The 57,671-nt window shown below is 57.5% G+C and carries 47 protein-coding genes and 1 pseudogene (2 of these 48 cut by a window edge); 26 read left to right on the top strand and 22 right to left on the bottom strand.

Going from position 1 to position 57,671, the window contains the following annotated elements:
• Positions 1–940, bottom strand: the 5' portion of a protein-coding gene (sauS, locus tag D8670_RS11780) for an acylating sulfoacetaldehyde dehydrogenase (protein WP_121818285.1). 491 nt of this gene lie to the left of the window's left edge; 940 of the gene's 1,431 nt are visible here — the first part of the coding sequence; it begins with the start codon at positions 938–940; its stop codon lies beyond the left edge, outside the window.
• Between the two features lie 815 nt (positions 941–1,755).
• On the bottom strand, positions 1,756–2,538 hold the full coding sequence (locus D8670_RS11775) for an IclR family transcriptional regulator (RefSeq protein ID WP_121818284.1): 783 nt from the start codon (positions 2,536–2,538) through the stop codon (positions 1,756–1,758).
• Positions 2,539–2,860: 322 nt separating this feature from the next.
• Between D8670_RS11775 and D8670_RS11770 the strand changes: the two genes are divergently transcribed.
• On the top strand, positions 2,861–3,232 hold the full coding sequence (locus D8670_RS11770; protein ID WP_121818283.1) for a VOC family protein: 372 nt from the start codon (positions 2,861–2,863) through the stop codon (positions 3,230–3,232).
• A 203-nt stretch (positions 3,233–3,435) separates the two neighbouring features.
• On the opposite strand, the gene D8670_RS11765 is transcribed toward D8670_RS11770, so the two are convergent.
• Positions 3,436–5,142 (bottom strand): NAD(+)/NADH kinase, encoded by a 1,707-nt coding sequence (locus tag D8670_RS11765; RefSeq protein WP_121818282.1) that lies wholly within the window; start codon positions 5,140–5,142, stop codon positions 3,436–3,438.
• A gap of 167 nt (positions 5,143–5,309) precedes the next feature.
• On the opposite strand from D8670_RS11765, the gene D8670_RS11760 reads away from it, so the two are divergent.
• Together D8670_RS11760 and D8670_RS11755 are read left to right on the top strand one after the other, a co-directional pair.
• On the top strand, positions 5,310–5,750 hold the full coding sequence (locus D8670_RS11760) for a universal stress protein (RefSeq protein ID WP_121818281.1): 441 nt from the start codon (positions 5,310–5,312) through the stop codon (positions 5,748–5,750).
• Between the two features lie 14 nt (positions 5,751–5,764).
• Complete coding sequence (locus tag D8670_RS11755) at positions 5,765–6,097, top strand: hypothetical protein (protein ID WP_162994282.1); 333 nt, start codon at positions 5,765–5,767, stop codon at positions 6,095–6,097.
• Between the two features lie 86 nt (positions 6,098–6,183).
• Here the strand turns inward: D8670_RS11755 and D8670_RS11750 are convergent, their stop codons facing one another.
• Entirely contained in the window at positions 6,184–6,657 is a 474-nt protein-coding gene (locus D8670_RS11750) for a type III secretion system chaperone family protein (RefSeq protein ID WP_121818279.1), read from the bottom strand.
• 189 nt (positions 6,658–6,846) lie between these two features.
• On the opposite strand from D8670_RS11750, the gene D8670_RS11745 reads away from it, so the two are divergent.
• The 3 genes from D8670_RS11745 to D8670_RS11735 all read left to right on the top strand — a co-directional run bounded on the left by D8670_RS11745 (position 6,847) and on the right by D8670_RS11735 (position 9,793).
• Positions 6,847–7,875: an amidohydrolase family protein gene (locus tag D8670_RS11745; RefSeq protein ID WP_233752233.1), complete on the top strand. Its 1,029-nt coding sequence runs from the start codon at positions 6,847–6,849 to the stop codon at positions 7,873–7,875.
• Positions 7,872–8,237 carry a Rieske (2Fe-2S) protein gene (locus D8670_RS11740; protein WP_121818277.1) on the top strand — a complete coding sequence of 122 codons (366 nt, stop codon included), beginning with the start codon at positions 7,872–7,874 and terminating at the stop codon, positions 8,235–8,237. The genes D8670_RS11745 and D8670_RS11740 overlap by 4 nt, the downstream gene beginning before the upstream one ends.
• A gap of 245 nt (positions 8,238–8,482) precedes the next feature.
• Positions 8,483–9,793 carry a hydroxyacid-oxoacid transhydrogenase gene (locus D8670_RS11735; protein ID WP_121818276.1) on the top strand — a complete coding sequence of 437 codons (1,311 nt, stop codon included), beginning with the start codon at positions 8,483–8,485 and terminating at the stop codon, positions 9,791–9,793.
• Positions 9,794–9,817: 24 nt separating this feature from the next.
• On the opposite strand, the gene D8670_RS11730 is transcribed toward D8670_RS11735, so the two are convergent.
• Positions 9,818–10,501 (bottom strand): haloacid dehalogenase type II, encoded by a 684-nt coding sequence (locus D8670_RS11730; protein WP_121818275.1) that lies wholly within the window; start codon positions 10,499–10,501, stop codon positions 9,818–9,820.
• 102 nt (positions 10,502–10,603) lie between these two features.
• A complete protein-coding gene (locus D8670_RS11725; RefSeq protein ID WP_121818274.1) occupies positions 10,604–11,533 on the bottom strand; it encodes a sulfide-dependent adenosine diphosphate thiazole synthase in 930 nt (309 codons plus the stop codon).
• Between the two features lie 227 nt (positions 11,534–11,760).
• On the opposite strand from D8670_RS11725, the gene aceB reads away from it, so the two are divergent.
• From aceB to D8670_RS11685, 8 genes are all read left to right on the top strand, one after another.
• Complete coding sequence (gene aceB, locus D8670_RS11720; RefSeq protein ID WP_121818273.1) at positions 11,761–13,068, top strand: malate synthase AceB; 1,308 nt, start codon at positions 11,761–11,763, stop codon at positions 13,066–13,068.
• A 597-nt stretch (positions 13,069–13,665) separates the two neighbouring features.
• Positions 13,666–14,844 (top strand): MFS transporter, encoded by a 1,179-nt coding sequence (locus D8670_RS11715; RefSeq protein WP_121818272.1) that lies wholly within the window; start codon positions 13,666–13,668, stop codon positions 14,842–14,844.
• A 354-nt stretch (positions 14,845–15,198) separates the two neighbouring features.
• Positions 15,199–15,462 (top strand): hypothetical protein, encoded by a 264-nt coding sequence (locus tag D8670_RS11710; protein ID WP_121818271.1) that lies wholly within the window; start codon positions 15,199–15,201, stop codon positions 15,460–15,462.
• A gap of 245 nt (positions 15,463–15,707) precedes the next feature.
• On the top strand, positions 15,708–16,133 hold the full coding sequence (locus tag D8670_RS11705) for a universal stress protein (RefSeq protein WP_121818608.1): 426 nt from the start codon (positions 15,708–15,710) through the stop codon (positions 16,131–16,133).
• A gap of 249 nt (positions 16,134–16,382) precedes the next feature.
• Positions 16,383–17,480, top strand: a complete 1,098-nt coding sequence (locus tag D8670_RS11700) for a TRAP transporter substrate-binding protein (RefSeq protein WP_121818270.1) — start codon at positions 16,383–16,385, stop codon at positions 17,478–17,480.
• 56 nt (positions 17,481–17,536) lie between these two features.
• On the top strand, positions 17,537–19,492 hold the full coding sequence (locus D8670_RS11695) for a TRAP transporter large permease (protein WP_121818269.1): 1,956 nt from the start codon (positions 17,537–17,539) through the stop codon (positions 19,490–19,492).
• A 659-nt stretch (positions 19,493–20,151) separates the two neighbouring features.
• Positions 20,152–21,159, top strand: a complete 1,008-nt coding sequence (locus D8670_RS11690) for an ornithine cyclodeaminase family protein (protein ID WP_121818268.1) — start codon at positions 20,152–20,154, stop codon at positions 21,157–21,159.
• 383 nt (positions 21,160–21,542) lie between these two features.
• On the top strand, positions 21,543–22,862 hold the full coding sequence (locus tag D8670_RS11685; protein WP_121818267.1) for an aminotransferase family protein: 1,320 nt from the start codon (positions 21,543–21,545) through the stop codon (positions 22,860–22,862).
• A 123-nt stretch (positions 22,863–22,985) separates the two neighbouring features.
• Here the strand turns inward: D8670_RS11685 and D8670_RS11680 are convergent, their stop codons facing one another.
• Positions 22,986–23,498, bottom strand: coding sequence for an Lrp/AsnC family transcriptional regulator (locus D8670_RS11680; protein WP_121818266.1), 513 nt, complete (start codon positions 23,496–23,498; stop codon positions 22,986–22,988).
• Between the two features lie 630 nt (positions 23,499–24,128).
• Between D8670_RS11680 and D8670_RS11675 the strand changes: the two genes are divergently transcribed.
• Positions 24,129–25,277, top strand: coding sequence for a M20 family metallopeptidase (locus tag D8670_RS11675; RefSeq protein WP_121818265.1), 1,149 nt, complete (start codon positions 24,129–24,131; stop codon positions 25,275–25,277).
• Between the two features lie 133 nt (positions 25,278–25,410).
• Here D8670_RS11675 and D8670_RS11670 read toward each other — a convergent pair whose 3' ends face one another.
• The 5 genes and pseudogenes from D8670_RS11670 to D8670_RS11655 form a co-directional block, all read right to left on the bottom strand.
• Complete coding sequence (locus tag D8670_RS11670; protein ID WP_121818264.1) at positions 25,411–26,337, bottom strand: ABC transporter permease; 927 nt, start codon at positions 26,335–26,337, stop codon at positions 25,411–25,413.
• 5 nt (positions 26,338–26,342) lie between these two features.
• A complete protein-coding gene (locus tag D8670_RS11665; RefSeq protein WP_162994281.1) occupies positions 26,343–26,984 on the bottom strand; it encodes an ABC transporter permease in 642 nt (213 codons plus the stop codon).
• 42 nt (positions 26,985–27,026) lie between these two features.
• A pseudogene (locus D8670_RS21835) lies at positions 27,027–27,320 on the bottom strand (ABC transporter permease); the annotation flags it as partial.
• Between the two features lie 20 nt (positions 27,321–27,340).
• Positions 27,341–29,068, bottom strand: coding sequence for an ABC transporter substrate-binding protein (locus D8670_RS11660; protein ID WP_121818607.1), 1,728 nt, complete (start codon positions 29,066–29,068; stop codon positions 27,341–27,343).
• 276 nt (positions 29,069–29,344) lie between these two features.
• Entirely contained in the window at positions 29,345–30,547 is a 1,203-nt protein-coding gene (locus tag D8670_RS11655) for an MFS transporter (protein WP_121818262.1), read from the bottom strand.
• A 255-nt stretch (positions 30,548–30,802) separates the two neighbouring features.
• Here D8670_RS11655 and D8670_RS11650 point away from each other — a divergent pair, with 255 nt between their 5' ends.
• Complete coding sequence (locus tag D8670_RS11650; RefSeq protein ID WP_162994280.1) at positions 30,803–31,819, top strand: ABC transporter ATP-binding protein; 1,017 nt, start codon at positions 30,803–30,805, stop codon at positions 31,817–31,819.
• A complete protein-coding gene (locus D8670_RS11645; protein WP_121818260.1) occupies positions 31,809–32,831 on the top strand; it encodes an oligopeptide/dipeptide ABC transporter ATP-binding protein in 1,023 nt (340 codons plus the stop codon). The genes D8670_RS11650 and D8670_RS11645 overlap by 11 nt, the downstream gene beginning before the upstream one ends.
• A 590-nt stretch (positions 32,832–33,421) precedes the next feature.
• On the opposite strand, the gene D8670_RS11640 is transcribed toward D8670_RS11645, so the two are convergent.
• Positions 33,422–34,186, bottom strand: coding sequence for an IclR family transcriptional regulator (locus tag D8670_RS11640; RefSeq protein ID WP_121818259.1), 765 nt, complete (start codon positions 34,184–34,186; stop codon positions 33,422–33,424).
• 105 nt (positions 34,187–34,291) lie between these two features.
• Here D8670_RS11640 and D8670_RS20965 point away from each other — a divergent pair, with 105 nt between their 5' ends.
• The gene (locus tag D8670_RS20965; RefSeq protein ID WP_162994279.1) at positions 34,292–34,450 is read left to right on the top strand and encodes a hypothetical protein; all 159 of its coding nucleotides are present in this window, start codon (positions 34,292–34,294) and stop codon (positions 34,448–34,450) included.
• Between the two features lie 801 nt (positions 34,451–35,251).
• Here the strand turns inward: D8670_RS20965 and D8670_RS11630 are convergent.
• The 7 genes from D8670_RS11630 to D8670_RS11600 all read right to left on the bottom strand — a co-directional run bounded on the left by D8670_RS11630 (position 35,252) and on the right by D8670_RS11600 (position 43,259).
• Positions 35,252–36,406 (bottom strand): pyridoxal phosphate-dependent aminotransferase, encoded by a 1,155-nt coding sequence (locus D8670_RS11630; RefSeq protein WP_121818257.1) that lies wholly within the window; start codon positions 36,404–36,406, stop codon positions 35,252–35,254.
• A 112-nt stretch (positions 36,407–36,518) separates the two neighbouring features.
• Positions 36,519–37,043 carry a hypothetical protein gene (locus D8670_RS11625; RefSeq protein WP_121818256.1) on the bottom strand — a complete coding sequence of 175 codons (525 nt, stop codon included), beginning with the start codon at positions 37,041–37,043 and terminating at the stop codon, positions 36,519–36,521.
• Positions 37,044–38,013: 970 nt separating this feature from the next.
• Entirely contained in the window at positions 38,014–39,156 is a 1,143-nt protein-coding gene (locus D8670_RS11620; RefSeq protein WP_121818255.1) for an NAD(P)/FAD-dependent oxidoreductase, read from the bottom strand.
• Positions 39,149–40,447, bottom strand: coding sequence for an aspartate aminotransferase family protein (locus D8670_RS11615; protein WP_233752232.1), 1,299 nt, complete (start codon positions 40,445–40,447; stop codon positions 39,149–39,151). The genes D8670_RS11620 and D8670_RS11615 overlap by 8 nt, the downstream gene beginning before the upstream one ends.
• Positions 40,444–41,838, bottom strand: a complete 1,395-nt coding sequence (locus D8670_RS11610; RefSeq protein ID WP_121818254.1) for an aspartate aminotransferase family protein — start codon at positions 41,836–41,838, stop codon at positions 40,444–40,446. Before D8670_RS11610 ends, D8670_RS11615 begins: the two co-directional genes overlap by 4 nt.
• Positions 41,839–41,937: 99 nt before the next feature.
• Positions 41,938–42,813: a dimethylarginine dimethylaminohydrolase family protein gene (locus D8670_RS11605; protein WP_121818253.1), complete on the bottom strand. Its 876-nt coding sequence runs from the start codon at positions 42,811–42,813 to the stop codon at positions 41,938–41,940.
• Positions 42,810–43,259 carry an Lrp/AsnC family transcriptional regulator gene (locus D8670_RS11600; RefSeq protein WP_121818252.1) on the bottom strand — a complete coding sequence of 150 codons (450 nt, stop codon included), beginning with the start codon at positions 43,257–43,259 and terminating at the stop codon, positions 42,810–42,812. Before D8670_RS11600 ends, D8670_RS11605 begins: the two co-directional genes overlap by 4 nt.
• Before the next feature lie 185 nt (positions 43,260–43,444).
• On the opposite strand from D8670_RS11600, the gene D8670_RS11595 reads away from it, so the two are divergent.
• The 8 genes from D8670_RS11595 to mmsA all read left to right on the top strand — a co-directional run bounded on the left by D8670_RS11595 (position 43,445) and on the right by mmsA (position 53,356).
• Complete coding sequence (locus tag D8670_RS11595; RefSeq protein ID WP_121818251.1) at positions 43,445–44,485, top strand: ABC transporter permease; 1,041 nt, start codon at positions 43,445–43,447, stop codon at positions 44,483–44,485.
• Positions 44,482–45,309 carry an ABC transporter permease gene (locus tag D8670_RS11590; RefSeq protein WP_121818250.1) on the top strand — a complete coding sequence of 276 codons (828 nt, stop codon included), beginning with the start codon at positions 44,482–44,484 and terminating at the stop codon, positions 45,307–45,309. Before D8670_RS11595 ends, D8670_RS11590 begins: the two co-directional genes overlap by 4 nt.
• Before the next feature lie 90 nt (positions 45,310–45,399).
• Positions 45,400–46,500, top strand: coding sequence for a polyamine ABC transporter substrate-binding protein (locus D8670_RS21530; RefSeq protein ID WP_121818249.1), 1,101 nt, complete (start codon positions 45,400–45,402; stop codon positions 46,498–46,500).
• A 3-nt stretch (positions 46,501–46,503) separates the two neighbouring features.
• A complete protein-coding gene (locus D8670_RS11580; RefSeq protein WP_121818248.1) occupies positions 46,504–47,664 on the top strand; it encodes an ABC transporter ATP-binding protein in 1,161 nt (386 codons plus the stop codon).
• 18 nt (positions 47,665–47,682) lie between these two features.
• Entirely contained in the window at positions 47,683–49,191 is a 1,509-nt protein-coding gene (locus D8670_RS11575; RefSeq protein ID WP_121818247.1) for an aldehyde dehydrogenase family protein, read from the top strand.
• A gap of 111 nt (positions 49,192–49,302) precedes the next feature.
• The gene (locus tag D8670_RS11570; RefSeq protein ID WP_121818246.1) at positions 49,303–50,727 is read left to right on the top strand and encodes an aldehyde dehydrogenase family protein; all 1,425 of its coding nucleotides are present in this window, start codon (positions 49,303–49,305) and stop codon (positions 50,725–50,727) included.
• On the top strand, positions 50,727–51,881 hold the full coding sequence (locus D8670_RS11565; RefSeq protein WP_121818245.1) for a saccharopine dehydrogenase family protein: 1,155 nt from the start codon (positions 50,727–50,729) through the stop codon (positions 51,879–51,881). Before D8670_RS11570 ends, D8670_RS11565 begins: the two co-directional genes overlap by 1 nt.
• The gene (gene mmsA, locus D8670_RS11560; protein ID WP_193569352.1) at positions 51,881–53,356 is read left to right on the top strand and encodes a CoA-acylating methylmalonate-semialdehyde dehydrogenase; all 1,476 of its coding nucleotides are present in this window, start codon (positions 51,881–51,883) and stop codon (positions 53,354–53,356) included. The genes D8670_RS11565 and mmsA overlap by 1 nt, the downstream gene beginning before the upstream one ends.
• A gap of 1,266 nt (positions 53,357–54,622) precedes the next feature.
• On the opposite strand, the gene D8670_RS11555 is transcribed toward mmsA, so the two are convergent.
• On the bottom strand, positions 54,623–54,967 hold the full coding sequence (locus tag D8670_RS11555) for a pyridoxal phosphate-dependent aminotransferase family protein (RefSeq protein ID WP_162994278.1): 345 nt from the start codon (positions 54,965–54,967) through the stop codon (positions 54,623–54,625).
• Between the two features lie 418 nt (positions 54,968–55,385).
• Positions 55,386–57,671, bottom strand: partial view of an FAD-binding and (Fe-S)-binding domain-containing protein gene (locus D8670_RS11550; RefSeq protein ID WP_121818242.1) — the 3' portion only. It continues 789 nt past the right edge of the window; the window shows 2,286 of its 3,075 coding nt (coding positions 790–3,075); its start codon lies off the right edge, out of view; the stop codon is at positions 55,386–55,388.

Genomic DNA, 57,671 nt, shown 5'->3' with positions numbered 1-57,671 from the left:
TATCGGATGGCGGCTGTGCGACGACTTCCCCGCTGAGCGACCCATGCCCGTCAGGGAACATCGTCTCCTCGAGTTGTTCCTTCTCGTCTGAGTTGCAGACGTATCCACCCTCGTCCTCGAGAGCCGCCATCATCTCGTCGTACACCGCGTCTTCAATGACGACGGAGTTCTCGCTGGAACAACTCGTCGCGTAGTCGAAGGTCTTGCTCAGTTTGATGGCGTTCGCCGCTGCCTCCAGGTCAGCGCTGTCGTCGACTACTGCCACGGCGTTGCCCTCGCCGACGCAGTAGTTCGGCGTGCCCGATTTCTGGCCGTGTTCGACGTTGTTCGACGAGCCGGTTACCTGCAGCAGGTCGACCTGTTCCATCAGCTCGTACGTCTTGTCCTTGTTCACGGGCGGCGGAACCATCTGTACGAGGTCCGTGGGAGCGCCGACCTTCTCGAGTTCGGAGTGGATCGCGTCCACGGTGAGTTCGCAGACGGACAGTCCCTTCGGCGACGGTGAGAGGATGATCGCGTTGCGGCCCTTCAACGCCATCATCGCGAGGTTCGCCGCGGTCGAACTCGGATTCGTCGACGGCACCACGGCACCGACGACCCCGACGGGCTTGGCGATCTCGGTGATGCCCTCCTCCTCGTCAACGTTGATAACGCCTACCGACGGTTCCCCGAGGATATCGTCAAGCGTTCCCAACGTCTTGCGTTTTTTCTTGCTGTACTTATCTTCGACACGCCCCATCCCCGTTGTTTCGACGGCTACCTCGGAGATTTCTTTCGCCCGATCGTCTTCCATGATGGCCCAAGCAGTGGCTTGTACCAACTCGTCGACCCGCTCTTGGTCATAGCTCTCTATCTCCGCCATTGCCGCACGGCCTTGCTCGATCAGCCGAGTTACGACTTCTTCCGCAGTCTCCTCCTGGTCATCGGTCTCTAAACTCATGACACACTAACGGGGTTACAGAACGCAGAATAAATATGTTTCTCCAATATTTATTGTAATACCTGAATTTTATCATCAATCATATTATTAGAGAAGAGGTACATATACGCCTTGAGAACGAGGAGTGATGCCGACGCTGAGGGAACTAGCACTGTTCGTCGGCCGAACCGCGACTGATCTTCGGGTCAGTAGAAACGCTTCAATGTCTGCTTGGCACTATCTCTGTGCAACTAGCGCGTTGGATATATTCGGACAGTACATCTTGATACCCTCTTTTGTAGCTTTTCACCTTTGATGTGCAAGACCTTCAACAAAAGAACTCAATTAATCCGAATATGTCTATTTTCCCCCTTCGGCTATGAACACACCACCAAATGTTACTCATTACCAAGGATCGATATAGTCGAACTGGGGGAAAACAGTCAATGAACTGGTGCAGAAGGGAGTGAACTACATCTCTGATCGAAAGGCCGCTCTATGCTTACAGTCATATGATTGTAATTCCTTGCGGCAGAGATCGATATCTGTAGTAACTTCCTGAGAAACCCGAATATCTGCCTGAAGAGTTACGGATCCTGCTCCCATGGCACAATATAATCCGTTCCCTTCGAGATCAAGGAAATAGCTCTCTTCGAAACCTCCTTTACGAACGTAGGACCGTAATAAACCGGCGCTTTTCGTGTATGACTGCGTTTGGTTTTTCCGATTACTCTCGTCGGCCGCCCATAGATTACAACGATATATCTGTAAATTATCGATGCGGTTCCTCGTAGGAGAGGTGAGAGGGAGAAAGAGTATTATCGATAATAATATCTCTACCTAACACGCCCAGAAAATTTCAGGTTCAGTTCGACTTCGTTTGCGATGCCGAGGAGTATATCCGGGATCTCCTGCGTGAACCAATCTCCCTTGAGGCGATTCTTCGGTCCAGACACGCTGAGCGCAGTAACGATATCGTTCTTTTCATCTAACACTGGGACCCCCACTGCACGCTGACCCTGAATCCGTTCTTCGTCGTTAAACGCATATCCGCGCTCTCGGATACGCTGGAGGCAATCTTTCAGTTCCTCCTCGTCCGTAATCGTGTGCTCGGTCCGTTCCGGGAGGCCCCAATAGTCGATGATCTGGTCGAGTCGCTCTTCGGGGAGGTGGGCGAGAATCGCCTTCCCGGCGGAGGTCGTATGCAGATGGACGTGTTTGCCGATCTGAACGTCAGTCTGTACTGCGTTATTGCCAGTCATCTCGTAAATGTACACTCCCCGTCCGTTCTCCTCTGCGATGACCTGTGCGCGTTCGTTCGTCTCCTCAGCGAGCTGGTTCACCTTCGTTCGGAGCAGCTGATATCCGGGGTGACGAGCTGCCGCGTGGCCACCGAGTCCGAGGAACTGCAAGCCGATATGGTACTCGTCCCCGTGTTTGACCAAATATCCCACTTCACAGAGGGTTCCGAGGTAGTTGTGCGTAGTACTTCGGGGCATATCGAGCTCATCAGCCACCTGAGACACCCTTGCTCCGTCGAGTTCCTGTATCAGTTCAACTATTTCAAACGTTCTCTCGATTGTCGTCAGGGTTTTCGTATCATTGTTATCCATTCGCATGGCTCGATATATGTGGTTATCTTATTTAATACCTTGCCAGTGAGTAGCGTGCGGAGGTCAACGGGGATCTCCGCGGATTCGATATAATGCAACGACAACTATGCTCTTGACAGGGGGATCCGCAGTTCCGGACACTCGGTTGAATATCTGGACACGCTTTCGCTCACAAAACGGGTAGAATAGCGTAGAGAGAGTAGTATCGCCTGTACTGGCGGGTTCGACAATAGCACAGAGATTATCTGTATTATCCGGTTCGAGCCTCGCATCTATCTTGGTGTGGCGAGTCCCAGTTTTATGTATCTGCAATATGTGATCGCTCTCTATGGAGCTGCTACACGTTTGTCTGAACGTGGCGGACGTAGACCAAGCAGAGCGGTTCTACACGGAACAGCTCGACTTCGAGGAATCGTGGTCGTTCACTACCGCCGATGGCAGAACCGAGAACAGATACGTCAAATCAAACGGTGTGGAACTGCAACTCTCGGAAACGGAGGGGGAAACGGAGTTCGACCCGGGAACGGCTTGGGATCACCTCGCTGTCGGTGTAGACGACGTCGACGACACGATCGACCAGATCGAACATTACGGCGTCGTCCAAGAGCCGACTGATCAACCAGCCGCCGATGCACGCACAGCGTTCATCGAGGATCCTGACGGACACGTGATTGAACTCATCGAACCGCTCAACGGTTGAGAGAAGTCGGCGGAGAATGTCAGTGACAGTCTGAAGTGCTCCCAGGCGACGTCCACAACAGACTCTCCGGAGTGTCCCGGATTCCCACGTCTGAGGTGCTTGTAGGGGTCGGTAATCCCCCTTCTGTATGGTCCTATTGCCCTCGTCGCGTCAACGCGAATTCACGGAGCACACAGTGCCAGATTGGGTCCCGAGCCGGTAGCTCAGTCTCTATCTATCGTGTTGTACAGTTCTTCGTTGTGCTGCAGTCGCTCCATCATGTCCTCATGTATCAAGCCATTCGAACCGATGAGCTCCTGCCGATCTTTCTCCGCGTACACGCTGAAGCGGTCGCTGCTCGAATCCGTGATAGTGGCTCCCGCCTCTCTCGCGATAATGACGCCTGCTGCGACGTCCCACGGATGAGTGTCGTATTCCCAAACGGCATCGGCGCTCCCGCTGGCGAGATAGCAGAGATGCAGCGCGGCAGACCCCAGTCGCCTCACTCCTCGCGTCTCATTGTAGAAGTGGGTGAGGAAACTCCCGTCCGGGTCGTATCCCGACATCAACATGCTCTCGTCTAACTGGTCTCGGTTCGTCACCATGATCGGTTCCCCGTTCTTTTTAGCGCCGTCACCGGCAATTGCGCTCCACAGTTCGTCTGTTTCTGGCGCATACACCACGCCAACGATGGGTTTGTCCCCTTCGAGGAGCGCGATAGAAACTGAGTAGTTTGGATTCCCGTTCGCGTAGTTCCCGGTGCCGTCAAGCGGATCGATCAACCACGTGTAGTCGCTTCCGGTTTTGGCGTGAACGCCCTCCTCGGTCCGGATGTTGTGAGCGGGATACTCGTTTTCGATAGCGGTCACGATGATGTTTTCCGATAGGTAGTCTGCCTCCGTAATGACGTCTGATTTGTCGGTTTTGAACTCCTCGGATTCGATCCTTCCGTGCAGATCCCGAAGCGGCTCTCGTACGCTTTTCGCCGCTTCCTTGGCTAGCTTCAGTGCTCGATCGAGCATTTCCTCCGGTTCGTTTCTTTTCGCGACGCCTGCCGGGAGCGATTTCCCGTCTGCATCCCGCGCACCCCATCCGAGGAGTTCGCTGATCGCAGTGAAGAAATCGTCGTCGTAACTCGTTCGCACGAGGTCGGCCGTGTTCTCGGCTCCGGTAACGGTAATCACGTCCTCTGCGTCGAGGCGTTCGTGGTGACGGCCGCCGTCTACCAGCAAGTCGGACTCGTCAGTACAGTTGATCCGGATTGTCGTGTCCTCACTAACGATCAGCGGTCGGACGCCCATTTGATGAGTATGTAGGGGGACGATCTGCAGTGAGGAATTGTTCGTCGGATTGTGGATCGGCCCGTTCGCGGAGAGCGAAACGCCGGTCGCTCCAGTTGGCGTGGAGATCGCTAGACCGGTGCCATCGTACTCGCCCACGTACTGGCCGTCGGCGAACACGTCGAGCTTCGTTATCTTCCGATCGATCGGGTCCTCCGGCGGCACGTTCTGGACCATGACGTCGTTGATGCCAGTGGCCTCGAGCCCGTTCGCTTTCACCGACAACTGTTGTCGGTTGTCGATCGAGGATCGACCCTGAATGACTTCTGTCAGGGCCTCCTCGAGGTCGTCGACGTCGATCCGGACGAGGAATGCGAGCGTTCCGGTATTGATCCCTAAGAGGGGGATGTTGCGTGGTGCGAACTGCTGGATGCCCTCCAGAAACGTTCCGTCCCCACCGATTGTGATCCCCAGCGTTTCGTTCTCTTCGGTGTACACGGCGTCGATATCGGAGCCGACGTCGACCGTGTGTAACTCTAACCCGTTGTCGTTCGTCCACGAACGCAGCCTCGCTACTGCTTCTTCCGTTTCTTCCCCCGGGCTGGTGATCGCTATCAGTTCCTCTATCGTGGCTAGCCGTCTCCCTCTCATTGCGTCATGTTCACACACCTCAACCACATAAATAACATAGGGTTCGTAGATATATTTCCGCCACCGATCGGCTGCATCTCGGCGTTAGTTCATGTGCCGGACCGAGATCTGATCCCTCTGGCCCTTACTTTTTTATACCGCGTTCGTGAATTGCTAACTAACGTCCTATGACTATCATTGCCGCAGTAGACCGATCGAAATGGGCCCAGACCGTTCTCGAAGAGGCACGGAAGCTTGCGGACTTGACCGGTGAGGAGTTGCACATCGTCCACGTTCTCACGGAGTCTGAAGCCGCTGACGTAGAAATGGACAACGTCCAAAAGACCGGCCAGGCGAAGGGGCGAGACGGAATCGCTGAAATCGCGGCAGATATTGCCCTCGAAGCGACGGGAGCGTCCACGGATGATTTCACCTCCGTCGGCTTCATCGGAGACCCGGCCGACGAGATAGTGAAATACGCCGACAAACAAAACGCGCGGTACATAGTCGTCGGCGGACGGAAGCGGTCGCCGATCGGAAAGGCAGTGTTCGGAAGCGTCGCCCAGTCCGTCCTGTTAAACTCCGAATGTCCTGTGGTAGTCGCACCCAAGACGGTGGAGAAGCAATGAGTCTCGACTGAACAATGGGCGAAGACGGATCGAGTACTCATCGCCCCGATTGGTGGGAAGAGAACGAACAGCTCCGTCGGTCAATGGATCTTCCCGCGTACGAGCCGCCGCGCTTTCGCGATGGGGTGTACACCCACACCGTCGTCTCTGAGCTCGAAAACGAGGAGGACTGCACGATCCGGATCGTCGGAATCGACGTCGAGTACGGGGACGACTGGGAAGCGATCGTGGACGGAGAACGCGCGCTAACCTTGGGTCGCCATCGAGACGCGAACGGCAACACGGTTTTCGAGGTTACCTCGGAGGAGTTCCGCGACAGCGTTACCGAGACACTCCGGTCGAACTGACGGACGCCACGGCCGGTATCCCGTCATGCCGTCAGCGGCCGAACGCGCCCAAGAGTTGCTGAGAGCAGTTCGGGGTGCTCCAGTCCCTATTCGTCAGCCGCTTCTGCGAGGCTCGTCATTACGTCCCGCAGGAAAACGAGCGCGTTCGCCATATCGATGAGGCCGTTCATCAACGCGTGTTGACTGGCTCCGTCCGGATATATCCGGTACTCCAGCCGGATCGAACGCATCTCCGTGAAGTTACAGCCGGGGTTCCCGGCCCCGTCGAGAAACGTGTACCAACCGGGTGCGATGGTGAGTACACGTTCGAATCGCGTCAACAAGTCTCGCCGTTTCTCCTCCCGTTCCATCAGGAGCGCGACTGTTTCCGGATCGAACTCGATGGTGCTTGCGACACTGATGGGCCCAGTCCCTCTCACTCTCCCGATGTGGAAGTTCATTCCGGAGACCTGAACGAGATAGTTGTATGCCTCGTCTCCATCCGTGACGTCCTCGATCCGCTGTACGAGGTCGTCGTCGATCCAGTTTCGGACGGTTTGTTTATCGATATCTTGTGTCACAAAACTCTGTGTAACGCCGACGGAGATAAAATTCCGGGTTGATGAGATGGTCAAGTCAACAGGCGCATGCTGGATTCATCCGATCCGGAAACTGCCGTGATCGATAATTTAATTACTCTCGTCATGGCAATGCCACCTGTTAGTATGGCACAAGCCAATAACACCAGTCTCCTTCAGCGAGAGACTATCGTGGATACGGATATTCACCTCACAACCCCGACAGACCAGATCGCGCAGTACGCAGATAAGCCGTACGCTGATTATCTCTCTGCCGAGGACGTGCAGTTGAAAAGTCCCGGGTGGGACCCGACGATGGGGGGCAAAATCGAGGAACGAACTTTGCTGACACCCGAGGATATCGAGGAGGAGGTGAAAGGCGAGATCCATATCGACTACCCTATTGTCAACGCCTTCGTCAACCTGTCGCGTCTGTCGCAGAGCGAAACCGCGGTTCACTTACAGCGTGCGTGCAACGACCTGTTGCTCGATCAGTTCCTGGATGACCACGATTTCCATGGCCTCGCTACCGTCGCAACACAAAAACCGGATAAGGCCGCGGAGGAGCTCGATCGGATCGGAGACGAGGACAAAATCGTCGGGGTGTTCTTGACGAGTACGGGCCCCCGACCTCCGCTCGGAGACCCAGAATATGACATACTCTATCAAGCTGCCGAGGATAACGGGTTGCCAATCGCGTACCACGGAGCGACGAACAGCGGCTTCGACATCGAATTTCCCATCCACAGCCAGGAGTTCGAGAAGTTCGTGGAAGCACACGTGAACGCCCACCTCTGGAGTCAGACGATGACGCTCACCAGCACTATGGTGAACGGAATTCCGGAGAAGTTCCCCGACCTCGATCTCGTCTTCCTGGAAGCGGGGATTTCGTGGGTTCCGTACATGATGTTCCGACTGAACAAGGAACTCTCGATGCGCCGGAGCGAAGCGCCGCTGCTCGAGAAGCAGCCGGAAGAGTACATTCGCGACAGCTACTATTTCGCCACGCAGCCCCTCGGCGAGCCGATGGATCCTGAGCACATGAAGACCATGATCGACATGGTCGGGAAGGACTCACTGATGTTCGCATCCGACTACCCTCACTGGGACTTCGACCACCCCACTGAACTCAACGGGTACCTCCGTAGCCTCTTCTCCCCCGAAGACAGGGAACGAGTGTTGTCGGGCAACGCTAGCGAGGTGTTCGGGATAGGAATATGACTGAACACGTCGTCGCGGACGCGGACGAGATCTCGGATGGAGAACGGATCATCGCCCAGATCGAGGGTCGCGAGATAGGGATCTTCCGGAAAGACGGAGAGTACCACGCATTTCTCAACTGGTGCCCACACCAAGGCGGCCCGGCGTGTGAGGGGACCATATCCGGTACCAACGAGAGCACCTTCGATCGTGACTCGCTCGAACTCGAGGTCTGTTGGGAGAACGAGGGCAATGTCCTCAACTGCCCGTGGCACGGGTGGGAGTTCGATCTGAAGTCGGGTGACTGCCTCGCGCCCAGGGATGATCAACTTCCCACATACCCTGTGAAAACCAGAGACGGTGAATTGGTAGTCGAATTATAGTCCGGCGTCCGTAGAGTGCCCCCGAATACAGCCGATATCAGGCCAGTCCTGAGCACAACTCATCAGACTCGCGACGATCGGTCCTCCTCGATACTGAAGTCGATCGGTGGCTACCTGCATAGATTAATAAGTGGAACTTCCGTAATGCCATATATGACATTTGGTAACACTGATCTCTGGAGCCCCTCCGTGGGTCGGATCGGCACTCAACCGCAATCACGTGCGCCAGAACCGAGGCGAACAGAATGGTGATCGATCGCGCTATCTCGGCCCCCGATCACGAGCTTTCGCCGGAGACCGTTTGGAGTCTCCATCTCCCCCGGATCAGGTTCGGTCGCGATTCGGTCGAGGAACTTCCCCATCAACTCGACGAGATAGATGTCGAACCCGGAGGGACGGGGCTACTCATCACCGGCGAGACGCTGGTGAACGTGGGTCATGCTGACCGCGTTCGAGAACAGGTTGAAGCCGCCGGCTACGAGGTACACGTCTACGACGGTGCGGAGCGCGAACCGTCGATCCGGTCTCTCCGCCACTGCCTCTCGTTCGTCCGCGAGGAAAGAGGCGAGGAGGGCTACGATTTCTACCTCGGACTCGGTGGCGGTACCTGCATGGACACGGCCAAGGTCGTGCAGACGATCAGAGCTAACGAGGGAGAGATCCTTGATTATATAAGCGAACCGACTGGAAACGGCGAACCACTGACCGATTCGGGCGATCCACTGGTCCTGTTGCCGACAACTGCGGGTACCGGTTCAGAGATCTCACCTATTGCTATCGTCGACGTCGAGAAGAAGAGTATCAAGGAAGGAATCGCGAGTGAATACGTTCAGGCCGACGCAGCGATACTCGACCCGACGTTTACGACGACGCTCCCGCCAGAAGAGACCGCGGAGACGGCGATGGACGCGCTCGGCCAAGCGATAGAGGGTTACACGACCCACTCCTTTGACTCACTCCTGCGGGCCACAGATCCCTCTTCGCGGCCGGTGTACGCCGGTCGAACGCCCGTGACCGAGATGTTCAGCGAGAAGGCGATCACGCTACTATCGGAGAATCTCCGGACGGCGGTTCACAACGGCGATAGCCTGACAGCGCGTTCTAACATGCAGCTCGGGGCATTGTTCGGCGGGATCGCAGCGCTGACTGCCGGATCGAATCTCTGTCACGCGATGTCGTATCCAGTGGCGAACAAATGGCACACCTATCACGGCGAGACGATCGCGGTGCTCACCCCTGCGAGTACGCTTGGTTACAATGCTGGCAGCGACCCGGAGCGATACGGTCGTGTTGCGCGCATGCTCGGTGCCGAAACGAGCGGAATGAGCAGTCGCGATGCGGCTGATGCCGCCAAGAGCGAGTTCATCAAACTCCAACGGGATCTGAACGTCCTCCCGAGCGGACTGCACGAACTCACCGGCGCAACCGAAGAGGACGTGGATGAACTCGCGAGACGGACTGTCGAAACCCAGAAGCGTCTCGTTCGCTGTAACCCTCGCGGTGTCTCCCAATCGGACGTTCGTGAGGTGTATCGTGACGCGCTCCACAACTGGTAGCACCGTTTCCGACTTGTTTCTCGGTCAGATCACGGCGGTTACCAGCTCTTCGAACGTCTCGACGGTCAGATCCGGCTCGCCGTCGAATCGGTCCCACGGGGCGTCGTTCCGGTTGAGCCAGACCGTCTGATTACCAGCGTGCTTCGCTCCGTAAATGTCGTACCACGGGGTAGCTACGTGGAGGACGTTCTCGACAGCGGTGTTCGTTGAGTCGGCCGCGTACTCGTAGATCCGGGGATCGGGCTTGTACACCTGTAGCTCGTCAGCGCTGATCGTGTCCGCGATCAGATCACCGATACTCGCTCGCCGGACCATCGAATCGAGTACTGCCGGATTCCCGTTGGACAGTACGTACAGTTCGTAGCCGGCGTCCACCAGACGCTCCATGCCTGGACGGACGTCCTCGTAGACGTCCAATTCGTGGAACGCTGAAGCGATCTCGTCGATCGCGTCGTCGGGAAGCGTACAGTCGTGCGCTGCGAGCGCGTACTCGAGGGCGTCACGAGTCGTTTCCTCGTACGTTTCGTAGTTGTCGGTGAACGTACTCACCATCCGGTAATCCACGGCTCGTGACCGCCACAGATCGGCGACCGAGGCCGGGTCGTCCACGTGCTTTGCGAGCGCTCGCCGCGTAGTGGTCTCGACGTCCACGATCGTGGTGAATGAATCGAACGTGATCGTCTCAACCTCGCCGATGTCCAGCGGCATACGGTAACTATTGATAACGACGCTGTTATAGCTATCTCCGTCAACAGCGCAGAGAGGGTACGAAAAATAACTGCGCACCGCGACGTCTCCTTCCCGGTCGGGCTAGTCGTCGGCGGGGGTGGCGCGGGTGGTCATGTCGACGTCCTCGGCGTCGACGCCGAGTTCGTCGATGGCGACCTGGGCGGCGCGCTTGCCGGAGACGAGCATAGCGCCGAAGGTGGGTCCCATGCGGGGCAGGCCGTAGGTCGTCGCCGTGGCCATCCCGGTGGCGATGAGGCCGTCGTGGACGAGGCCGGTGTGCTCGACGACGGCGTCCTCGCTCTTGCCGACCCACATCGAGTCGTGGCCGGGCGAGTCGTGGCCGGGCGCGCCGTAGGAGTCCTCGCCGGTGGTGTCCATGCCCGTGTTGTGCTCCTTGGCGTGCTGGATGCCCGGCGCGTCGAGCACGCCGCGCTCGTCGAGCTTGTTGACGGCGACGGCGTCGTGGCCCGTCGCGTCAATCACCAGGTCGGCCTCGACCGCGATCGGGTCGACGCAGGTGATCTCGCGGGGCAGCGCGTGGACCGGTGTCCAGTTCATCACGATGCCGCCCACGCGGTGGTCCTCGCGGATGACGATGTCCGTGAACTCCGTCATGTTCTGAATCTTCGCACCGGCGTCACAGGCCGCCTTGATCAGCGCGGAACAGGCGTGGGGGCCGTTCGCGACGAACAGCCCCTCGCTGTCCTGGGACTCCTTGTAGTCGACGTCCAGGTCTTCGAGCACCTGTTCGGCCGGTTCCCGCACCGTCACCTTGTTCATCAGGAACCCGCCGAGCCAGAAGCCGCCGCCGAGGTAGTTGTTCTTCTCGACGACCATCGTCTGGACGCCCCGCTCCGCGAGTTCCTTCGCGGCCATCAGCCCCGAGGGGCCGCCGCCGACGATGATCACGTCGCTATCGGAGAAGTCCATGAACTCCTCGGTCCACTCCTGTCCGATCGCGCGGGTTACCTCCGCTTCGCCGACGTCGCTGAATTCGCTAAACTGACTCATACCATCAAGTGGTACTGTGCGGTGGTTGAAAAATATTTGGGTGGGTTTCTAGAACCGAGGGTGAGTGAGTGTCCATGTTTGGTGACCATACCTGTGGGTATTCAGATCACTACTCGGATGATCTCTTTGCGGAACGCATCTAGAAACACCGGCGCAATACGTTATCGTATATCTTGCCGGCTTACAGTACTTTTAATACAGGCCGTGGATTCCATTGAGGACGAGTCATGAGTGTGGAACACAATAGCGAACGCGAGTTCGTCCGAACGTTCTTTACTTCGCCGACGGCGGTCGATGGTGAAGACGATACCGCGAAGATGTTGCGGAGTGCTGGCCAACTTCGGGGTCTCAAGGCCCCGGATGTTTGGGTTCCTGACAACGAGGACGCGACCGCGCCAAACATGCGTGAAGAAGGCGTTCAAAATATCGTCGAGGTCGTCTCCGAGCAGGGGTCAGACTTCCCCGGAGAGATCCACCCTCGTGTCGTCTGGCATCGAGATTCGCCGACTACACGTCACGGAGGATTCCAGCAGATGCGGGAGATCGCGGATCCTGACAACGGAGCCGTCGAGTACATCGATGGGTTCGTCATTCCGGAGGTCGGCGACATCGATGATTGGAAAAAGGCCGACGAGTTCATTACTATCATCGAACACGACCACGGGCTGGAAGAAGGCAGTCTCTCGATGTCCGTTATCATCGAAAGTGCCGAGGCGGAACTAGCGATGGGCGACCTCCGCGAGGAGATGGGCAAGCCGTCGAACAATCTCGAACGGCTGTTCTTACTCGTCGATGGGGAGGTCGACTACACGAAGGACATGCAGGCGATGACGCCCACCGGTGAACTCCCGGAGTGGCCGGAACTGCGACACAACACCTCTCGAGGCGCCAGTGCTGCAGGTCTCATTTCGGTCGACGGACCGTACGACGACATTCGTGACGTCGAGGGCTACCGCGAGCGGATGACCGAGAACCGGGCGAAGGGGATGACCGGCATCTGGTCACTGACACCGGGGCAGGTCGTCGAGGCGAATAAAGCCCCCCTTCCCCCGAAGACTGGGAGTTGGCTGCTGGAAGTTGATGGCCGTGAGATCGAGCTCGAAGGAGAGGACGGACAGCAGGTGTACGACGGCGACGGTCTTTCACTCGAAGCCACCGATGGGGGGGAGTACATCCTGCGCGAAAGCAACAACCGGCAGCGACTTGACGAGGACGAACTGCGGGAGGAACTGCTTGACCGAACCGCGTACGTTCCCAGCATGAACGACATCGTCGACTCCATGGAAGAGTTCGAAGCAGCCAAGGACGCGGGCAAGGGCGCCATCGCCATGACCCAGTCGACCACGCTCGTCATCGGCGGCGTCGAGATCGACATCAGTAACGACAGAATGTGGGACGAAGCCACGTATCAGGCTGCCAAAACTCCAATCACTCTCTTCCAGGACGTGTACGAGCACCGGCCGGATCAACACGAGGACTTAGAGGAGATATACGGCACTGACGTCGTCGAACGCGCTACGTCTGTCGGTCAGTAGTCGTATACCCCGGCTCTGAGTGGGAGACAGGCCTCTCATTATCGTTTTTCGGCAGGTCGCTAAGAGCGACGAAATCACTCCTGAAACGCAGTTTTTTAACTGTATATAGATCATCGATAGAACTGAAGTACTCTGTTTCCCGTTAATCCGTTCTCTCTCCTACTCACTTACTCGTACCCGAAGGGAAGACTTGTAGTTTTGGATCGCAGAGCAACCGGTAAAGATGATATGCTGTCTTGACGAGTGCGCACATGGCCATAAAGAATGAGAAGATACCCCTCAGAGATGGACTAGAACCTGTCTTGAGAATATATCTTTCAATCAGACTTACATATACTATTCACTACCGTTTAGAGTAAGTGTTGAAATTTTAATTATTTTGGAGCGGGCTTCACCGCCTTCTTCATCAGTCCGAATTCAGGGGCGTGGACCTCTCAAGGTGTGATGACGACTGCACCGGCCGAAACGGTGAGATATGGGACAATCTCCGTACCAGCTGGACAAGCGTTATAGAAGCCCGTGACTATATGTGGTGTGCCATGCTGGCCACGGGATTACAACGCGGCCAAAGGATTCCAACTACAGGGTTGGTAGTCGATGAGTGAATCCGAGGAATCCCTCGTGCGAGGCTATACTGGACGGATACTGTTCGTCGTAGCGATGGGGACGATGCTCTCGTACCTGAGCCGACTTGTACTCTCGCCGCTGTTGCCGACAATTATCGAGGAGGTGGATATTTCGCCCTCAGCAGCAGGTTTTGCGCTATCGGTCATGTGGTTTCTGGTTGCCGTCGGGCAGTACCCAGGCGGACGTTTCTCTGACAAGCTCTCGCGCACAACAGTTCTGGTTATCGGACTCGGAATCCTTGCGATCGGTCTCGGATTGCTCGCTTACGTCAGAACCTACGTCATGTTCATCGCTGCCACTGGCTTAGTGGGGTTAGGAGGTGGCCTCTATTTGCCGGCGGGTTTTGCCTTTCTCTCAGATCTGTTCGTCGCTCGCCGGGGGCAGGCGTTTGGCATCAACGCCGGGAGCATCGATGTCAGCGGGGTTATCGCTGGCCTGCTCGCTATCGGCGTTCTCGCAGTCACGACCTGGCGTACGGCTTTTTTCCCGATGTTCGCAGGTGTGGTCTTGACCCTCGCCCTGCTGCACGCGTGGAGCCGGGAACCGTACATCCTGCGGCGGGTAGATCACAAGATACCCGAGACCTTCAGACGCATTACCACCACATCTCAGATGCTCCGGATACTCTTTGCGTTCTCGCTTTCGGCGTTCGTCTGGCAGAGCGTCACAAGCTTCTTGCCGACGTTCCTGCTGGCACAGGGCTTCTCCGACTCTGTCGCCACCTCCGCCTTCATGGCGATTTTTGTAGTCGGAGTCGTCATACGTCCGGTGGCCGGCGGAGCCGGCGATAGGGTCGGCCACCTATTGGTGGCAGTGTCAGCTTCTGTATCTGCCACTGTGGGGCTAGTAGTTACCGCAGTAGCCCCGTCAGTCCCCCTTTTAATCCTCGGAGTGTTGCCCATGGCCGCCGGACTTGCAGCTATCTGGCCGGTGATGAACGCCTATATCATGGATCTATTTCCCGATGCGAACATGGGTGGGGACTTTGGTGCGACGCGAACAGTCTTCATGGGTATTGGAAGCATCGGCCCATTCATTGTCGGCGTCATCGCCGATACCACGACTTTTTCCATGGCGTTTCTCGGTCTTGCTCTTTGCCTACTCGCAAGCACTGTAGTTCTCGTCCTTTGTGCCCTTGAACCGGGGTAAAAGCGTTACCCTACTTTTGAGAGCCTTCTCAACCGTTCTCATTGAGAATTCAATGGCGTTGTGGGCCTCTCGCTTAGGATTGACACTGGAGCGAGTTTCTTCGTCCTGTTATTAAAGTATTGACAGTAGGCAAAGATAGTGTCTGAGTGGATGCCGGCCGCAGTGATAACATCGGACCGTTGGCCGGGCAGTTGGCCAAGATCTCGATCGCGACCGCCGTGCCAACTAATCATCTCTTCGGGTGGGGCCGCGAATGGCGATGTTGTGTTTTTAACGAAAGGGAGAAGGAGTTACGAAACGATCAGAACGGTCCAGACCGTGACGGACCAAATCTGAGAGAGTACGGAATCGCTGATGATCGACAGCGAGTTGCAGACCGACGCCGTGCTGATTCCTGCGATGGCTGAGTGGAAGACGGGCAGGATGCCGTTGATGAACAGTGAAGCAATTATCTTCTTGGACTTGCTAGCAACCTCGCCTCACGTTGTCCGATCGGCCAGCGGACGCGACGGTGCTCGGCCGATTCTAGGGATATGCCTGGTTGGTGCGCGTCCTCTTATGGAGGCTAGCATGGATGACGTTGTTGATGCACTGCTCTTCACGGCGCAAAAGAGGTGAGTGATACAGGCCTAGGGGATGGGCATCACAAAGGGTGCTCTCAAGTAACCCAGAGATGCAGGTTCACAAGAAACGATGACGGGATCTGAGAGAACTGTAGCCACCTAGTTATAGGAGATATAAACTGTGTGCCGGTCAGTGAGTTACAATAGCGGCCTGTCCAATTCTCGCTTGAGCGTATTGAGTTATTGTATAGCAAGGGAATATCAATAATGTTCATGTGGATAGGTGGGGTAGTTAGGTGTATGTGTATCGTTGTACCAGTCAGTCGGTCGAATAGTGCTGATTCGAGCCTCGAAGAGGGATATCGACTCGCAGAAAAATTTGACGAAGAGTTACATGTATTGCACGTGCTAAGCCGAAATGATTTTCACGAACTCAATCAGACAAGTGTCGAGAGAAAGCACATATCTGTCCAGATGGAAGAGATCGAACGGACTGCAGCCGAAATCGCAAGCGAAATTGCTGATCATGTCCCGATTGATGTTACTGCTGTTGGACGTGTCGGTGACCCGGCAGACAAAATCGTTCAATACGGTCGCGAACAAAACACTCGCTACATTGTCATGGGAGCGAAGAAACGATCACCGGTTGGGAAAACCATTTTCGGTAGCGTTGCACAGTCAGTATTGCTTAACGCTGATCAACCTGTCATAGTCGTCTCGGAATAGATTTCACGCATCGCTGATATCAACGACTGTGCTAACTTTTCTCGTGTGAAAACTCGTCCGAGAGACGAATCTGCAGTGACGATCAACTGGCAGAAGAGAGTCTCCGCATACAAGTACTACAATTGATGAATTTGAGAGACACGATGATGTTATCTCTGAGTCCAAGTTTCCACTGTAGAATGAATTCTCCTCCCAACATTCCACGGTGTGGAGAAATATTTATATGGGAAGGTGTGATGATAATGTACCATGGCAGATGATCACAGTTCGCAGTTTAACCGGAGAGCCGCACTGAAGGGACTCGCTGGTGCAGGATCAGTTGGCCTAGCTGGCTTGGCCGGGTGTTTCAGTGGTGGCGGTGGTACTGATAATGATCGGTCACAACTTGCGTTCGCGCTGTCAGGGAATCAGGGAAGTGCTCATTACGAGGGTGCCCAATTGTTAGCGGATACTGTCGAAGAGAAATCCGACGGCGAACTAACTCTGGATGTTATCTGTTGTCAACAAGCCGGTGGCCCGCCTGAGATCACACAATCGGTTCAGTCCGGGAGTCTGGACATAGGACTGTCAGCGGTGAACAACCTTGCAGGACTGACGCCGGCGTGGCTAGTTTCACAGCTACCATATCTGTGGAAATCGCATAGCGACATGTACGACTTCTGGAACAATGCAGACATCGTCGAAGAGATCAACCAGCGAGCATACCAAGATTTGGATAATATACAGGTACTATCATATTGGGGAAGTAATGGAGGGAGTATGAGACATCTCCATTTCACGTCTAATCCGGGCGCACAGACGCCGGGCGATCTAGACGGGCAGAAAATACGCGTCACTGAATCACCTATCGAACAATCCACGATCGACCAGTGGAATCTGAGTCCGAGTCCAATTGCCTGGAGTGAGACCGTCTCTGCAATGCAACAAGGAACCGTAAATGGGATCCATATCCACTATTTCTGGCTATATAACTCTGACATGTTTGAGCAGATAAATTACACTGTCGAAACCGCGACACAGGACAGTCCGGCTATTGTACATATAAATAGAGACACGCTGGATAGTCTGTCGGAGGACAAAAAGAGTATACTAAACGAATCAATCAGTGAGGTCACGCCACAGCAGATCGAAATGGACATCCAGCAGGGTGAAGAAGCGAAAAGTACGATCCAAGAGGAAAATTCCGATATCGAGATCTACACTCCGACAGATGACGAGTTAACTGAGTGGCAATCGGCCGCTAGCTCCGTGTATGATGAGTGGCTCGGTGAGGAAGGTGTTGCAGAGGACACTGTCAAAGCAGTTCTAGATTATCAGGACTATCAACCGCCCGGTGTTGATATATAGCGTAGACCGAATCGCTACCACCGAAACTAATTAGTAGGGTTAAAATTTAAAATAAAATGGCTATAAAGAAAGATAAGTATCCATTTGTTGGAAGGATTGAACAGGTAGAAGCGCTACTCAGAAATCTTGAGTGGGCCATACGGTATGTGCTGAAATGGCTATCGATTACTGCCTTACTTGGTATCGTGATTTTCATCAATATCAACGTCTTTTTTCGATACGTTCTTAATAACGCCCTCCCGTGGCCAGGAGGTACGTCGATTATCCTGAATATCTGGGTGACGTACGTTGGCGGAGCCATCGCCTATTACGTTGGGGACCACGTAAGCATTCAGTACGTCCATAAGAAACTCCCGTCATCCGTCGCCCGAGGTGCAACAGTATTCATCAATGGATTGGTTGTTCTTCTCGGATTCGCGATGTTACAGCTGGGGGCACAGTTAGCGCTGGATCAGGCGAGTAGCCAGACCGTCTACGAAGTCCTCGGAATCTCACAGATTTCAATGTTTTGGACGCGTATCCCACTTGCAATCGGTGGATTCTATCTCACTATCGAAGGCGGACAGCGCATACTCGGAACATTAATTGAGGACCTAGTTGACGACAGCTACATTGCACTAAGCACGCTTATTGTCCTCTGTCTCGGTGGTGCCTTCGTCTCGTTCACCAACTTTGCCCCCCCGGGCAATAGTATCCTGCAAATAGTTGTAATATTTGTTTTACTCATATTCCTAATCCTCATCAATACACCGGTCGCGTTCGCGATGGCACTTAGTCCGTTGATATTTTTGCTATTCTTCCCGAACGGATTAGCAATCCTCCAACCGCTGATAGTCATCCAACAGATGGGACAAGGAATAAATTCGTTTTCGATCTTGGCGATTCCGCTCTTCATTTACGCCGGACGGATTATGACGATCGCCGGTATCACACAGCAGATCATCAATTTTGCAAACCTTATCGTCGGACGATTGCGAGCAGGGCTCTCTCACGTTAACGTCGTATCGAGCATGCTCTTTGCAGGTATTTCTGGATCTGCCGTCGCTGACACCGCAGCGGTGGGCAGCATCCTCATTCCGTCCATGAAGGACGAAGGGTACGATACCGGATACACGTGCGCGGTAACCTGTTCCTCATCGGTCATTGGACCGATCATTCCGCCAAGTATCATTATGATCATCTTCGCGATCACAGTTCCATCTGTGAGTGTTGCCGGCATCTTCATGGCTGGTGTCATCCCTGGTATCCTAATGGGTCTTGGTCTAATGGCCGCAACATACATCATTGGTTACCGTACTGGTTGGGAAAAATTCCCAGAGGTTGAACACCGCGAACGGCCGGACACGGCCGAGGCGATTGGCATCGTCAAAGACGCTGGGTTCGCGCTTCTCATGCCACTTATCATCATTGGTGGCATTCTCTCTGGAGTATTTACCGCGACAGAGGCCGGTGGCGTGGCCGTGCTATACGCGATCGTGATTGGGATCTTTGTCTACCGTGAGATCACCCTTACAGAATTCGTCAAAGCGAGTTATAGTGCGGCCACAATGTCCGGTGTAACGCTGTTTATCATCGGGGCAGCGATGCCAATAACCCAACTGATGGCAATCACGGGTGTCCCAGATGAAATAGCCGCCGTGATACTTGCAACCACGAGCAGTGAGCTAGTTATACTCCTCTTGATCGTCGGTATTCTCTCTCTGTTAGCGTTGTTCATTGAATCGATCGCCAACATACTTCTCTGGGCCCCAGTGTTCGCACCATTAGCGGTAGAAATCGGCGTCGATCCACTACACTTTGGTATCGTGATGATAATGACGCTGGCGATGGGGATGATTACGCCGCCACTCGGCGTAACGCTGTTCGTGGCAGCGCCGATAGCGAATACCAATATCGAAAATATTAGTAAAAACCTTATCATTTTCTTTTTGATAGAATTGGTAATCCTCCTCCTAGTTATCGCTGTCCCGGACATCGCATTGTGGCTACCGCGAATGCTCGGATATACGTAAGTATATGTACTTTTAATATGGCAGAGATACGTGTGGCTACTTCACAAAATGAGCTCCTGTGCATCCTTCTAGCACATTGAAAAGAGGTTCAACAACTGTTGTGCCGTATCCAGTAGGCGTACTAACAGATATCCTCTGTCATCCGGGAATTCTAAGACTTGCACCGCTTCGTCGTTGTCGTATGAACTCTTCGTGGAAGATGATTTCGATGGGGAATTTCTTGCAACTCTCCATATATTTTTGCGTCATTATCTTCTATCCACTCTGACCCGGGACCTCTTTGCTCTGCTGTCCTGCTGTAGAGACACTGAATAATTCTCTTAGGTGGGTTTTCCTACAGAGATTCCTTGCGATTTCTTCCCAACTAAGAGATAACCCGTACACAGTGAGGAGTGCATCGAATGCGACGACGGGCGCTTTGGTACCGAACACATCATAGCAGTCACAGTGGGCAAAGTCGATGACACCAATTAAGACGTTCCTCAGAATGTCGTGCCGGTACCTATTAGGACAGGTTCTTCTCAACTGGAGTACCGCGCCAATCTCTCTTTGCCATAGCAGACTACAATATTAGAAAGATAATTCAATACTTAACCCAAGATATAGAGTATATATGGTGGAAAATTTTAATAGGGGGGCTATTCATATGCCAATTGAGTATGAGTACTCTAGAAGAATCAGACCAAGCGAATCAGGGCACTCTCATGATCGGCCCCGACGAACTGACAGAGTGTATTGAGATGTCGAACGTCATCGACGCGATTGAAGATGCATTTGTCGCATATCAAAACGGAGATGCAAAGATGCCGCCAAAATCATACGTCGATCTTGATGAGATCAATGGCGACTTTCGTGCGATGCCGGCGGCGGTGGGGGACTCAGCTGGAATCAAGTGGGTAAACGTCCACCCGGACAACCCGGAAACGTTCGGCTTGCCCACCGTAATGGGCGTTGTTATCTATAGCGACCCAGAAACAGCCTATCCTCTAGCAATAATGGACGGGACGAAGCTGACACGCTTTAGGACGGGAGCCGTGGCCGGTGTTGCTACTCGTCACCTTGCGCCTTCCGGTGCAAATTCATTGGGTCTCCTCGGTGCAGGCCAACAGGCACACGCGCAACTCGCTGCCATCGCGAACGTTATCGATCTCGATCGGGTGGTCGTGTCTGACCTTGATGAAAAGGCAATCGAACGATTCATCGCAAACGAGAACGATCGCAATATCGAAGTCGTAAGTGGAACGCCAGAAGATGTCGCAGGATGTGATGTTATCTCTACGACGACACCTTCCGAAGATCCGATTCTGAAACGCGAATGGATTTCCGATGGGACACATATCAACGCTATCGGTGCTGACGCTGAAGGGAAACAGGAACTGGAATCACAGATTCTCGTTGATGCAAACGTGATCGTCGACGATTGGGTGCAGTGTTCACACAGCGGCGAGATTAACGTTCCTGTCGCCGAAGGTCGTCTCGAGCAAGAAGACGTTTACGCCGATCTCAGCGAAGTCGTCACCGGCGAAGCACCCGAGTCTGGTGACGACGACATAACAGTCTTCGATTCGACTGGGCTGGCCATCCAGGACATCGCTACGGCCCGTCTCGTGTATGAATCCGCGGACGAACAGGGATTCGGCACCGAATTTAGCTTGGTTAGCGACTGATTCACTCCACAGTAGCATCTGGCTTTTCGAGACAGAGTATCAGGTGTCTACCTGAAGGACGGCTTCGAGTCAGGTCGAACAGATATTTCCGCGAAGATCACGGATCCGCTCACTCGGGTATTATCTTTGAACTGACAGCGGAATATCTGGTATACGTCCACTACTCGTCCTATTCTCAGGAAAAGTGTCTGAGTCTTTTCGGGTCACTTGCCTTGGAGTGGGATTAGAAGCCTATTGAGCAAGGCGATCCATTCTGAACGTAGCGCTATGTGTCTGTCACTACTCTGTTCTCGGACTCTACTACAGGCATCCTATTTATTTCAATAGTTATCTACAGCATTTAACAGTTACCTTTACAATATTCTGCGTTAAACCTCGCAACTATGTCGGAGCAAGAACCGATCACGGCCAATGAGAACTCGACGATCGCTCACTGGAATACTCCCGGGACAGAATCCATATCCCTTGATCGGGGAGAAGGGATTCGGGTCTATGACGGTGATGACAACGAATATCTTGATTTCACTTCACAGTTGTATTGTGTGAACGCAGGTCACAGTAATGAAGCGATCACAGAAGCCATCAAATCACAGGCTGACCGGATCCAATACGTCTCTTCAGCGAAGGATAATGATACGCGAACGGAGTTGGCTAATAGGCTAACCGAGGTCGCACCGGATTCACTAAACGATGTCTTCTTCGGAATTTCTGGGAGCGAAGCGAACGAAGCGGCGATTCAGATTGCACGGGAAGTCCAAGACGCATCAACGGTTCTAACACGCTGGCGATCGTACCACGGTGCGACATATGCTTCCGGTGGTATGACTGGTGATCCTGAGACGCGGCTTGCTGTGGAATCACACGCGGCCACCACGAACAACGTCAAGTTCCTACCGCCATTCACCGGAGTTGACGGTCCGTTTGATACACGGTCGACCAAGGCATTAGCTGAGCAAGCGGCGGACCACCTAGAGTACGTGATACTCAATCAGGGTCCGGAGTCGATCGCGGCGCTGGTCACCGAAGTTGTGGGAGGAAGTAGTGGTGCCTTCACAGCTCCGCCAGGTTACTTTGAGCGCGTGCGGGAACTCTGTGATAAGTACGATATCCTGCTGATTATCGACGAGGTTATCACTGGCTTCGGTAGATGTGGTGACTGGTTCGGGAGTCAAACAGAGAACCTCGATCCCGATATGATCACTTTCGCAAAGGGCGTGACCAGCGCTTATGTGCCGTTGGCAGGCGTGTTAGTGAACGATCGAATCGGAACACACCTTCGGGAAGAAGGGATCGACGTTGGCCAGACATTCGCCGGCAATCCGCTCGCCTGTGCAGCAGGCATCGCGGCAATGGACGAGTACGAGGATCAGATCGGGAACGTCTGCCAACTCGCCCCGGAACTCGAGAAGCAACTTGAGGGACTCTCTCACCACGACGTCGTGGGCGACATCCGAGGACGCGGATTCCTCTATGCGATCGAGTTCACCGATCCGGAGACGGGCAATCCAGTCTTCGATCCCCGGATCGAAGACGGCCGGAATCCCGTCAAAGAGGTGGTTGCCAGGGCGGCTGAGAACGGAGCACTGTTCGGTCCGGGCCGTCCACCTTTCCAGATAATGGTCGCTCCGCCGTTCTGTGCCGACCGCGAAGACATCGATACAGCCGTCTCCGTCCTGGACGAGGCCATCGACGAAGTCTTCTAACCGAAGACAACGGCCAACACCGTAACGATCATCAGGGCGGTGGTCGACTCCAACTCCGTGTCCGACTCCCGTTCTTGTGTGACAGCGGTAGTAAACGAGACAGCGCGCTGGCCTTTCATCCAGTCACGACTCTGTGTTACCGGTATCGTTTGAGTCAACGAGCGTCTCAATGAGGGTCTCGAGCGAATACGTATTGATAGCGCGCGGTTCGTTTTTGATCGTCGTAATTGTGTACTTTGACTCCGTCCGTTCGACCTCCTCGATCTTCTCGAAGTCGCTGATGAGGCGTTCGACACCTTTCCGATCAGGAACGTGGGCGTTCACAACGAAGTCCCGATCGCCCATCGTGAAGTGAACCTCACTCACGCCCTCCACTTCGCTGAGCTTCTCTCCGACTTCCTTATGGTAATCTTCTTTGTAGTTAGCGACCACCTCGACGATAATCGTTATACCGAGCCCCAACTTTTCGAGATCCATATCGTAGAGGTCGTTCTTGATGATTCCTTCGTCGTGAAGGTTGTTGAGGCGGTAATAGATAGTCGACTCTGGGATTCCGGTCTCCTCGTGAATCTCCGTTGGACTGTCGGTCCGTTTTTCTGCAATCGTCTTCAGGATTTCGAGGTCTAGTTCATCCATTGTGAAAGATTTTACCAACCGCTACTTAATAAGTTTACTGGGATCTACAAAGAGCGATAGACCTAGAATCGTGATATCGTCGCTCAGAACAGAAATAGCGATGAACGTTACACGCCGCGGACTGAGATTTTCGGCATCAGAGAGCGCTTTCTCGGCCTATTCCTTCCTTTCCGTCCGGCTCCATTGGCGACCGATATGCACGCCACTATTCACGGCATGCCGATAGCTTCAGATATAGTGACAGAATTCTCTACGTTAAATAGTGCATCAGCAACCTATAACCGGTCTCAGTCAGCTATGATACCTGTTCGGCACACCACTAATGTAATCCAATGCTTTACGTTCGTATTGGAGTAAAATGAGTGGGGAAAGAGCCTATAGTAGTTCGCCAAAGGGGAACAGGAGACTAAGGCGGTATCGACGCGCTTCCGGACGAGGCTAGTCGCAGGTGACGAGGACGGTCAGTATTCACGCGCAATACGCCCATAGCAGCCGTCAATAACCTTGAGCACGGTCCTAGTGGACCAACTACCGGGAGCATTCCCCGCAATCCCTCCCCTTGCCGTTGAAGCCGATGTAGAACCCATTCACACGACAAATTATAATAGACTGGGACCGAATTAGAGTATCATGGATAACACTGAAGTTACAGAACTCATTCAGGAACTGGTCCGGATTGAAACTGAAAATCCTCCAGGAAACGAGCTGAAGTGTGCAGAGTACATTCACGGTTGGTTCAAAGAACACGAGATCGAGACAGAACTGATCGACGAACCTGTGGAAGACCGTCCACAGGTTGTGGCCCGAATCGGAGATGGCGACCCGACGCTCGTTCTGAACGGACATACGGATGTAGTGCCGGCCGGGGACCGCGAAAAGTGGACGTACGGCCCTTACTCGGGAACCGTAGACAACGGGAAGATCTACGGTCGCGGCGCAGTGGACATGAAGACTGGGCTCGCGATCGGTATGCTCACGACCCGGGATATCGGTAAGGAGCTAGAGCGGGGCGACTCCAGCGGTTCCATAATCTTTCACGGGGCAATGGGCGAGGAAACGGGTGACCCCGGGACGAAAACGCTGCTTGAGAAGGGCTACACGGGTGAATACGGAGTCGTCCTCGAACCTACCGGGATGCGGGTTGCCACCGCAACCAAGGGCACGGCCTGGTATACGATCACGGTCTCCGGCGAGCCCTCCCATGCGAGCAGACCTGATCAGGGAACAAATGCGATAGAGAACGCTAACCACGTCATCGAAGCGCTCACCGACTACGGAACCGACGTCCGGTCTCGGGAGGACGAACTGGTCGGGACCGCGTTCGCCACGTTGACGGAATTCTCGGCCGGAACCAAGGAGAACATCGTTCCGGAACGCGCTGAGATCACATTGGACAGACGGGTTCTACCGGACGAGCGCTTCGAAGATCTCGATGAAGAACTCAACTCGATACTCGAGCAGCTTGCCGACGAACACGGCATTGAGACTGAGTGGAAGCAATATCAGATATACGAACCGTCGTTGACTCCTGAGGAGAGCCGGGTGACCGACGTATTCCGACGAAATGTAGCGGAGCTTACTGACGTGCCGACAGAGCCCTGGGGGATCCCCGCAGCGACGGATACTCGCGATTTGATAAACAGCGCCGAAATGGACGCGATCACATGGGGACCCGGCGATATCTCGCAGGCTCATACGTTCGACGAGTACATTTACGAGCAGGAAGCAGTGGATGGGTTGCACGTACTCAAACAGGCGGCAAGAGAACTCCTTCAATAGTTATGTGAGTGATCTCGTACTGAGCATGACGGAACTCGGAGCGTGTTAGTTGAAGAATCTGAATGGATGGTCAAGGAGGTTCCAAAGGTGAAATACCGTCCTACAGGCCGGAGAGGATTTCACCGGCTGGGGCTCATTCCGTGAGGCCGCCAAGCTGATTCTCGTTGAGATTATCTTCAAGCGCTCGTCCGACCGTGTACAGACTCCAAACGAATAGCCACAGCCCGAAGCTCGGCGGAAGCACCCACCACCAGGCGGTGGTGAACGCGCCGGATTGGAACGCGTCGAAGAGCATCATCCCCCAGCTGATCGTGGTCGGATCGCCAAGGCCGACGAAGCTGAGACTAGCTTCGATCAAGATTCCATAGATAGCCCCCAAGACGAAGTAGACGATAATTATCGGGAGGAGGTTGGGGAGGATATGGAAATACATTATTTTGATATTGCTTGATCCGGAAGCTCGTGCACTCTTCACGAACTCCCGTTCCCGTAACGATAGCGTCTCTGATCGGACGACCCTGGCGATGCCACGCCAGAGCAATAAACCGATCACCGCGACTAATACCCAAGTACTTTGCCCAATTACCGCAACGAAAACGATGGCGAACGGAAGGAACGGCATCCCGTATGCGAGGTCGTCGATGCCCATGAGGATGGTCTCGACCCAGCCACCGTAGTAGCCGGCGATAAGACCGATATTCAGACCGATGACGATGAGCACCATCGCCGAGAACAAACCGATCTTGAGAGACGTCCGGGTCGCTAGAACCGTCTGGGCAAAGACGTTGTATCCGCCTTCGGTGGTACCGAGTAGGAACTCTCCGCTTGGTGGCTCGAGCAAGACGTATTCCCCGTTACTTCGTTGCATCGTCTCGTACGCATTGGGGAGTGGGAGATACGGTGCGATGACGCCGAGAACAACGAAGAGGGAGAGAGTCATGACGGCTATCCGACGGAGTATACCCTTCCAAAGCGGTTGGAGAAACTCCACTATACTCTTTTTTATCTGTTCTAGCTTCTGGGTTTCGACGCCAGTGGGGTTGAGTAAATTCTTTATCATGGTTACTAATCGTATCTGATCCGCGGGTCGACGTAGGCGTAGAGGAGATCAACGATGAGGTTCGTAGTGATGACAAGGAACCCGATGATGAAAAATGCGCCCTGCGCGACCGGATAGTCGTTTCTATGGACCGATTCGACCAGTTCACGGCCGATTCCTGGCCACGAAAACACGATTTCAATCAGGATCTGGGCGCCAAACGCGATAGCAACAGCTGGTGTTGCGTACGTCAACAGGGGGAGTAACGCGTTTCTGGCTGCCTGATTGCGAACGTGGCCTTCTGGAAGACCTTTGAGCCGCAGCAGGTCGACGTAGTCTTGGTTTTTCTGATTGATCATATTCCCCCGCATCAGGAGGAACGGGTCAGCGAGGAAGAAGAGGAATGCTGTTAAAAACGGTAACGCGAGATATTTGTAGAAAACCGGATCGAGCAACATTTCTTGGACCGATGATCGTCCCGTTTCAATAGGACCCATGCCACCAGTCGGGAGTATGTCTAACCATGTAGAGAATATCATGAGGAGGAACAGTCCGAGTACGAAGTGTGGCAGCGACCGTATCGCCACGAGCGTGTATGAGCCGATCTGTTCGATCCGTTCTCCTTTCCGCCAACCTAATCGCGATCCCAACGAGTAGGCCGTGAGCATGATCAACGACATAGCCGGTAGCATGATTAATAATGTATTTATCATCCTCGGGATTATAATCTCAGAAACCGGCTGTCGGTAGTGAAACGAAACACCTAGATCGCCAGCTAACAATATGTTCTTCACGAATATGTAGTATTGGATGTGAAGCGGTCTGTGCAAACCAAAACTTTCCAAGATTTGTTGACGCGTTTCCTCCGAGAACTGTCCGCCGACAAGGAAGCCGGTCGGGTCACCAGGTGTCACTCTGAACAGCAGAAAGATAATCGTCAGCAATAACCAGATCAGAACGAACCACCGAACAGTTCTGCGAATTACATATCTATGGAGACTCATTGTATCTCACACTGGAGGATCTAGTCGCTCGGATACCGGAGCTGTCCATTATCATCCCAGGCGTAGTCGGCATCTTCAAGCATTTGCCTGGCGTTTTCCGGATCATACATCTCCGGCATTGTCGGGAGGTCGTCTCTCCCGAGTTCCAACGGATGTTCCGGGTGGATATACGTGGAATCGCTTTCAACAGCATGTCCGCGTCGATGGACTTGCATCATCTGATTCGCATTAGTACACGCTCTCAGGGCCTTTCTAAATACCAAATCATCGCCCGGTGAGTTGTTGACATTAAACGAATAACACTGTGTCAACAGCGAGTCCTCTTCGATCAACTCGATATGATCCCCCTGGTCTGCCGCCTGGTTAGCCATGGACACTGATGGAACCTGTAGCTTCGCGTGGATGTTCCCTTCGACCAGTTCACTGCGAACGGCCTCCTCGCTTCCCTGGCGTTGGTAGATCAGCTCGTCGTATTGGGGATAATCACTGAAGTGATCGTCGTAGGCCTCGAGTTCGATCCGCTCAGGTGAAACACTTCGGACCTGCAGGGGTCCGCTTGCTGCCCAGTCGCCGGGCGGATTATTGCCAACCTCTTGACTCCAGTTAACCGGTTCATCGACCTGATTCGGTACATCTCCCCAGATGTGAACTGGTAGAATCCACGTGTAAACGAGTGTATTAGTTGTGAAGTTCGCCCACGGGTCTTCAAGATGTACTCGCGCCGTCAGATCCGTTTCGAGACTCACGCTGTCTATCGGTTGTACGTGTGTGTCGATTTTCCCAAACGTGTATGAACTCAGGAACTCGAAGGTGAACTGTAAATCTTCTGCAGTGACTGGCTCCCCGTCATGGAACTCCATTCCTTCGCGGAGTGTGAGATCGATAGTGGTTTCGTCGATGACCTCGAAGTTCTCGATAGCCCAGTTTATGAATTCACCGTCCAAGCTCAACCGTCTACACGTATCATAGACCGATCGGAATAACCAGTCCATTGCGTTTGCCGTTGGTGCGGTAACGTTCGGACGCTGGTTTACTTCCTCACCACCGATTATGAGAGATGTTTCGTCCCCCTGTGGTTCAGCTGTGATAAGGGTCATCGTTGATGCGGCACCAGCGCCGATCATCGTCGTCGGTTCAAGGTTCCACCGTTCGGCATCATACGGAAACAGATCAACTGGCCAGCAAATGTTGACCGTCGAGGCGTGGTCCTCGTGCCACATAGTTTGCATTTCGCCGACGATCTCGTTCCGGCGTTCTTCGTCAAACGTGCGAGTGTACTCTTGGTAAAGCTCGGTGTATTCCGGATCAGTCCAATTCGAGACGTTCTGTGGGTTATCAGGGGTGTGTACCGAAAGGAAGAACTGCGGGTCGAACCGTTCCGGTGAACCTCCGAAGAACGTCCAGGCGACGTTCTCATAGTCTTGTTGGATCCAAATCATGTCAAGATAGGTCCCCCAGGAAGTCGTTTCGATATTGAATGTGATACCGAGTTCTTGCTCCCAGTGGTTACCGATGTCTCGCATGATATCGGGAATATTCTGTAGGCGAGGGGCATCGATACTTAGTTCGATGGTGTCCCCGTAGTCGTCGCTACCTCGCCCCGCGAGGTCGGGGCTATCGTCGTCTCCAGACGAACACCCTGCTAGGGAACCAGCCGCTGCCACGGCACCGAGTGATTTTAGCACCTGACGACGCTTCGCCTCCTTGAGGGAATCCGGGAGCTGCTCGTAGGGGCGTCTCTTTGCCATAGGGTAACAATATACAACTCATGATTTAAACGTTACTATTGGTTTTCCTCCTGAGAATAGGATAACAATGATCCCTGCAGTTATTTCCGGAGTATCTTTTGGATAGCACAGTTGAAACGAGTCTTCCAAACGGGGCGATAGGGTATTGAATTAATGTAAAAAGACAGAATCTTATAAAATAGAAAACAGAGTATTGGTTTGAATTGTGGAAGTCCCTCCAAATCCAGAAGAGAGACACCAGCGAGCATGGGCAGCGCCGGACGTGACGGAATCAGGTCATCGGCAGTCGTAGTCGATTATCTTGGGCATGAGCGAGAGAACGACGACTGCGAGTAGTGCCGCAAGGAGACCAGTTGCCGTCTCCCAACCAGCGACATCAACGGTCGATCCCATTACCGTCGTTCCCAGCGCACCGACCAGGAGGTAGAGAGTTCGAAAGAGACCGAATCCTCGTCCTTGGTCCGCTGCCGATAACTCGTCCATCATCCGTGATTGGATTACCGGCATACTACTTATAGCACTCCCAGCGAGCACTACGGCAGGAACAGCAACGATGAGCCTATCACCGATGACGAGCACTCCATAGCCGAGGACACCGGCGATCGCCTGAAAGGCGATGGTCTCGTCGCGGCCAATGCGGCCAGAGAGCCAGCCACCGAGCGGCTGGAAGAGAGCGGTAGTTGCGTAGAAGAGCGCAAATAGCAGGTTTGCCCTCCTGCTTGAGAAGCCGGAATGCTCGATAAAGAGGGTTGGTAAGAACGCCATCGAGGCCAAACCGACGAACTCCACGAGCGTAGCTATGAGAGTAGTATACCGCGTGTGAGGACGGATCAGCAACGCCAGGAGGTTGGATGGCTCGAATAACTCACTCAGTGAGGCAGTCGGTCGGGCTGGAGTGCCCACTGTACTTTGCCAGGCAAAAAGGATGACAGCGACGACAGTGAGAAGGAACCCGACGGCGATCGCTGCCCGCCATCCGTATCGAACGGTTATAACCGTCGCGGCAACGGGAGCCGCTATCCCAGCGACCTGCCCGCCGGTCCGGTGCATGCCAACTGCCCATCCCACCTCGTCAAACTCCCGAGCAAGCAGCGCCGTCGCCGGGTTATAGTATATCCCCGCTCCGATTCCCAAAGCCAGTACGCCGAGACCGAACAGTTGGAACGTCGGTGCAGTCGCTAGTCCGAGCGTCGCGCAAGTAATGGTCCCAAGCGCGACGAGCATGAGCCGACGTTCCCCAAACCGATCTGCGAAGACTCCACTCGGTAGCTGAAAGAGCGCATACGCGACCCACATCCCAGTGAGTGCTACACCGATTGCTCCCTTGGAGACGTCGAATGTTCTCGTGATTTCAGGTACGACCGGTCCTATGAGGACCTGAGTAAATCGAACGGCGAAATACGACCCAACACAGAGCGAGAGGACGGTGAAACGATCACTCCATCTTGAAAAGACGGCTCGGACTGTGTTGGATCTCATTCCCCACTACTCATTGTAGGGAAGTTCGATATTTCTGTTCCGATCATGCGGCCGATTATCTTTATTTATAGATGTACGAGCCAGTCTTAGATGACTCAGTGGGGAAGGTTTTTAATGCGAGAGGGTGGTGTATACCAACGAGAATGGTATTTGGTAGCACAACACCCCACAACCAACGGCCCGTCCGGTCTCTGTATGGAACCGAAACGCATCACCAGATCGGAAAACCGCGCCACAAGACGAGGACGTCAGAACATGCTATCAGTGAATAACTTGTCGTTGTATTACGAGGTGGACGACGGCCGGATACACGCTTTAGATGACATCTCGTTTGAACTTGAATCACAAACAATTACGGGCTTACTGGGAGAGTCCGGATGCGGGAAATCCACCCTCTCCGAAGCGCTAGTCCGACACCTCGCGCCGAACGCTCATATCACGTCTGGCGAAATACTTCTCCACGGGGAGAACATCCTCGAGATGTCCGATCAACGGTTGCGAGAGATGCGGTGGAACGAGATCGCGTACATTCCTCAAGCGGCGATGAACAGTCTCAATCCCGTAGCGACTATCAAGGAACAACTCATCGAACCTCTCACTGTCAACAATTCGACCACAAAGCGTGAGGCGGTTGAACGGGCCAAAGAAGTCCTCTCAATGGTCGATATCGACGAATCCAGGCTCAAAGCGTATCCCCACCAGCTGAGCGGCGGAATGAAACAACGCGTCATCGTCGCCATGGCGATGATTCTTGAACCGGATCTGATCATCGCCGACGAACCGACAACGGGGTTGGACGTACTCGTTCGAGACAAAATCCTGAGCGATATCGAACGGTTCCGAGACGAACTCGGTATTTCGATAATCTTCGTGTCACACGATATCGCGGACCTCGTGGAGACGAGTGATTCCCTGATGGTGATGTACGGCGGAAAGGTCGTCGAAAAGGGGCCGAGCCGCGAGCTGTTCGAGGAGCCGACGCACCCGTACACCATCGGATTGAAAAATTCCCTTCCAAACATCAACTCGGAGTTGGAAGAACTAATTCGAATGGAGATGGATCCCCCGGACCTCCGATCGCTGTCGAGTGAGTGCCGATTCGTAGATCGGTGTCCGTTCGATGTTCCGGAGTGCCACGAGGCCCATCCGCCATTCGAGTCGGCGCGCGCCGATATCGAGAGCGCCTGCTATCGCGCCGACGAGTTCGAGGAACTCAATCGGCGAGCCTTCGACGTGGACTGGCGACAGGAGGAGATAGAACATGTCCGATAATGCGATACTCGAAACGAAAAGTTTGAAAAAGTATTACGAGGATTCCGGGGGGCTACTCGCCTCACTCCTGGGGAAGAAAAACCGTATCAAAGCTGTCGACAACGTTGACCTGAGGATCGAACAGGGAGAGGTGTACGGATTAGTCGGTGAGAGCGGATCGGGGAAATCTACGCTCGGGGAAGCCGTCATTCGTCTCGAGGAGCCGACGGCCGGGGAGATATACTTCGACGGAGAGAACATACTCGAATTCGACCGTCGTGAGTTACATGAGTTCCGACGGAAGGCTCAGATCATCTTCCAGGACCCCTATGGCAGTCTGAACCCGAAGAAAACAGTCCTCCAGTCTGTCTCTGAGCCGTTGAAGAACTATGGCTACGAGACAGCTGACGCTGAAGACCGCGTCCGAGAGCTTCTCTTCGAGGTCGGCCTGCGACCGCCAGAGGAGTTCCTGCAGACGTATCCGGCGCAACTCAGCGGTGGGCAGCTACAGCGAGTCAACATTGCACGGGCATTAGTTCTGGAACCAGACTTACTTATCGCCGATGAGCCGATGTCGATGCTTGACGTTTCCATTCAAGCCGGTATTCTGAAGATATTAGAAGACCTCCAGAACAAGCTGGATTTCACGATATTATTTATCTCCCACAATCTGGCCCTCACGCGTCTCGTCGCGGACAAGATCGGTGTCATGTATAGCGGGAAGATCGTTGAGGAAGGCGACGTAGAAGAGATCATGAAGCGACCCAAACATCCGTATACACAGGCACTCATGCGCAGTCTTCCAGATTTATCTACCGAGCGTGAGCGTGTTCTCCTCACTAGTTCCGCTGACGACACGGATCAGCGGCAGGTCAGTGGTTGTAACTTCCATCCTCTCTGTCCCGAGAAGATGGATGTCTGCGAGAACGCAGAACCCGGTCTAGCAGAAGCTGAGGACCGAAACGTGAGATGTTACCTCTACCATGATGAGAACGAAAAAGAGGTACAGGAAGCTCCCGTGCTCCGCAATTGATTGCTTCGCTCGTATTTCCCGAGGTTACGTCGCTGAATAGATGGTGAGATTGACATTAGACGAGGCACACCATTCGGTACTTGTCCCCGTATAACAGTTCGGTGATAAGGAACAAAAGATCGGAACTAATGATCGTGGCGGGATCAAGGAGATCCTGAGTATCAGACCAATGTTATTTTGATATTCCGTGCTATAATATTTATTACGTGATCGTTTCATCATGAATATCACGCCACCGACCTTCTCTATAAAACCACAAGGAGATACCGACGCTCTTTTTACACTCCTATGTACGTAATGAGTAGTATAATATATCCATAATATTTTACTTATTATTTAGTAGTAGTCTATACTATCAGCGTGATTGATATCTCCTTTACCACGGACAGATATGAGAAACCCGCTGTCAAGCCCGCTGGTCGTGTAAAATAGTTCGCTATCGCAAAACATAGAAGGATGTTCTTCCTTCGACTTCTATTGATATTTATACGCTGGTATCTGCGTCCGTAGCTTCCGCGAACGACTATCTGACATCCGTGGTTGAGCCACTATGAGGGTAAAACATGCAATGCGCTGACCGAGGGGTATCTCTACTCGACTACCCTGCTGATCTCGTCCTCTAGTTCTTTCGCAGTTTCCATAAGTTTAGGAGCAACGTCCGTTTCGATCGTCTCCGTGGTGAGCCGGTACGTCGGACCGCCAGCGCTTAATGCTCCGAACGGACTACCGTCCGGGAGAGTCACAGCAACACCGACTGCTCGGAGCCCCTCCAACCATTCCTGATCGACGATGGCATAGCCACGTTCACTCGTTTCTCGGAGTTCTTCTCTGAGGTTGTCAGGTTCGGTGATTGTATACTCAGTTTCCTTAGGCATTCTCTCTCTGTCGAGAAGTTCAGTAACCCGCTTTTCGGGTAATTCGGCGAGGATAGCTTTCCCGGTCGAACTAGTGTGAAGATGTAGGTAATCTCCCTCCTTCAGGCCGACTTCAGTCGATTCGTTGGCTTCGTGGAAGAGAACCATGATCTTTCCGTTTGTCTCAACGTCGAAATCCACTGCATGGTTCAACGACTCCGCTAGTTCAGATGTTTTTTCTTTCGCTAATTGGTACCTGTCGTTCCGGTTCCGAGTGTGCTGACCAACGTGGAAGAATTTCAATCCCAGGCGGTATATTTCTCCTTTTTTCGTTATATAACCGTAGCTCTGGAGAGTATTGAGGTGGCTGTGTACGGTGCTCTTCGAAAGTTCTAGCTGAGTAGCTATATCGGAGAGACGCGCCCCTTCTTCCGATTTTATTAAATGTAGGATCTCAAGTGAGTTGCCGACTGCGTTGACTCTCTTTCCTGTGTTCCCCATGAACAATACTCATGGACAAACAGTATTAATAGTTTCTCTGTGGCGAATGATCTCGGAGCAGGGGTTAGTTCCCCAATCATGTAGGAATATTTATAAGACACCCACATGACATCGAGAAAAGAAATCATTGGTTCTTCAATGAGAAAATTTGCTTGGAGTGAGCAAGATCTGGAGGGAGAGATCTGGCCGCTTCGTCGTGTAATCGACGCCGAAGATCGCGAGTTCATCGCCAGTCCGAAGACCAGAGTTCCGGTCGAGCATTGATCGGACGAGACGTACGGGAGCGTTCTGGAGTATCAGCGAGAGCGTCCGGGGGACGAGATAGATCATCTGCACTTCCCGGAGTGAACGGAGGCCACGATTATCAATTCAGCCGAACAAGTGCGATCGCGTGAATTCCCGAGACATCACCCGAGCGAACTCTATGTATACTCCAGAGCCGCCCTGCGAATTCTCATACAACCAAGAATAAGAATGGCATAGATTAGAACCGATCCTAGGCCGCGTCACCACAGGAAAGAGGAAATAGTCATTTCACTCCCGGGACTCTGGAATAAGGGTTCGTCTCAGTTCGAACTTTGTATCGTCGTGGCGAACAGCGCCGGCGAGACCGTCGAGATCGAATCGGGGGATGACAGGTCTCGACGGATCCGGATCGAGGATCTCGACCGAGAGGTCGCCGGCCGCCAACCGTCGGCGCACAGCCGAGCCTCAGCCTCTCACTTCGACGGCACGAGTTCGAGGCTCAGCCGCTCGGTGAACTCGGCCCCGTCGTACTCGCGGAAGAACGCGTTCGCATGTGCCGCGACGCTCGGGCGGTCGGTGTAGGACGGCGTCATCGTCACTTCGCCGGCGGCAAGCGCCGTCGCGCCGGACTCCTCGTGGTCGCGTTCGACGAACGTTGGCCGACACAGAGAGCAGTCTTGGATGGAACCCTACCGTACAAGCATATCCACTGCCGCTGAGGTAACCAGTACCACTATTCTAGAAACTCTAGAAAGACCGCTCGTTTAGTTAGAAAGCAAGCGGACACCCGTCAATCGACTGTTCGCGCTGTTTCGAGCGTCAGCGGTCGTCGAAGAAGCGCTCGATGCGGTCGAAGCCGGTTTCGAGACGGTCCATATCGTTGGCGAAGCTCAGCCGAAGTTGCCCCTCGCCCGCCTCGCCGAACCCGTCGCCGGGCGCGAGCACGACGCCGTAGTCGGTCAGCAGTTCCTTCGCGACGTCGAGACTCGACGCCTCGACGTCCGGGTCGACGAACGCGTAAAACGCCCCCTCTGGCCGTGGACAAGAGAACCCCTCGATAGCCTCGATACGGTCGACGACGTAGTCACGCCGCTCCCGGAACGTCTCGTACATCTCCTCGATCGGCTCCTGTGGCCCGGTCAGCGCCGCCAGTGCGGCGTGCTGGGCGACCGACGAGGCGCACGCGGTGGTGCTCTCGTGCATCTTCGTCACCTCGTCGGTCGCCTCGCTCGGGCCGGCGAGCCAGCCGAGCCGCCAGCCCGTCATCGCGTAGCTCTTCGAGCAGGAGTTGACCGTGAGAACGTGGTCCGGATGGTCAGTGAGCGCCGCGATTCCGGTGACGTCGCGGTCGTACGAGAGCCCCGCGTACACCTCGTCGGCGACGACGTACGCGTCGTGATCGGCCGCCGCAGCGACCACCGCTCGGATCGCGTCTTCCTCGTAGACCTGCCCGGTCGGGTTCGACGGCGAACACAGCACGACCGCCGCGGTGTCCTCGGACATCGCGTCGCGGACGCGGTCCGGGTCGAGGGGATACCCCTCGGCCGCGGGCATCGGCACCTCGACGGGGACGCCGTCCGCCAGCAGCGCCTGCCCTCGGTAGTTCGGCCAGGTCGGCGACGGGAGCAGCAACTCCTCGCCCGGGCCGACGGTCGCGAGCACGGCGAGGTGCAGCGCCTCCATGCCGCCGTTGGTGACGACGACCTCGTCCGGGTCGACGCGCACGTCGAACTCGTCGCGCATCGTGTCGCTGATAGCCTCGCGAAGTTCGGGTAGCCCGGCGTTCGACGTGTAGTGAGTGTGGCCCGCTTGGGCTGCGTCGTGCGCGGCGTCGACGATGTGTTCGGGCGTGTCGAAGTCGGGTTCGCCCACTTCGAGGCGGACGAGGTCCTGGTCGGACGCTTCGGCCATGTCGAACATCAGGCGGATCGACGACTGCTCGACGGCCCGCGCCCGTTCGGTGATACCGGTCATACGAAGCCCACAGGGCGTCGAGACAAAAGGGTTCGCGCGTACGAGGAAGGAGTCGTGCCTGCGAGAGCGCTATCAGGTTCACCGGACGCGGCGGCGTTACTGCCGAGGTCCGTCAGACGAGACTCACTGGCTGTGGAACGTAGACGTCATGCCGGCCCCAGAGTCTGTCTGTACCCATCGGGATGGTTGACGACGCCGCCACGAGTTCGAGTTCCGTCCGAACTGTCTCGCCCCACGGGATCACCTCGTTCGCAGGCGTCCAGAGCGCGATTGGTTCAGATCCAAGCGACGGCGCCTCCCCGTCCGTCGTGAGTGTCGCGGTCGCCGTCAGCGGCAACTCGGGCGGCTCCGTCGCTTTCCAGAACGCTCGTTCGCGGCGGTCGCCAGTGCGACGAACCTCCTCCAAGAGTGCTTCGGCGTCGCCGTCGAGAGTCAGCGTACAGTCGATGCGGTCGCGGCACTCGTCGAGAATCCGTGTTTGAGCACCACAGAATTCGTCGGCGAGCGCCGCGGGCGGGTCAGTTGCAGTACCGACCCCGACCGCGCCCCAGTAGAAGTGGGTCGTCTCCAGCGGCACCGCCAAACGATGTGCATCATCGCCGAAGGGAAGTTGGATCTCGACCGAGGGATGATCCATAACCGATAGTCGGTGCTGCAGCACAAAGTAGTGGGTATTTCTGTCTCTTACGGGTAGTGGACGTATGGATCGCTGTCCCGAGTGCGGGGAGCCTGAAGAATACAACAGCGCGACGTGCAGCACTTGCCAGTACGTCTTCCGCTACGACGACCGTGCGTCCTACGAGCCGGCAGATATCGTCTTCACGGTGACGTTCCAGTGTCGAAACTGCAACCGAATCTTCAAACGCGGCTTTGGTGAAGGCGACGAGGTACGCCCGAAAAACAGCGGCGAACCAGGGTTCTCGATCAATTCAGTCACGGGGAATCCGTTCCTGGCGATCGTCGACGGTGACCGATGCCGTCCGCAGTGCCCGACGTGTTCAAACGATACCACCCTCTCGGTACGCGATCGAACACCGCTGCGAGCCCGTTGATGCCGTCGCGACGGTCACACCCACCGAGGTCCGCCGGCGCGCACTGCGGCCCAGATACGTCCCCCAACGTCTCACACCCGACCGCGCTCGCGCAATCATTGGACCGGTACACCCTCGTAGAACCGGCCGTCGGGGTCCGTGCAGTGGAGGACTCGCAAACGTCGACGCGCATCAGTGGCGTCGAGAAAGGATTAGTGCATGCGAGAGCGCTATCGAGGCTGCCGACTCGTCGCGGCCCGAGGACGCACTCGCGGCGATCCCGAATACGGCGGATCTTCGTGGGGAGGGACGACGAACGTCGCAGGCGAGAGTCGGGCTCGACTAACCGGAGCCGTCGCCTCCCGAAACCGTCCGCCTGAATCATTTCTATCAAGGTGGATATTATTTCTCCAATATATAATATTTAAATAATGCCTGGCGGCAGGACTCCCCGTGTTCGACTCCCCTCACTCGAACTCACCGAAGAGTCGTACCGAGTGCAGGACGCGGCCGAGAGCGCGGTACCGCCCCGCTGCCGTCCGACGACTTCGATACCCGTTCAGAATGGCGTCGAGACTACGCGTCCGTTCCAGCGCTGATGCTACGGAACTCGAAGTCCCGGCGCGTCGAGTCGAAGCGGTCGAGTGAGAACACTCTCAGCGAGAACGGAGCCTTCTCTCCAGTCACCAGCGACCGAACCGCGGTCGCCGCGACGGGTGCAGTCATCACGCCCCGTCCGTGGAACCCCGTCGCGACGACCAGTCCCTCGGGTGCGACCGGGGGTGCGTCTACGATCGGTCTCGTATCGGGCGTCGCACTGTCGACACCCGCCCAGCCGTCGACGAACCGTGCCCGTTCGAAGCCGTTCAGGACACGCGGCAGGAGGTCAGCGACGTGGTCGCGGAACGCTTCGTCCTCGTCGCCGGACGCTCGGTCGGGGTCGTCTTCGGCGAACGACCAACCGCCGACGAGGAGACGGCCGGAGTGCTCCGGACGGAAGTACACGTGCTCGCCGGGTATCCAGCCCATCGGGAAGTCGTCCGAGAGGTCGACGGCGGGGTCGAGAACGACGCACTGTGTCCGGTACGGTCGAACCGGAACCTGCAAAACGTCCCGTAGCAGTTGCTCGGAGCGCCACCCTGCCGCGACGACGACCGTCGACGCGCGGCGCTCGCCGTCGTCGGTGGCGACGCCTCGAACCGACCCGTCCGTGACGAGTACGTCCTCGACGACAGTTCCCGTCTCCACCGTCGCGCCGCGGTCGACAGCGTTGGCTTGCAGCGCTGTCGCGAACGCGTACGGATCGAGAAACCCCGTGTCGGCGTGGCGAACAGCGCCGGCGAATCCGTCGAGATCGAATCGGGGATGACAGGTTTCGACGGATCCGGAATCGAGGAACTCGACAGGAAGGTCCTCTGCCGTCAGCCGATCGGCGCGCCGACGCGCTTGGGATTCCCGTTTCGACGGTACGAGTTCGAGGCTCGGCCGTTCGGTGAATTCGGCACCATCGTACTCGCGGAAGAACGCGTTCGCGTGTGCCGCGATGTTCGGGTGGTCGGTGTAGGACGGCGTCATCGTCACTTCGCCGGCGGCCAGCGCCGTCGCGCCGGACGCCACGTGGTCGCGCTCAACGAGCCGGACGTCGTGGTCAGGAGCGAGCGCCCGCGCGACGGCGCAACCTATGACGCCGCCGCCAACGACGAGGACGTCGTCAGCCATGCAGTTCCCGGAGCGCGTCCTCGAGCGCCGTGACCGCTCGTTCGAGCTCCCCTCGCGTGATCGTTAGCGGCGGCTGGAACCGCATGACGTTCTTGTAGTAGCCGCCCACGCCGATGAGCACGCCGTGTTCGTCGCGCATGTGGGTCCGGACTCGCTTCGCCGCCTTCTTCGCCGGCGCATTCTCGCCGTCAACGAGTTCGACGCCGTACATCAGTCCGCGGCCGCGGGTGTCTCCGACGACATCGTATTCGACCTCCAGATCGGCGAGACGGTCGCCGAGCCACCCACCCTGATCGGCGGCGTTCGAGACGATACCGTCCTCCAGGGCGTCGATGTTCGCCAGGGCCGCGGCGCAGCAGACGGGGTTGCCGCCGAACGTCGAGAGGTGGTCGCCCGCCTCGAAGGCATCCGCGATCTCCGCCGGGGCGGTGAACGCACCGAGCGGAAGACCGTCGGCGATCCCCTTCGCCTGGGGCATGATGTCGGGCACGACGTCGAACTGCTCGCAGGCGAACATCGTCCCAGTGCGTCCGTAGCCCGACTGCACCTCGTCGACGACGAACAGGCCGCCGTGGTCGTGGGCGATCTCCTTCACCCGCTGGAGGTAGTCTGCGGGCGGAACGACGATCCCTCCCTCGCCCATCACGGGTTCGACGACGACCGCCGCGAGGTCGCCGCTGGTGTGGGTGCCGATCACCCGTTCCAGTTCCCGCGCGGCCGCCTCGGTGAACTCAGCTTCGGGAAGGTCGCCGTACTCGGAGCGGTACTGGTACGGCGCCGGGGCGTGGGTGACGTCGTTCACCGTCGGGGCCATCCCGTGCTTGTAGGCGTGGTTGCCGGTCAGCGCGAGGGATCCGAGGGTTCGACCGTGGAACGCCATCTCCAGGGCGACGACCTCCTTGCTCCCGGTGTACTTCCGTGCGAGCTTGATCGATCCCTCGACGGCTTCCGTCCCCGAGTTGCAGAAGAACGTCTTCTGCAGGTCACCGGGCGTGATTTCGGCGATCCGCTCGGCGAGATCGGCGACGGGCTCGTTCTGGTAGACGTACGAGCAGGTGTGGATCAGGTCGTCGAGTTGGTCCTTCGCCGCGTCGACGACGTCAGGGTGGTTGTGGCCAGCGTTCGTCACCGCGATTCCCGAGAACACGTCGAGGTACTCCTCGCCGTCTGTCGTGACCATCGTGGTCCCCTCGGCTCGATCGATCGCGAAGGGGTCGTATCCCTTCGAGATCGGCATTACGTACTGTTCGTACTTCTCCGCCGTCGGGGTTCGGGGCCGCTGTTCGCTCACGTGTCGTACTCGTGGTTTACCGCGCGGAAGGCCTCCTCGGCGACTTCCAGCGCATGGTCGACTTGCTCTTCCGTGTGGGTGTAGGTCGTGAAGAACCGCTCGCCCTGCATCGGGTTGCCGAAGAGGACGCCCCGGCCGGCGGCCTCCAGCCACCAGTCCGCGAACTGGTCCTCGTTGGCGTGCCAGGAATCGCGGTAGCGGTGGATCTCCTCGTCCATCATGTACACCTGTCCCATCGACCCGATGTGCTGGACATTGGCGTCGATCCCGACGTCGTCGGCCACTTCCTGCAGGCCGGTGAACAGCCGGTCGCCCAGCCGGTCGATGTGTTCATAGACGCCGCCGTCGTCGAGGATCTCCAGCGTGGCGAGTCCCGCCGCGGCGGAGACCGGGTGGCCGTTATACGTCCCGCCGTGGAACGCGGAATTGTTCCACTTCGATTCCTCTTTCTTCCGCGGCGGCTCGATCTCGGCCATGATCTCCCGCTTACCGCCGAAGCCGGCCACCTGATAGCCGCCGCCTGCTGCCTTCGCGAACGTGGTCATGTCGGGGGTGACGCCGAACCGACCCTGCGCGGACTGCGGGCCGAGCCTGAACCCGGTCATCACCTCGTCCCAGATCAGGACGATGCCCAGTTCCTCCGTGAGGTCGCGCAGGAACTCGTGGTAGCCGTCTTCGGGCTTGAGACAGCCGCAGGAGAACATCACCGGTTCGATGATCACCGCGGCCATGTCGTCGGCGTGCTTCCGGAGTATCTTCTCAGTCGCTTCCTTGTCGTTGAACGGGAAGGCGACCACGGTTTCGCTGACGACGTCGGGGATACCCGTCCCGTACGATACCGTGTTCGGTTCGTCCTCGGGACCGAGGACCTCGGGGGCGGCGTACACGCTCTGAAGCGCGTAGTCGTGCGCCCCCGCGTAGCCTCCTTCGGGTTTCGCGACGAGGTCGTTTCCAGTGTACGAGCGGGCCACGCGGATGGCGTGCATCGTCGCCTCGGTGCCGCTGTTGGCGAGACGAACCTGCTCAATACTGGGGGTCATGTCCCGGACCTTCTCCATGAACTCGATGGCGATCGGCTGCGGCGTCGCCGTGAGGTCACAGGTGTCGACCTGCGCTTTCACCCGCTCGCGTACTTCCGGATGGCCGTGGCCGAGGATGATCGGCCCCAGCGCGAGGAGGAAGTCGAGGTACTCGTTGTCGTCTATGTCGTACACGTACGACCCGTCCGCCGACTCCACGTAGAAGGGGTACGGGTCGAACGACCGCACGTTCGACTCCACCCCGAGCGGCGTCACGTCGGCAGCCCGCTTGTGGAACGTCTCGCTCCCCGGGGTCCGCTGGCGGAGCAGTTCGGCGTGGTCGTGCTCTTGTTCTTTGTCACCCAGACTCATCGTACTGGGGATAGTCGACACACCCAATAAATCTTTGGTAAAATGAGCATCGAACCGAAAAAGTTCCATAAACAGGAACAACAGCTCGAAGTCCTTGCGCTACGCCCTGTCGAGCGGGAGGATCAGGCCCTTGAGGCCGCCACCCGCCTTCTGTATCTCGCGGAGGTTCAGTTCCGTCACCGTCAGTCCCTGGTCCTCCAGAGCGCTTCGCGTCTGGGGGTTTCCGGCGGCCAACAGCACCGTCTCGTCATCAATGACGACCGTGCTCGCTGCCCGGTTGCGCTGTTCCCGCATCGGTACTTCGATGGTCTCGATGCCGCGGTCGTGAAGCGTGTTCAGGAACTCCGGCGGCATCGCCTGCGGGTAGACGAGCGCTAGATCGGGGGCGACCATGCTGAACACCAGCGCCAGGTGAGTCTGTCCGGTACTCTCCGTGCTGCCGAAGATCGGTACTTCGATGACGTCGACATCGTACATTTCGAGCACCGTGCGGATCTGTCGGATCCCCTCGGCGTTGGTGGTTCGCGACCGACCGATCGCGACAGTCTCCTCGTCGATCCACACCATGTTGCCGGCCTCGAACCCGCCCGAACCGTGGACGGTGTGGTAGATCGGCATCCCGAGCTCGACGATCCGCTCGCTCAGCCGGCGTTCCTCCCCCTGTCGCGTCTCCTCGACCATCTTTCCGACGACGATGCCGCCCTCGACCGCGAAGCCGACGTCGCGAACGAACAGGGACTCGGCGAGATGATCGTACGTCTCGCCGAGGTACTCGACAGTGACCTCGTGGTCCTCCAGCGTCTCGACGAACGCCGCGTGTTCGTCCGCCGCCTTCTCCTGTCTGGGGAGGCCGTCCCAGCCCCAGGCGTCCGGGTCGACGACGGTGCTGAACTCCGCGCCGGGTTCGTGGACAAGTACCCGCTCCAGCGTTCCGTATTCCGATCGGACGGACGGTGAGCTCTCCCAGAGACTCATTCGAGGGTCAACGTGTGTTTCTCCATGACGCTCCGGAGCGCGATGTCGGTCGACGTCTCCTCAACGCCCTCGTACGTGCCGATAGTCGAGAGGAGGTCCGTGATTTCCGATTGCTCACTGACGCGGACCTTCAACAGCAGGTCCGAGTCACCAGTGATCTCGTGGATCTCCTGGATGTAGTCCTCCTCCGCGAGCCGTTCGGCCACCTCCGAGAACCGGCCCGCAGTGGTCGTTACGCGGATGAACGCGACCTGATCGACGTCCAGAAGTTCTGGATCCAAGACCGCGCGGTACTCTCTGATGTACCCCTCCGCCTCGAGGGCGTTGACTCGTTCGTGGATCGTCGCGCTGCCCATGTCGAGACGACGCGCGATCTCTGACAGTGCCGTCCGCCCGTCGGCCTGCAGGATCTTCAGAATCTTCCGATCCACCTCGTCGAGTTCCATGTGCAGGGGTTCGGAGCTTCGATCCCTATTTGTTTTGCTCGGCTTCACGGTACGCTCTCCTGCATGGTATCAGCCCGCACCCTATAACGTTTGCTGATATGGCGCTCCAGGGAGAAATAGATCGGGAAATTGTGCTGTCTACAAAAGTTATTTCACACCAGCGGAGAAAGGGCTCTGCAGGAAGCATGGCAAGCGAACACAAAACAGGGGATGGCGTCGTTTCTCGGCGGGCCAGCCTGTTTCGCCGGCTCCGCGAACACCGGTGGACGGGGCTGCTCGTCAACGTCGCGCCGAGCGGCTTCTGGCTGGTGGCGTTTTTCCTGGCCCCGCTCGCGGTGACGTTCTACTACAGTCTCGGTCGCAGCGGCGCGTTCGGAGTGATGCATCTCGGTCTTTCGGACCTCGGACTCCAGCAGTACGCGAAACTGCTCGTCCCCGAGGGTGCTTCCGGGATCGAAGCGGTGTGGATCTCCCTCGCGTGGATGCTAGAGGGGCTGATACCGCTGGATATCGAATTGACGACGGCACAACCGACCGCATTCATGCGGCTGACCGTCAAGAGCGTCCTCATCGGAGCCGTCGCGACGCTCGTCTCGTTTCTCGTCGGCTACCCCACGGCCTACTACATCGGACGGATCGCCCCGGAGCGCTACCGAAACCTGCTGCTCGTGCTGGTCATCCTACCGTTCTGGGCGTCGTTTCTCGTCCGGATCTACGCGATCCAGCTCATCCTCACCGCGGACAACCTGCTGACCGACCTAATGCACCTGATCGCGCAGGCGCTCGCGTGGTTACCGCTGTTCACCTACAACGGGAACCTGATGAACTCCCGCTTCGCGGTGATGCTCGGGCTCGTCTACATCTGGATCCCTTTCATGATCCTCCCGGTGTACGCGAGCATCGAGGAGATCGACTTCACGCTCCAGGAAGCGGCGATGGATCTCGGCGCCGACCGATGGCAGGCGTTCCGGAAGGTCGTGTTCCCACTGTCGAAACCGGGCGTGATGGCCGGCACCATCCTTGTTTTCATCCCCAGCGCCGGCGCGTACGTGATCCCGGCGCTGCTGGGCGGCCCCGACAGCCAGATGGTTGGCAACTTCATCGCCGACCGGTTCAACAAGGGCGACTGGCCGCTCGGGTCGGCCGCCTCGTTCGTGCTGATGGCCGTGATGCTACTGGCGATCGCCGCGTATCAGCGCTACTCCGAGGGGGGTGAGCTGGCATGAGTACCGTCAAGCGGCTTCGTTCCCGCCTGTTCGCGCGCGGCGGGGCCGCCATCGCGGTAGAGGCGCTGCTCGTGTATCTGTTCCTCTACCTCCCCATCGTCGTCCTGATCGGGCTCTCGTTCAACGACTCGCGGTACGCGCTCGTGTGGAACGGGTTCACGACGAAGTGGTACCGAGCGCTGTTCGCCGGCGAGACCGTCGCGAGGGTGAATCCCGACGCCGTCTTCGCCACGCTCGCGAACTCCGTTCACATCGCCGTCGTTACGGTGGTCCTGAGCACCGTCTTCGGAACGATGCTCGCGTTCGCGATTGACCGTTACGAGTTCCCGGGCAAGGGGGTGCTGACGAGCGTCGTCTACATGCCCATCATCATCCCGAGCGTCGTGATGGGCGTCTCCCTGCTCGTGTTCTTCAACATGGTCGGGATGCAGACGGGGATCAACACGGCGATAATCGGTCACACCGCGTTCGACATCAGCTTCGTCGCCGTGGTCGTCGCGGCGCGCCTCCAGAGCTTCGACGACTCGCTGGAAGAGGCGGCGAAAGACCTCGGTGCCAACGAGATCGAGACCTTCCGATACGTCACGCTGCCGCTGATCAAACCGGGCGTCCTCGCGGGGGCCCTGCTGGCGTTCGCGATGAGCTTCGACGACTACGTCATCTCCGTGTTTGTCACCGGCAGTACTGACACCCTGCCGATCTTCTTCTTCTCGATGGTACGCCAAGGCGTTACTCCCGGCGTCAACGTGGTCGCGACGGTGATCATCGTCGTCACCCTCGTGGTTGTCGGCCTAGCGCAGTGGCTCCAAGGGCCCACTTGGTGAGGACAAAAATCATTCGGGTACAAGGAGCAAAAAGCCACAATATTTATGTCCAATACCAGTCTTGGAGAAGAAAGAGTCGGTGTGATACATATGGACAAGGTGACCTCGACTGACAGACGAACGTTTCTCAAGGCGACCGGTGCGGCGCTCGGCGCGGCCGCGTTCGCCGGTTGTTCCAGTAGCGGCGACGGTTCCTCGAACACGCTGAAGATCTACCAGTGGGGCGACTACTGGCCCGACGGGTTCGTCCAGGGGTTCGAAGACGAGACCGACATCTCGGTAAACGTCTCGAACTACGCGTCGAACGAGGAGATGTTCAACACGCTCCAGGCCGGTGGAACCGACCAGTACGACCTGATCTTCCCCAGCGACTACATGATCAACATCCTGGTCGAACAGGAGATGATCCAGCCGCTGGACATGGACGCTATCCCCAACTACGAGAACCTCGCTGACCGGTTCTCGAACCCGCCGTACGACGGCGACAGCGAGACGTACGCCGCCCCGTATCAGTGGGGGACGTCCGGCATCGCATACAACGAGAACATGACCGGCTGGGAGGTCGACATCAGCTCGTGGGAGGTCCTCTGGAACGAGGACTTCGCCGGGCAGATCACGATGCTCGACGACGTCCGCGAGACGATGGGCGCCGCACTGAAGTACCTCGGCCACTCCCTGAACACGACGGACGAGGGGGAGATAGAGGTGGCCAAAGAGCTGCTCATCGAGCAGAAGGACCTCCTGAAGACGTACGACTCCTCGACGTTCAAGACGAACCTCATCAACGAGGAGGCGAGTCCTGTCCACGGCTGGTCCGGCGACGTGTTCGGCGCGTACTGGGAGACGTACGACGACGAGGAGGGCACCAGTCCAATCCACTACGGCGTCCCCGAGGAGGGCGGCGTCGTCTGGGTGGACAACGGGGCGGTCACCGCGGACGCCCAGAATCCCGACGCCGCACACGAGTTCATCAACTACTTCCTCGAGGCAGAAAACGCTGCGGAGGTGACGAACTGGACGTATTACGGCAGCCCGAACGAAGCCGCCGAGGAACACATCAACGAGGAGATCCTGAACAACGAGAGCATCTATCCGAGCGACGAGACGATGAGCGAACTCGAGTTCATCCAGAACGTCGGCGAGGCGACGCAGCTCTACAACGACGCCTGGGACGAGATAAAGAGCGCCTAACCGATGACGAACTACGACGTCCGCCTCGAGAACGTGACGAAGGAGTTCGACGGCGTCGTCGCCGTCGACGACGTGAGCCTCGCCGTCGAGGAGGGGACGTTCCTCACGCTGCTCGGTCCGAGCGGTTGCGGGAAGACGACGCTCCTGCGCTGCATCGACGGCTTCGAGACGCCCACGAGCGGCGACGTCTTCATTCGGGAGGAACGGGTCAACGACGTGCCGCCGTTCGAGCGCGACACCAGCATGGTGTTCCAGTCGTACGCGCTCTTTCCGCACATGACTGTAGGCGAGAACGTCGCCTTCGGGCTCCAGATGAAAGGGATCCCGGACGACGAAGCGACCGCCACCGACGGCGGAACGACCGCCGCGGAGAGCGGCGGCCTCGGCGATTCGCTCCGGCGACTCGTTTCTCGACCGACGTCCGAGGCGATCGGAGCGCGCGTGTCCGAGGCGCTCGAACTGGTCGAACTCCCCGGGTTCGAGGACCGCGATGTCACCGAGCTATCCGGCGGACAGCAGCAGCGCGTCGCGCTCGCGCGGGCGTTGGTGACCGAACCCACCGTCCTCCTGCTCGACGAGCCGCTCGGTGCACTCGACCTGAAGCTCCGGAAGAACATGCAGGTCGAGCTAAAGAACCTCCAGGAAGACCTGGGGATCACCTTCGTCTACGTCACGCACGACCAGGAAGAGGCGCTGACGATGAGCGACAAGATCGCCGTGATGAACGACGGGCAGATCGAACAGCTCGGCACCGCGACCGAGATCTACGAACAGCCCGCGACCGAGTTCGTCGCGGACTTCATCGGCGAGACCAACCTCGTCCACGGGTCCTACGCCGAGACCGACGGGGGGGCGAGCGTCGAGCGTGACGGACTCGCGTTCGCCGTCCCGCCCGAGGAGGAGGCGACGGGCGACGTCGCCTTCGCCGTCCGCCCGGAGAAGATCCGCATCGGAGACGAGGCCGAAGGACTGGACAACAGCTTCGAGGCAGAGGTCGTCGACGAGATCTACAAGGGCAATCGCGGGAAGTTCGTCGTCACCCTGTCGAACGGCCTGGAGATGACCGTCGACATGCAGATCAAAGACCAGGGCGAGTACCTCTCGACGGGACGGACCGTTACGATCGGCTGGAGCGCCGACAACGCGGTCGTCCTGACGGAGTAACTCCCCTCCCTACCGCACATGGATTACTACACCGACACTATCAGTGCGAACCACGCATCGGCTATCGAACAGGCGACCGACGGCGTCGATTTCGGGAACTGGATCGACGGTGATCACCGCTCGTCCGGTGACGGGGACACCTTCCCAGTGGCCGACCCAGCCGTCGAGGAACCGATCACGGAGGTGCCGCGGTCGGGCGCAGACGACGTCGACGACGCAGTCTCGGCCGCCCGCGACGCCGCCGAGAGCGAGTGGGGCGAGACGACCGCGGCGGAGCGCGCGACCGCGCTCCGCGAGTGGATCGACGCGCTGCGGGACCACGCGGAGGAACTGGCGCTGCTGGAGTCGCTCGAAGTGGGGAAGCCGCTCGCGTTCGCGAAGGCGGACGTCGAGAACGGCCTCGACTTCTTCGAGTACTACGCGGACGTCTCCCGCGCGCAGCAGGGTGATCAGGTCCCGGTCGGCGGCGACGGCCACGCCTACGTCCGGCAGGAGCCGTACGGCGTCGCCGGGCAGATCCTCCCCTGGAACTACCCCGTTCTGCTCATGGGGTGGAAAGTGGGCGCGGCGCTCGCGGCCGGCAACGCCTCCGTCTGCAAGCCCGCGGAGGAGGCGCCGCTCGCCGTCGTCCGCGCCGCCCAGCTATCGGAGGGGATCCTGCCCGACGGCGTTCTCAACGTCGTCACTGGGTTCGGCGAGGAAGCCGGCGCGCCGCTGTCCGAACACGACGGCGTCGACAAGCTCTCGTTCACGGGGTCGGTGCCGGTCGGCCGGCAGGTGATGGAGGCCGCAGCGGACACTATCACGCCCGTCACGCTGGAACTCGGGGGAAAGAACCCGTTCGTCGTGTTCCCCGACGCGGACGTCGAAGCCGCCGCCGAGTCCGCCGCGGTCGGCGGGTTCTACAACGGCGGGCAGTCCTGCGACTCGGCCTCCCGCGTCATCGTCCACGAGGCCGTGAAGGCGGAGTTCCTCGACCACTACCTCGACGCCGTCGAGGGGTACGCGCCCTCGGATCCGCTCACCGAGGACGCCGCCATGGGACCGCTCTGTTTCGCCGACCAGTACGAGAAAGTCAGGGAGTACGTCGAGATCGGAAAGGAGGAGGGCGCGACGGTCCTCACCGGCGGCGACCGCGCCGAGGGCATCGCCGACGGCTGGTTCCACGAGCCGACGGTCTTCGACGACGTGACGCCCGATATGCGGATCGCGCAGGAGGAGATCTTCGGCCCGGTCCAGATGGTCATGACGTTCGAGACCTACGAGGAGGCGATCGAACTGGCCAACGACGTGCCCTACGGCCTCGCGTCGGGTGTCGCGACCACCGACGCGTCGATCGCCCACCGCGCCGCGGCCGACATCGAGGCCGGAAGCGTCTGGGTCAACCAGTACTTCGGAACGGTCCCGGGAACGCCGTTCGGAGGGTTCAAGCAGTCGGGCATCGGTCGGGAGTGCGCGAAGTCGACGCTGGAGGAGTACACGCGGACGAAAGCGGTCAACGTCGCACTGGACGAACCTGACCTCTAGACAGAGGATATTCTCCTTATTCGCAACTATGCCGAATCTATTTCGGCTAACGTGCTTTTAGCAGAAAGGTTTTTCATACATGTTGGTCAATGATGCGTGAGGAGGTCACACATGAGACAGCTATACATCGACGGCGAGTGGGTCGACGCCAGCGGGAGCGACGGAGTCGACGTGGTATCGCCGGTCGACGGAGAGGTTATCGACACGGTCCCCGCGGCGAGCGACCGAGACGTCCGTGAGGCCGTCAAGGCCGCTCGCGACGCGCAGCGGGAACTGGAGGAGATGACCGCCTACGAGCGCGCCGCGGTACTGGACGAGGTAACGGAGTACTTCGAGGCGAACGAGGACGAGATCGCGGAACTGATCACGCGCGAGGAGGGCAAACCGCTCCACGAGTCGTACGAGGAGACGGAGTACGTGATCGAGTCGAGCGACGACTACGCCCACGATGCGATCCGACTGTTCGGCGACGTCGTCCCGTCGGAACACCGCGGGCGGTTCGCCTATACGCAGCGGGAATCGTACGGTCCCTGCGCGGTCATCTCCCCGTGGAACTTCCCGTTGGAGGTGCCGGGCGGATCGATCTACTCGGCCATCGCGACGGCCAACCCCGTCGTCTTCAAGCCCGCCGAGGAAACGCCGCTGACCGCGTATCACATCGCGAAGGCGTTCGAGCAGTCCAGCCTCCCGGACGGCGCGTTCAACCTGATCACGGGCGCGGGCGAGACGGGGCAGGCGCTTGTCGAACACCGGGACATCCGCCTCATCGCGTTCACCGGAAGCACCGAGGTCGGCCAGCAGATCGCCAAGACGGCCGCCGAGCGCAACGCCCAGTGTCTCCTTGAGATGGGCGGCAAGGACCCGATCATCGTGCTCGACGACGCCGACGTCGACCACGCCGCCGAGAGCATCGTCGTCGGGTCGAACTGGAACGCGGGGCAGGTCTGTTGCGGCACCGAACGCGTCATCGCCACCGAGGGCGTCCACGACGCGCTGGTCGACGCGGTGGTCGAGAAGACCGAAGACCTCGTGGTCGGCGACCCGTTCGAGGACGGCGTGGACGTCGGGCCGATGGTCTCGGAGCGCATTCAGCGGAAGGCCGCGGACCACGTCTCGCAGGCGACCGACGCCGGTGCAGAACTGCTCACCGGCGGCGAATCGGACGGTCTCTACTACGAGCCCGCGGTCCTCGACCGCGTCGGTCCGGACCAGCCGATCGCGCAGGAAGAGACGTTCGGCCCGGTGACGCCGATCATCACAGCGAGTAACTTCGACGAGGCGATCGAGATCGCCAACGACTCCCGGTACGGGCTGCAGGCGGCGATCTTCACGGACTCGCTCGAACGCGCCCACGACGCCGCCAATCGGATCAAGGCCGGCGGCGTGTTCGTCAACGAGACGAACAACTACTGGGAACGCCTGCTCCCGTTCGGCGGTTACGGCGAGAGCGGCTCCGGCGGTCGGTACGGCAGCAAGTGGCACCTCGAATCGATGACGCAGACGAAAGCGGTCATGATGAACTACAGGGACTACTGATGAAGGTAACAGCACTCGGTGGCTGCGGCGCGATGGGCCGGGCCACCTCGTGGGAACTCGCGACGAACGACGCGGTCGACGACCTCCTCATCGCGGACGCCGATATCGACGCCGCGGAGGGGTTCGCGGACGATCTCCCCGGCGACGTTGCGACCGCAAAGGTCGACGTCACCGACCACGATTCGCTCGTCGACCTGATCGAGGACAGCGACGTCGTCGCCAACGCGCTCCCGTACGCGTTCAACGTCGACGTGATGGAGGCCTGCCTCGACGCGCACTGTCACTACCTCGATCTGGGCGGACTGTACCACAAGACCCAGGACCAGCTCGAGTACGACGACGCGTTCGACGAGGCGGGGCTCACGGCGGTCCTCGGCATCGGTGCTAGTCCGGGACTCACCAACGTCGCCGCGGCGAGAGGCGCACAGCGGCTCGACGAGGTCGAGGCGATCCACATTCGCACCGGTGCAAAAGGCGGCGGCGAGGGGTTCGCTTACTCCGCGAAGACCATCCTCGACGAGCTGACGATGGAACCGATCGTCTACGAGGACGGCGAGTTCCGGACGCTCGAACCGCTGTCGGGACGGGAGACGTATGAGATGCCGGCTCCCGTAGGCGAAGTCGAAGGGTTCCACAGCATCCACTCGGAGATCGCGACGATGCCGCACACGTTCGACGGCGTCGACACCGTTGACTTCCGCGTCGCGTTCTCCCCGGACCTGGTGAATATCTGCGACGTGCTCATCGGCCTGAACCTCACCAGCGAGGAGACGGTCGAGTTCGAGGGCGTCGAGACGTCCCCGCGGGAGTTTCTCGACTGGCACCTCGACCGGCAGCCCAAGCCCGGTCCGGTCGAGGAGTGGAAATCGTTCCGCGTGGACGTGACCGGTCGATCCGGCGGCGAAGAAGCACACTACCGGTACTCCGTCGTCGTCGAATCGCGCCTAGACGACTGGGGTCTGAAGGCGACTGCCGTCTGGACCGGCGTGCCGATGGGCATCGCGGCCGCCCTCGTCGGTCAGGGCGACGCCCTAGACACGGGAGCGAAACCGCCCGAGGAGGTCATCGACCCCGCGCAGTTCATCGACGAACTGGCCGAGCGCGACATCGTCATCGAGGAGGAGCAACTGGCAGCGTCCGCGGCCGAGCCATGATGACCGGACGACTGCGTGAGGGAACGCCGGTCGAGAACTACGTGGGCGGCGAGTGGGCGGACGTCGACACCGACGCGAGAGACCTGGTCGAGAACCCGGCGACCGGCGATGTCGTCGGGGAGACGCCGCTCACGGCCCCGGCCGACGTCGACGCCGCCGTCGCAAAAGCTGACGTGGCGTTCGGCCAGTGGTGCGAGACCCCTGTCGAGGACCGAATTCAGCCGCTGTTTCGGTTGAAAGCGCTGCTCGAAGAACGACAGGACGAGATCGCGGAGGTGATCGCGACGGAACACGGCAAGACCGTTGACGAGGCCCGGGGCGAACTCCGCCGCGGTATCGAGAACGTCGAGGTCGCGTGCGGCGCTCCGACGAGCATGCAGGCGGGCCACCTCGAACACGCCGCACCGGGTATCGACGAGACGGCCGTGCGCAAGCCGCTCGGCGTCTTCGCCGCGATCACGCCGTTCAACTTCCCCGGGATGATCCCGCTGTGGTTCCTGCCATACGCCGTCGCGACGGGCAACACGTTCGTGCTCAAACCCAGCGAGCGAACGCCCTGTACGGCCAGAGCGATCTACGACCTCGTCGACGAGGCGGGGTTCCCGGACGGCGTGGTCAACCTCGTCAACGGCGGCAAGGAGACGGCGAATGCGCTGCTCGAAAACGACGACGTGGTCGGCGTCTCCTTCGTCGGCAGCACCGGCGCGGCGCGGCACGTCTATGAGACGGCCGCGGCCAACGGCAAACGTGTGCAGGCGCAGGGCGGCGCGAAGAACCACATCATCGTGTCGGCGTCGGCGAACCTGGACTTTGCCGCCGAGCAGACCGTCTCGTCGGCGTTCGCTAACACCGGACAGCGCTGCCTCGCCAACCCGGTCGCCGTCGTCGCCGACGCCGTCTACGAGGCGTTCGCGTCCAAGGTCGTCGAGCGCGCGTCGTCGCTGACGGTCGCCGACGGACGGTACGCCGGGACGGACATGGGCCCGCTCGTCTCAGGGTCGGCGAAGAGCCGCGTGCTGAACTACATCGAGACGGGTATCGGCGAGGGCGCCGACCTCCTCCTCGACGGCCGCGAGGCAGACGTGCCCGACGAGGGGTACTTCCTCGGACCGACCGTCTTCGGCGACGTCGAGCCGGACATGGTGATCGCCCGCGAGGAGATATTCGGGCCGGTCCTCGCGCTGATCCGCGCGAGCGACTTCGACGACGCCCTGTCGACGCTCAACAAGAGCGACTTCGGCAACGCCGCGAGCCTGTTCACCGACAGCGGCCGGGAAGCGAGGGAGTTCCGACGGCGGGCGGAGGCCGGGAACCTCGGTATCAACGTCGGCACTGCCGCGCCGATGGCGTTCTTCCACTTCGGCGGTCACGACGATTCCTTCTTCGGCGACCTGCATGCGCAGGGCGATGACGCGGTCCGGTTCTACACCGACGAAGCGGTGTACATCGAGCGCTGGCCCGACGACGATAGCTGAACGGACGCTTTTTCGTCTGAGAGACGGGCCAATCGGTAGCCGCCTAATAAGCTACCCCATACCATCACTGGCCTTTATCCAGATATTATATTCGCGTTATGAAGTTTTAAATAATGGCTGGCGGCAAGACACCCCGTGCCCGATTCTCCCTCACTGGAGCTCACCGTGGAGCCCGACCGAGCGCCCGACGCTGCCGACAGCGCCGTCCCGCCGCTGCCGCCCGACGACGCATTCGTTTCTGGGAGTACGGAGTTAGTTGTTCGTTTCCTTAGAATGACGGCAAACAGTCTGTCACGGAGGTCGACTGTAATCCGGTTGGGTGACCTGAGAGTCCGCGGAGTACGACGGAAAGTATATTCACACGGTTATCAGCGGGCAGAATCCGTTCACGACGGCGATCTTGCGACCGTTCACGAGACAGATAACGTCTGAAAAAGTTAGTGGCGGCTACGATCACTGATCCGGTTGACAGGCGCAGTCACTCGAGACACAATCGGAGAGATCCGGTGGCTCTACATCTACTGTAAATCTACTCTGCTAACTTCTAATAATTCCTATCGGTTGTGGAAATATGCCTTTTCATGACCTCACCAAGCCCTAATCTGGGATATTTAGAAATACATCTCCCAGCTCTAAAAACTCCAGAAGAAAGATTGTTGAATTCGTCCCATCGTCGACCGAGCACTACGTATGCTGGCCCTCTTTGTATGAACCATCCGGTGAAAGAAAGGTGTCGTAGATGTTCGGAAAGCGACGCACAGCCGTGCTATCGATTCGTCCGTCGACGCCACGATCGGTCAGAAGGTCTTGATTGGCGGTTGGCTCAGGGTCAATCCTATGAGTACGAAACTCGAAACTATATCTTCTTGGACATTCAGTTATTCACGTAGGCGTAGCAGTCGATTGACGGCGCTCTCTAGTCCAGCGGATCTGGTAGTTGCTCACTGACTTCCAGTCGTTCACGCCGAGGATGTCGCCCGGGCGAGAGACCAATCGCTGTCCCTTGTCGGCCAGTGCATCCGATCGGAACAGGCATTCGCCGTCGGCGAGACACAGCGCGTAGACGACTTCGAGCGAGTCAGACTCCCAAGCGACGCTGTTCTTGATGCTCGGGGTCAGCGTCCTTCCTTGCGTCTCGAAGTACCAGCGCTCCTCCCCGGTGGTCGCGGTACCACGTAACAGGTGACGAGACAGACCACTGCGTTACGGACTCTCGATAGTGGTGTCGTCCATCAGAGGCCCGCCGACGAGGTTCCGACCTAGATATCAGGTCCGAAGCGCTGCGATACCGGATCGACAGGCACTGTACTTCGGTGTTACCTCGCTGTCAACGGACGTCGAAGAAGTGTTCAATGCGGTCGAAGCCGGTCCGAGACGGTCCCTATCGTTGGCGAAACACAGTCGAAGTTGTCCTTCGTCTGCGTCGCCAAACCCATCGCCCAGCGCGAGAACGATGCCGTAGTCGGTCAGCAGTTCCTTCGCGGCGGCGAGACTCGACGCCTCGACGTCCGGATCGACAAACGGGTAGAATGCCTCCTCTGGCCGCCGACAGGAGAGTTCGTCGATGGCCTCGATACGGTCGACGACGTAGTCACGCTGCTCTCGGAACATCTCGTATATTTCCTCGACCGGCTCCTGCGGGCCGGATCCTACGCTGCCAGTACAGATGAATCTGATATATATCAAGTGAATAGTTATCTAACGGACAGGGGATTTACTCTATCAAGATCTAAAGCCCTGATTGAGGGATCAAAACTCTACATATTCCTGGCAACTATCTCTCCAAGTAAATTTGTGAGCGTAGGGTTGCCGCCTATGGGTAAAGATCGTGACCCCATTCGCTCACAAACTGGTGGGAGCCAGTGATACCGTCGTGACAATGCCGGATCTGCGGCATCATTGCTTTTAAAGGGCTGGTCACCACACGACGGCGTGTTATCGTGGCGTATCCATAGTAATAAATCACAGGGATAACGCAAATACCGAATCAGCCACACCAGAAATATTCCGATATATCGGGATATGATATTCAAGAAGAAAGAGCGAGATCTAGCAGTTCGACTGGCGTCGGCGGTTTCTTACTATTAGATAATGTTTCGGCCAATTCGCTGTCCGCTGGAACTGAATCAACTGGGCCGTCACTGAGTTGGGTTCGGCAGGACGCACCCGGGGCAGTGACGACTTGCCCGTTGCTCTGTTCTATCTGATCGAAGAGAATGTCACCGATAGCACGACTCAGAGAGTAATGTTCAGCCTCATAGCCGAAACTCCCTGCCATGCCACAACAACCAGAGTCCACTGGATCAACCGGATAGCCTGCACGACGAAGAATACCGACGGCGTGATGATCTTTCTTCGTCGCCTTCTGATGACAGTGACCGTGATAGACTAGTGAGTCCGATGGTACCTTCCAATCGATATTCTCGTCGAGGCGAAACGTATCCAGATATTCGCAGACGCCGTAAGTGTTCTCTGCGATCGCTTCGACACGGTCCCCGGAACAAAGGTCAAGGGCATCAGACTGGAACATGACAGCGTCGGACGGTTCCACGAGGACGATCTCCCGACCCTCACTGACTTGTGGCCAAAGTTTAGAAACGTTCTCCTCAACGGTATCGCGTGCTTCGTCGATGAACCCCTTCGAGAGCGCAGGACGGCCGCTGTCTGTGTTATCAGCCACGGTCACGTGAACGCCTGCAGCCTCAAGAACACGTATCGCAGATTTTCCAACCTCTGGATGGCTGTAGTTCGTATACGTGTCGGCGAAGAAGACCGCCTTGCGATCGGCTTCGGAGGCTGAGATTTTCGGTCCGCCACGCGCATCGAACCAGTCCTGAACCGTCTCACGATGGAAACTCGGGAGCGAACGCTCGCTGGCGATGCCGATAACTTTCTCAGTGAAAGTATCCGCACCTGGTAGCGATTGCGCGACGTTGGACAGGGGCGCAAACGCACTCCCGAGTGCTGCCAGCGTGTCTACGTTGGCGAAGATTTTGTCGCGGAGGCTAGCTCCGTGTTCCTGATGACGGGCGTGCATCACTTCCGTTTTGAGCTTCGCCATGTCCACCTCACTGGGGCAGTCCTTCGCACAGCCTTTGCAGCCGATACAGAGGTCAAGTACCTCGTCGACAAATTCGTCGTCGGTGGGATTATCAGGAAGATCACCGCTCATAGCCTGTCGGAGGAGATTCGCCCGGCCGCGGGTGGCCGTACTCTCCTCCTCGACGGCGCGGAAGGTGGGACACATCACGCCGCCTGTCGTCTCTTGGCCGCCACGACAGCCGCCACAGCCGTGACAGAGTTCGACCATCCCCTGCATGCCGTTCTCGTTCTCCCAGTTAAGCGCAGGGTCGAAACCTGCGTCATGGGCGTATGCGTCATCGTATCGGAGGTTGTCGGTCATGTCGTGGTCGCCGCAGACGTTCCCGGGGTTCAGTATCCAGTCTGGATCAAATGCGGACTTAAGATCACGGAATGCCTGCCAGACGGCATCGCCGTACAGTTTCCGGTTCCACTGGGTACGGGCGCGACCGTCACCGTGTTCGCCGGAGACGCTCCCACCGAACTCGACGACCATGTCGGTCACTGCGTCGGCGATAGCTACCATATCCTTCCTGTCCTCGGCAGCCTTTGTGTTGACGAGAGGACGGACATGTAGGACACCTGGACCGGCGTGTGCGTAGAAAGCCGCGTCGACGTCCCGGTCTTTCTCCGCAAGCAATGTCTGAAAACGCTCAACAAACTGGGGAAGGTGCTCCGGCGGGATAGCACAGTCCTCGATAAAGCTGATGTGCTTCTCGTCGGACGTACGCGACAGGAGGATGGGGAGACCGGCCTTCCGAAGCTTCCAGAACTTGTCGCGGTCAACTTCATCGTGTGCCTCATGGCCTGCGAGCGCGAGCGTTTCGTCAGCGGTCGGCCGCCCGCCGCTCGGTGTGGCTTCCGTGGCAGCTACGGGGACGCGATCGGCGAGCAAGTCGGCCGTCAGTTCGCAGCCATGTTCGTCGTTATCGGCGTAAAACTCTACCAACAGCGCCGCCTGAGCCTCCGACGGAACAAGCGATGCTACCGCCTCGAAGTCGGCGGTATCTCGTGCCAGTCCGAGAAGCACATCATCGATGAGTTCGACTGCTGCCGGTTCATGGTCGAGGACGTGCTGAACGTCGGTGACAGCGTCGAGGACGCTCTCGTAGAACAGCAACGACACTGATTTCGTCTCCGGAACAGGTGCGAGCGACAGTTCGGCTTCAGTGACGACCGCTAGCGTTCCCTCGCTACCTGCGAGTAGCCGGGCGAGGTTAACGGTCCCGGTCTC

The organism is Halostella limicola (assembly GCF_003675875.1).
Classification (GTDB): Archaea; Halobacteriota; Halobacteria; order Halobacteriales; family Natronoarchaeaceae; genus Halostella; species Halostella limicola.
This window is presented reverse-complemented; position numbering and strand designations above follow the sequence as displayed.

Excerpts from the sequence above, each read along its gene's own strand:
- D8670_RS11735 (WP_121818276.1), top strand. The coding sequence starts at position 8,483 with ATGGTGATCGATCGCGCTATCTCGGCCCCCGATCACGAGCTTTCGCCG.
- D8670_RS11650 (WP_162994280.1), top strand. The coding sequence starts at position 30,803 with ATGCTATCAGTGAATAACTTGTCGTTGTATTACGAGGTGGACGACGGC.
- D8670_RS11645 (WP_121818260.1), top strand. The coding sequence starts at position 31,809 with ATGTCCGATAATGCGATACTCGAAACGAAAAGTTTGAAAAAGTATTAC.
- D8670_RS11595 (WP_121818251.1), top strand. The coding sequence starts at position 43,445 with ATGGCAAGCGAACACAAAACAGGGGATGGCGTCGTTTCTCGGCGGGCC.
- D8670_RS11640 (WP_121818259.1), bottom strand. The coding sequence starts at position 34,186 with ATGGGGAACACAGGAAAGAGAGTCAACGCAGTCGGCAACTCACTTGAG.
- D8670_RS11740 (WP_121818277.1), top strand. The coding sequence starts at position 7,872 with ATGACTGAACACGTCGTCGCGGACGCGGACGAGATCTCGGATGGAGAA.
- D8670_RS11705 (WP_121818608.1), top strand. The coding sequence starts at position 15,708 with ATGTGTATCGTTGTACCAGTCAGTCGGTCGAATAGTGCTGATTCGAGC.
- D8670_RS11590 (WP_121818250.1), top strand. The coding sequence starts at position 44,482 with ATGAGTACCGTCAAGCGGCTTCGTTCCCGCCTGTTCGCGCGCGGCGGG.
- D8670_RS11665 (WP_162994281.1), bottom strand. The coding sequence starts at position 26,984 with ATGCTCACGGCCTACTCGTTGGGATCGCGATTAGGTTGGCGGAAAGGA.
- D8670_RS11600 (WP_121818252.1), bottom strand. The coding sequence starts at position 43,259 with ATGGAACTCGACGAGGTGGATCGGAAGATTCTGAAGATCCTGCAGGCC.
- D8670_RS11695 (WP_121818269.1), top strand. The coding sequence starts at position 17,537 with ATGGCTATAAAGAAAGATAAGTATCCATTTGTTGGAAGGATTGAACAG.
- D8670_RS11685 (WP_121818267.1), top strand. The coding sequence starts at position 21,543 with ATGTCGGAGCAAGAACCGATCACGGCCAATGAGAACTCGACGATCGCT.
- D8670_RS20965 (WP_162994279.1), top strand. The coding sequence starts at position 34,292 with ATGACATCGAGAAAAGAAATCATTGGTTCTTCAATGAGAAAATTTGCT.
- D8670_RS11660 (WP_121818607.1), bottom strand. The coding sequence starts at position 29,068 with ATGGCAAAGAGACGCCCCTACGAGCAGCTCCCGGATTCCCTCAAGGAG.
- D8670_RS11690 (WP_121818268.1), top strand. The coding sequence starts at position 20,152 with ATGAGTACTCTAGAAGAATCAGACCAAGCGAATCAGGGCACTCTCATG.
- D8670_RS11765 (WP_121818282.1), bottom strand. The coding sequence starts at position 5,142 with ATGAGAGGGAGACGGCTAGCCACGATAGAGGAACTGATAGCGATCACC.
- D8670_RS11670 (WP_121818264.1), bottom strand. The coding sequence starts at position 26,337 with ATGATAAAGAATTTACTCAACCCCACTGGCGTCGAAACCCAGAAGCTA.
- D8670_RS11715 (WP_121818272.1), top strand. The coding sequence starts at position 13,666 with ATGAGTGAATCCGAGGAATCCCTCGTGCGAGGCTATACTGGACGGATA.
- D8670_RS11675 (WP_121818265.1), top strand. The coding sequence starts at position 24,129 with ATGGATAACACTGAAGTTACAGAACTCATTCAGGAACTGGTCCGGATT.
- aceB (WP_121818273.1), top strand. The coding sequence starts at position 11,761 with ATGAGTGTGGAACACAATAGCGAACGCGAGTTCGTCCGAACGTTCTTT.
- D8670_RS11770 (WP_121818283.1), top strand. The coding sequence starts at position 2,861 with ATGGAGCTGCTACACGTTTGTCTGAACGTGGCGGACGTAGACCAAGCA.
- D8670_RS11700 (WP_121818270.1), top strand. The coding sequence starts at position 16,383 with ATGGCAGATGATCACAGTTCGCAGTTTAACCGGAGAGCCGCACTGAAG.
- D8670_RS21530 (WP_121818249.1), top strand. The coding sequence starts at position 45,400 with ATGGACAAGGTGACCTCGACTGACAGACGAACGTTTCTCAAGGCGACC.
- D8670_RS11775 (WP_121818284.1), bottom strand. The coding sequence starts at position 2,538 with ATGCGAATGGATAACAATGATACGAAAACCCTGACGACAATCGAGAGA.
- D8670_RS11730 (WP_121818275.1), bottom strand. The coding sequence starts at position 10,501 with ATGCCGCTGGACATCGGCGAGGTTGAGACGATCACGTTCGATTCATTC.
- D8670_RS11625 (WP_121818256.1), bottom strand. The coding sequence starts at position 37,043 with ATGGATCATCCCTCGGTCGAGATCCAACTTCCCTTCGGCGATGATGCA.
- D8670_RS11575 (WP_121818247.1), top strand. The coding sequence starts at position 47,683 with ATGGATTACTACACCGACACTATCAGTGCGAACCACGCATCGGCTATC.
- D8670_RS11655 (WP_121818262.1), bottom strand. The coding sequence starts at position 30,547 with ATGAGATCCAACACAGTCCGAGCCGTCTTTTCAAGATGGAGTGATCGT.
- D8670_RS11725 (WP_121818274.1), bottom strand. The coding sequence starts at position 11,533 with ATGAGTCAGTTTAGCGAATTCAGCGACGTCGGCGAAGCGGAGGTAACC.
- D8670_RS11620 (WP_121818255.1), bottom strand. The coding sequence starts at position 39,156 with ATGGCTGACGACGTCCTCGTCGTTGGCGGCGGCGTCATAGGTTGCGCC.
- D8670_RS11605 (WP_121818253.1), bottom strand. The coding sequence starts at position 42,813 with ATGAGTCTCTGGGAGAGCTCACCGTCCGTCCGATCGGAATACGGAACG.
- mmsA (WP_193569352.1), top strand. The coding sequence starts at position 51,881 with ATGACCGGACGACTGCGTGAGGGAACGCCGGTCGAGAACTACGTGGGC.
- D8670_RS11580 (WP_121818248.1), top strand. The coding sequence starts at position 46,504 with ATGACGAACTACGACGTCCGCCTCGAGAACGTGACGAAGGAGTTCGAC.
- D8670_RS11680 (WP_121818266.1), bottom strand. The coding sequence starts at position 23,498 with ATGGATGAACTAGACCTCGAAATCCTGAAGACGATTGCAGAAAAACGG.
- D8670_RS11630 (WP_121818257.1), bottom strand. The coding sequence starts at position 36,406 with ATGACCGGTATCACCGAACGGGCGCGGGCCGTCGAGCAGTCGTCGATC.
- D8670_RS11565 (WP_121818245.1), top strand. The coding sequence starts at position 50,727 with ATGAAGGTAACAGCACTCGGTGGCTGCGGCGCGATGGGCCGGGCCACC.
- D8670_RS11570 (WP_121818246.1), top strand. The coding sequence starts at position 49,303 with ATGAGACAGCTATACATCGACGGCGAGTGGGTCGACGCCAGCGGGAGC.
- D8670_RS11760 (WP_121818281.1), top strand. The coding sequence starts at position 5,310 with ATGACTATCATTGCCGCAGTAGACCGATCGAAATGGGCCCAGACCGTT.
- D8670_RS11555 (WP_162994278.1), bottom strand. The coding sequence starts at position 54,967 with ATGTTCCGAGAGCAGCGTGACTACGTCGTCGACCGTATCGAGGCCATC.
- D8670_RS11710 (WP_121818271.1), top strand. The coding sequence starts at position 15,199 with ATGATCGACAGCGAGTTGCAGACCGACGCCGTGCTGATTCCTGCGATG.
- D8670_RS11610 (WP_121818254.1), bottom strand. The coding sequence starts at position 41,838 with ATGAGTCTGGGTGACAAAGAACAAGAGCACGACCACGCCGAACTGCTC.
- D8670_RS11755 (WP_162994282.1), top strand. The coding sequence starts at position 5,765 with ATGGGCGAAGACGGATCGAGTACTCATCGCCCCGATTGGTGGGAAGAG.